51 protein-coding genes (2 of these 51 running past the window's edge) are annotated in these 57,671 nt (G+C 43.7%); 19 read left to right on the top strand and 32 right to left on the bottom strand.

All coding sequences use genetic code 11. From position 1 onward, the window contains the following. Positions 1 to 170, top strand: the end of a protein-coding gene (locus tag P0M28_RS12710; protein ID WP_302210284.1) for a ThuA domain-containing protein. It extends 760 nt beyond the left edge of the window; the window shows 170 of its 930 coding nt (coding positions 761-930); its start codon lies beyond the left edge, outside the window; it ends in the stop codon at positions 168 to 170. A 94-nt stretch (positions 171 to 264) separates the two neighbouring features. Here the strand turns inward: P0M28_RS12710 and P0M28_RS12715 are convergent, their stop codons facing one another. The 5 genes from P0M28_RS12715 to P0M28_RS12735 all read right to left on the bottom strand — a co-directional run bounded on the left by P0M28_RS12715 (position 265) and on the right by P0M28_RS12735 (position 7,356). Next, a complete protein-coding gene (locus P0M28_RS12715; RefSeq protein WP_302210285.1) occupies positions 265 to 1,473 on the bottom strand; it encodes a peroxiredoxin family protein in 1,209 nt (402 codons plus the stop codon). 62 nt (positions 1,474 to 1,535) lie between these two features. Further along, the gene (locus P0M28_RS12720; RefSeq protein WP_302210286.1) at positions 1,536 to 6,122 is read right to left on the bottom strand and encodes a carboxypeptidase-like regulatory domain-containing protein; all 4,587 of its coding nucleotides are present in this window, start codon (positions 6,120 to 6,122) and stop codon (positions 1,536 to 1,538) included. After that, positions 6,119 to 6,520: a BlaI/MecI/CopY family transcriptional regulator gene (locus P0M28_RS12725; protein ID WP_302210287.1), complete on the bottom strand. Its 402-nt coding sequence runs from the start codon at positions 6,518 to 6,520 to the stop codon at positions 6,119 to 6,121. The genes P0M28_RS12720 and P0M28_RS12725 overlap by 4 nt, the downstream gene beginning before the upstream one ends. 142 nt (positions 6,521 to 6,662) lie before the next feature. Next, positions 6,663 to 7,046: an HNH endonuclease gene (locus tag P0M28_RS12730; RefSeq protein WP_302210288.1), complete on the bottom strand. Its 384-nt coding sequence runs from the start codon at positions 7,044 to 7,046 to the stop codon at positions 6,663 to 6,665. Between the two features lie 13 nt (positions 7,047 to 7,059). After that, positions 7,060 to 7,356 (bottom strand): hypothetical protein, encoded by a 297-nt coding sequence (locus P0M28_RS12735; protein WP_302210289.1) that lies wholly within the window; start codon positions 7,354 to 7,356, stop codon positions 7,060 to 7,062. 319 nt (positions 7,357 to 7,675) lie between these two features. Here P0M28_RS12735 and P0M28_RS12740 point away from each other — a divergent pair, with 319 nt between their 5' ends. Further along, a complete protein-coding gene (locus P0M28_RS12740) occupies positions 7,676 to 8,629 on the top strand; it encodes an aldo/keto reductase (RefSeq protein WP_302210290.1) in 954 nt (317 codons plus the stop codon). 116 nt (positions 8,630 to 8,745) lie between these two features. On the opposite strand, the gene P0M28_RS12745 is transcribed toward P0M28_RS12740, so the two are convergent. After that, entirely contained in the window at positions 8,746 to 9,159 is a 414-nt protein-coding gene (locus P0M28_RS12745; protein ID WP_302210291.1) for a hypothetical protein, read from the bottom strand. Beyond that, positions 9,159 to 11,774: a DUF5686 and carboxypeptidase regulatory-like domain-containing protein gene (locus P0M28_RS12750; protein WP_302210292.1), complete on the bottom strand. Its 2,616-nt coding sequence runs from the start codon at positions 11,772 to 11,774 to the stop codon at positions 9,159 to 9,161. The genes P0M28_RS12745 and P0M28_RS12750 overlap by 1 nt, the downstream gene beginning before the upstream one ends. 223 nt (positions 11,775 to 11,997) lie before the next feature. Here P0M28_RS12750 and P0M28_RS12755 point away from each other — a divergent pair, with 223 nt between their 5' ends. Continuing rightward, positions 11,998 to 13,242 carry a 3-deoxy-D-manno-octulosonic acid transferase gene (locus P0M28_RS12755; protein WP_302210293.1) on the top strand — a complete coding sequence of 415 codons (1,245 nt, stop codon included), beginning with the start codon at positions 11,998 to 12,000 and terminating at the stop codon, positions 13,240 to 13,242. Between the two features lie 11 nt (positions 13,243 to 13,253). Further along, a complete protein-coding gene (gene rsgA / locus P0M28_RS12760) occupies positions 13,254 to 14,162 on the top strand; it encodes a ribosome small subunit-dependent GTPase A (protein WP_302210294.1) in 909 nt (302 codons plus the stop codon). On the opposite strand, the gene P0M28_RS12765 is transcribed toward rsgA, so the two are convergent. Next, positions 14,163 to 14,699, bottom strand: coding sequence for a DUF421 domain-containing protein (locus P0M28_RS12765; protein ID WP_302210295.1), 537 nt, complete (start codon positions 14,697 to 14,699; stop codon positions 14,163 to 14,165). It lies immediately after the preceding gene. Between the two features lie 181 nt (positions 14,700 to 14,880). On the opposite strand from P0M28_RS12765, the gene P0M28_RS12770 reads away from it, so the two are divergent. Further along, positions 14,881 to 15,564: a DUF2306 domain-containing protein gene (locus P0M28_RS12770; RefSeq protein ID WP_302210296.1), complete on the top strand. Its 684-nt coding sequence runs from the start codon at positions 14,881 to 14,883 to the stop codon at positions 15,562 to 15,564. Here the strand turns inward: P0M28_RS12770 and P0M28_RS12775 are convergent. Both P0M28_RS12775 and P0M28_RS12780 read right to left on the bottom strand, forming a co-directional pair. After that, complete coding sequence (locus P0M28_RS12775) at positions 15,553 to 17,154, bottom strand: AAA family ATPase (protein ID WP_302210297.1); 1,602 nt, start codon at positions 17,152 to 17,154, stop codon at positions 15,553 to 15,555. The genes P0M28_RS12770 and P0M28_RS12775 overlap by 12 nt on opposite strands. A gap of 95 nt (positions 17,155 to 17,249) precedes the next feature. Beyond that, positions 17,250 to 17,534: a DUF6958 family protein gene (locus P0M28_RS12780; protein ID WP_302210298.1), complete on the bottom strand. Its 285-nt coding sequence runs from the start codon at positions 17,532 to 17,534 to the stop codon at positions 17,250 to 17,252. A 203-nt stretch (positions 17,535 to 17,737) separates the two neighbouring features. Here P0M28_RS12780 and P0M28_RS12785 point away from each other — a divergent pair, with 203 nt between their 5' ends. Further along, on the top strand, positions 17,738 to 18,907 hold the full coding sequence (locus tag P0M28_RS12785; protein WP_302210299.1) for a Gfo/Idh/MocA family protein: 1,170 nt from the start codon (positions 17,738 to 17,740) through the stop codon (positions 18,905 to 18,907). A gap of 56 nt (positions 18,908 to 18,963) precedes the next feature. Continuing rightward, on the top strand, positions 18,964 to 19,827 hold the full coding sequence (locus P0M28_RS12790) for a ThuA domain-containing protein (protein WP_302210300.1): 864 nt from the start codon (positions 18,964 to 18,966) through the stop codon (positions 19,825 to 19,827). A gap of 155 nt (positions 19,828 to 19,982) precedes the next feature. On the opposite strand, the gene P0M28_RS12795 is transcribed toward P0M28_RS12790, so the two are convergent. The 7 genes from P0M28_RS12795 to P0M28_RS12825 form a co-directional block, all read right to left on the bottom strand. Beyond that, the gene (locus tag P0M28_RS12795; RefSeq protein ID WP_302210301.1) at positions 19,983 to 22,136 is read right to left on the bottom strand and encodes an ATP-binding protein; all 2,154 of its coding nucleotides are present in this window, start codon (positions 22,134 to 22,136) and stop codon (positions 19,983 to 19,985) included. A gap of 145 nt (positions 22,137 to 22,281) precedes the next feature. Next, positions 22,282 to 24,423, bottom strand: a complete 2,142-nt coding sequence (locus tag P0M28_RS12800; RefSeq protein WP_302210302.1) for an ATP-binding protein — start codon at positions 24,421 to 24,423, stop codon at positions 22,282 to 22,284. A gap of 143 nt (positions 24,424 to 24,566) precedes the next feature. Further along, positions 24,567 to 24,935, bottom strand: coding sequence for a hypothetical protein (locus P0M28_RS12805; RefSeq protein WP_302210303.1), 369 nt, complete (start codon positions 24,933 to 24,935; stop codon positions 24,567 to 24,569). 25 nt (positions 24,936 to 24,960) lie between these two features. After that, on the bottom strand, positions 24,961 to 25,545 hold the full coding sequence (locus tag P0M28_RS12810; protein WP_302210304.1) for an RNA polymerase sigma factor: 585 nt from the start codon (positions 25,543 to 25,545) through the stop codon (positions 24,961 to 24,963). Between the two features lie 147 nt (positions 25,546 to 25,692). After that, entirely contained in the window at positions 25,693 to 27,900 is a 2,208-nt protein-coding gene (locus P0M28_RS12815) for a M3 family metallopeptidase (RefSeq protein ID WP_302210305.1), read from the bottom strand. A gap of 699 nt (positions 27,901 to 28,599) precedes the next feature. Further along, the gene (locus P0M28_RS12820) at positions 28,600 to 31,005 is read right to left on the bottom strand and encodes a 3-hydroxyacyl-CoA dehydrogenase/enoyl-CoA hydratase family protein (protein ID WP_302210306.1); all 2,406 of its coding nucleotides are present in this window, start codon (positions 31,003 to 31,005) and stop codon (positions 28,600 to 28,602) included. Beyond that, entirely contained in the window at positions 31,002 to 31,457 is a 456-nt protein-coding gene (locus tag P0M28_RS12825) for a MarR family winged helix-turn-helix transcriptional regulator (RefSeq protein ID WP_302210307.1), read from the bottom strand. The genes P0M28_RS12820 and P0M28_RS12825 overlap by 4 nt, the downstream gene beginning before the upstream one ends. 103 nt (positions 31,458 to 31,560) lie before the next feature. On the opposite strand from P0M28_RS12825, the gene P0M28_RS12830 reads away from it, so the two are divergent. From P0M28_RS12830 to P0M28_RS12840, 3 genes are all read left to right on the top strand, one after another. Beyond that, entirely contained in the window at positions 31,561 to 32,202 is a 642-nt protein-coding gene (locus P0M28_RS12830) for an O-methyltransferase (protein ID WP_302210308.1), read from the top strand. A gap of 3 nt (positions 32,203 to 32,205) precedes the next feature. Next, positions 32,206 to 34,095, top strand: coding sequence for a LysM peptidoglycan-binding domain-containing protein (locus tag P0M28_RS12835; RefSeq protein ID WP_302210309.1), 1,890 nt, complete (start codon positions 32,206 to 32,208; stop codon positions 34,093 to 34,095). A gap of 153 nt (positions 34,096 to 34,248) precedes the next feature. Next, positions 34,249 to 34,641, top strand: a complete 393-nt coding sequence (locus P0M28_RS12840; protein ID WP_302210310.1) for a response regulator — start codon at positions 34,249 to 34,251, stop codon at positions 34,639 to 34,641. A 5-nt stretch (positions 34,642 to 34,646) separates the two neighbouring features. Here P0M28_RS12840 and P0M28_RS12845 read toward each other — a convergent pair whose 3' ends face one another. After that, positions 34,647 to 36,380, bottom strand: coding sequence for a DNA polymerase III subunit gamma/tau (locus P0M28_RS12845; protein ID WP_302210311.1), 1,734 nt, complete (start codon positions 36,378 to 36,380; stop codon positions 34,647 to 34,649). Positions 36,381 to 36,645: 265 nt separating this feature from the next. Here P0M28_RS12845 and P0M28_RS12850 point away from each other — a divergent pair, with 265 nt between their 5' ends. Then, entirely contained in the window at positions 36,646 to 37,860 is a 1,215-nt protein-coding gene (locus tag P0M28_RS12850; RefSeq protein WP_302210312.1) for an NAD(P)-dependent oxidoreductase, read from the top strand. Positions 37,861 to 37,964: 104 nt separating this feature from the next. On the opposite strand, the gene P0M28_RS12855 is transcribed toward P0M28_RS12850, so the two are convergent. Together P0M28_RS12855 and rho are read right to left on the bottom strand one after the other, a co-directional pair. Then, positions 37,965 to 38,231: a hypothetical protein gene (locus P0M28_RS12855; protein ID WP_302210313.1), complete on the bottom strand. Its 267-nt coding sequence runs from the start codon at positions 38,229 to 38,231 to the stop codon at positions 37,965 to 37,967. A 73-nt stretch (positions 38,232 to 38,304) separates the two neighbouring features. Continuing rightward, positions 38,305 to 40,125, bottom strand: a complete 1,821-nt coding sequence (rho, locus tag P0M28_RS12860) for a transcription termination factor Rho (RefSeq protein ID WP_302210314.1) — start codon at positions 40,123 to 40,125, stop codon at positions 38,305 to 38,307. A gap of 289 nt (positions 40,126 to 40,414) precedes the next feature. On the opposite strand from rho, the gene serS reads away from it, so the two are divergent. Together serS and P0M28_RS12870 are read left to right on the top strand one after the other, a co-directional pair. After that, complete coding sequence (gene serS, locus P0M28_RS12865; protein WP_302210315.1) at positions 40,415 to 41,689, top strand: serine--tRNA ligase; 1,275 nt, start codon at positions 40,415 to 40,417, stop codon at positions 41,687 to 41,689. A gap of 27 nt (positions 41,690 to 41,716) precedes the next feature. Then, the gene (locus P0M28_RS12870; protein WP_302210316.1) at positions 41,717 to 42,769 is read left to right on the top strand and encodes an endonuclease/exonuclease/phosphatase family protein; all 1,053 of its coding nucleotides are present in this window, start codon (positions 41,717 to 41,719) and stop codon (positions 42,767 to 42,769) included. Here the strand turns inward: P0M28_RS12870 and P0M28_RS12875 are convergent. Genes P0M28_RS12875 through P0M28_RS12900 form a run of 6 tightly spaced genes read right to left on the bottom strand, consistent with a single transcriptional unit; the run spans position 42,759 to position 47,710 of the window. Further along, the gene (locus tag P0M28_RS12875) at positions 42,759 to 43,121 is read right to left on the bottom strand and encodes a hypothetical protein (protein WP_302210317.1); all 363 of its coding nucleotides are present in this window, start codon (positions 43,119 to 43,121) and stop codon (positions 42,759 to 42,761) included. The genes P0M28_RS12870 and P0M28_RS12875 overlap by 11 nt on opposite strands. A gap of 51 nt (positions 43,122 to 43,172) precedes the next feature. Then, entirely contained in the window at positions 43,173 to 44,621 is a 1,449-nt protein-coding gene (locus P0M28_RS12880; protein WP_302210318.1) for a glycosyltransferase family 2 protein, read from the bottom strand. A 30-nt stretch (positions 44,622 to 44,651) separates the two neighbouring features. Then, entirely contained in the window at positions 44,652 to 45,695 is a 1,044-nt protein-coding gene (locus tag P0M28_RS12885) for a HEAT repeat domain-containing protein (RefSeq protein ID WP_302210319.1), read from the bottom strand. A 2-nt stretch (positions 45,696 to 45,697) separates the two neighbouring features. Next, complete coding sequence (locus P0M28_RS12890; RefSeq protein WP_302210320.1) at positions 45,698 to 46,918, bottom strand: YaiO family outer membrane beta-barrel protein; 1,221 nt, start codon at positions 46,916 to 46,918, stop codon at positions 45,698 to 45,700. After that, on the bottom strand, positions 46,915 to 47,292 hold the full coding sequence (locus P0M28_RS12895) for a response regulator transcription factor (RefSeq protein WP_302210321.1): 378 nt from the start codon (positions 47,290 to 47,292) through the stop codon (positions 46,915 to 46,917). The genes P0M28_RS12890 and P0M28_RS12895 overlap by 4 nt, the downstream gene beginning before the upstream one ends. Positions 47,293 to 47,302: 10 nt before the next feature. Beyond that, positions 47,303 to 47,710, bottom strand: coding sequence for a hypothetical protein (locus P0M28_RS12900; RefSeq protein ID WP_302210322.1), 408 nt, complete (start codon positions 47,708 to 47,710; stop codon positions 47,303 to 47,305). Between the two features lie 189 nt (positions 47,711 to 47,899). Here P0M28_RS12900 and P0M28_RS12905 point away from each other — a divergent pair, with 189 nt between their 5' ends. Then, the gene (locus P0M28_RS12905; RefSeq protein WP_302210323.1) at positions 47,900 to 48,178 is read left to right on the top strand and encodes a hypothetical protein; all 279 of its coding nucleotides are present in this window, start codon (positions 47,900 to 47,902) and stop codon (positions 48,176 to 48,178) included. Here P0M28_RS12905 and P0M28_RS12910 read toward each other — a convergent pair. From P0M28_RS12910 to P0M28_RS12925, 4 genes are read right to left on the bottom strand one after another with little or no spacing between them, the layout of a single operon-like run. Beyond that, entirely contained in the window at positions 48,175 to 48,666 is a 492-nt protein-coding gene (locus P0M28_RS12910) for a dihydrofolate reductase (RefSeq protein ID WP_302210324.1), read from the bottom strand. The genes P0M28_RS12905 and P0M28_RS12910 overlap by 4 nt on opposite strands. Then, a complete protein-coding gene (gene fmt / locus P0M28_RS12915; protein ID WP_496060944.1) occupies positions 48,663 to 49,631 on the bottom strand; it encodes a methionyl-tRNA formyltransferase in 969 nt (322 codons plus the stop codon). The genes P0M28_RS12910 and fmt overlap by 4 nt, the downstream gene beginning before the upstream one ends. A gap of 1 nt (position 49,632) precedes the next feature. Then, positions 49,633 to 50,238 (bottom strand): HAD hydrolase-like protein, encoded by a 606-nt coding sequence (locus P0M28_RS12920; protein WP_302210326.1) that lies wholly within the window; start codon positions 50,236 to 50,238, stop codon positions 49,633 to 49,635. 18 nt (positions 50,239 to 50,256) lie between these two features. Then, the gene (locus tag P0M28_RS12925) at positions 50,257 to 51,516 is read right to left on the bottom strand and encodes an exo-beta-N-acetylmuramidase NamZ family protein (protein WP_302210327.1); all 1,260 of its coding nucleotides are present in this window, start codon (positions 51,514 to 51,516) and stop codon (positions 50,257 to 50,259) included. Between the two features lie 102 nt (positions 51,517 to 51,618). Between P0M28_RS12925 and P0M28_RS12930 the strand changes: the two genes are divergently transcribed. Further along, positions 51,619 to 52,854, top strand: a complete 1,236-nt coding sequence (locus P0M28_RS12930; protein WP_302210328.1) for an ABC transporter permease — start codon at positions 51,619 to 51,621, stop codon at positions 52,852 to 52,854. Here P0M28_RS12930 and P0M28_RS12935 read toward each other — a convergent pair. Further along, on the bottom strand, positions 52,838 to 53,593 hold the full coding sequence (locus tag P0M28_RS12935; protein ID WP_302210329.1) for a polyprenol monophosphomannose synthase: 756 nt from the start codon (positions 53,591 to 53,593) through the stop codon (positions 52,838 to 52,840). The genes P0M28_RS12930 and P0M28_RS12935 overlap by 17 nt on opposite strands. A gap of 114 nt (positions 53,594 to 53,707) precedes the next feature. On the opposite strand from P0M28_RS12935, the gene P0M28_RS12940 reads away from it, so the two are divergent. After that, positions 53,708 to 54,259 carry a D-glycero-alpha-D-manno-heptose-1,7-bisphosphate 7-phosphatase gene (locus tag P0M28_RS12940; RefSeq protein WP_302210330.1) on the top strand — a complete coding sequence of 184 codons (552 nt, stop codon included), beginning with the start codon at positions 53,708 to 53,710 and terminating at the stop codon, positions 54,257 to 54,259. Between the two features lie 119 nt (positions 54,260 to 54,378). On the opposite strand, the gene P0M28_RS12945 is transcribed toward P0M28_RS12940, so the two are convergent. Next, positions 54,379 to 54,897, bottom strand: a complete 519-nt coding sequence (locus tag P0M28_RS12945; protein WP_302210331.1) for a hypothetical protein — start codon at positions 54,895 to 54,897, stop codon at positions 54,379 to 54,381. Between the two features lie 102 nt (positions 54,898 to 54,999). On the opposite strand from P0M28_RS12945, the gene cysQ reads away from it, so the two are divergent. The 3 genes in view from cysQ to gmd are tightly spaced (at most 48 nt apart) and all read left to right on the top strand, a layout consistent with a single transcriptional unit that may run on beyond the window. Continuing rightward, positions 55,000 to 55,794 carry a 3'(2'),5'-bisphosphate nucleotidase CysQ gene (cysQ, locus tag P0M28_RS12950; protein WP_302210332.1) on the top strand — a complete coding sequence of 265 codons (795 nt, stop codon included), beginning with the start codon at positions 55,000 to 55,002 and terminating at the stop codon, positions 55,792 to 55,794. A 48-nt stretch (positions 55,795 to 55,842) separates the two neighbouring features. Continuing rightward, the gene (locus P0M28_RS12955) at positions 55,843 to 56,934 is read left to right on the top strand and encodes a mannose-1-phosphate guanylyltransferase (protein ID WP_367281910.1); all 1,092 of its coding nucleotides are present in this window, start codon (positions 55,843 to 55,845) and stop codon (positions 56,932 to 56,934) included. A 4-nt stretch (positions 56,935 to 56,938) separates the two neighbouring features. Continuing rightward, positions 56,939 to 57,671, top strand: partial view of a GDP-mannose 4,6-dehydratase gene (gene gmd / locus P0M28_RS12960; RefSeq protein WP_302210333.1) — the 5' portion only. Its footprint extends 380 nt past the window's final position; 733 of the gene's 1,113 nt are visible here — the first part of the coding sequence; the start codon lies at positions 56,939 to 56,941; its stop codon lies beyond the right edge, outside the window.

Below are 57,671 nucleotides of genomic sequence, written 5' to 3' on the forward strand. Positions count from 1 at the left end.
TCGGTAGTAAAGTATTTACTACTACCCTAGGTCACCCGCAGGACTTTGACCGAGAACCGTTTCAGCGTTTAGTTATTAATGCCGTTCATTGGGCGCTAGATATGCCTATTCCCGAAGAGTGGGCCGGCCCCATGGAAATGAACGTGGCCTATCATGGGATAGAGAATTAATGTAAAAATAACATTTAGTTCTTAAGAAGGTATCATCTGTAATAGTCCGCTTCAAACGAGCAAGTGCTGCATAGAAGCCGTATTCCGGAGGTGCCTAAATTAGTTTATTGATGGCTTCGGTTATCGCTTCGTCGGTAGAATCACCGCTGTATCCTCCAAATACCTCTTGGATAATACGGTTTTGGTCTAAAATAAAGAATATGGGCGTAGCTTGAATATTATAGTTACTATTGACTTCTTTCTCGGACATTAAGAGTTTGTAGTCCAACCCCGTTCGTTTTCGGTAAGAAGATAAGACGTTCGTATTGCTGGTGTAACTTTCTACAGCTACCAAATCAAAGTCTTCCTCACTGTATTCTGAGGCTAGTTTATTTAGAAAGGAAATAGATGCACGACAGGGGCCACAGTTCACACTGGTAAATTGAACGAGTACAACTTTACTTTTTAACTCATTCAAGCTTATTTTTTCTTTATGCTCATCGGTCAGTAACCAATCAGGAGCCTTTTTACCCAATAGCTCGTGGGGACTGGCTACTTTTCTTTTTTTTCCGTATTGCCTGATTTCGTAACCTCCTGGAAAGTATGATGCGGCTACAATATCCTCCAACTCAACGCTATTAAAGCGAGAGTTAAACACGCTATTTACTGAAATATTATGATCCATTTCTCGCCGATACTTATAAGGTAAATTGGTAGACTTGTTAATCCATAGTTCATACCGGGATGTTGGATCTGTATAACCGTAGGGAGGTTCTGGCATATGGTATGCCTGTCCAAAAAACTCTACCTTCTGCTCTTCGTATATCGTTAATTTTACGTAGATGGAGTCTTTTAAATCGTCGAGATCGAGGGTAATACTATCTTTGGTATTTAAGATATACTCAATTATGTCTTGGGTGTAGTTATAAAATGGAACACTAACTGGTCGGAAAGGCAGTTTTCTTACATTGAAGCTGTCGATCATTATTCCCTGCTTGTCTTCGTAAACGGAAGCACGCATTTTGCCATCGTAGGCAAATCTTAATTGGGTGGTGTCGGCCGAGTCTAGCGTTACCCATTTAACCCCCAAAGTAGTATCCGCCGGATTGTCGTAAGTTTTGAAGTAGCTATAGTGAACAAAGGAGGGTACGGTGTCTCCGGGAGACCAAGCTTCACCTCGGGAGTAAAAAGTAGCTGATTTTATCTCGTCAAGATTTAAAAGAACTTCTTTCAAGTACTGATTAGGGTTGCTTGATTCAGGATTAGAACAAGAAGCTAAGAACAAGATACAGCTCAGTGAAAAGGTAAGAGGTCGGCAGTTCATAGCTCTATTTTTCTGTTTGTATTCACTCATTAAATTCAGTAAGCCTTTAGGTTATTGCAATTTCACTTCAGAATAATCCGTCGCGTAATTGAGAAGTTGTCAACGCTAATTTGTAGCAGATACGCATTAGCTGGAAAGCGGGCGGTAGGAATAGTTACTTCTTTACGTCCAGCATCAGGATAATGATACTCTACTGAATGTAGCACATTGCCATCTTGATCTCGTAGTTCAAATTCTACTGAACCCGCTTCTTCTAGCATAATTTTTACATTGATCTCGTCATCTGCTGGATTGGGCGAAACAATAAGTTGTTTGTTGAAGGTAGGAGCCTTATCGGGTATTTCCTCCTTTCTTAGGTGTAGCGTCCAGGCCATAGGAATTGACTGGATTAAGCGGCGATCTGGCAGCACAATCGAATTATAACCCGGATAGGAATACTCGACCGTTGCTACATCTTCGGGTAAAGTTACCTTATACTCGCCTCGCTCATTGGTACGGGTTAGCAAAACTTTTTTTCCGTGGCGTAGTCCGCTGATTTTAGCCCCAGCTAGTGGTTCTCCACTTCCTGTAGCAACTAGTTTACCCCGAACAGTGCGGCCTACTAAGTGCTGCTCAAAGTCATCAGTAACTATTCTAACTAGCTTAGTGTAACCCTGCTCACGATACTCTGGCGGAATACTCATCCAGCGGTCATATCCTGTAAAGGTTTGAGTAGATGTTATGTCTAAGTTTAAAGCCTCGACATCATCAAAGGAGTGAATGTCGCTGCGAATATTACCGTCAACAATAAATAACTCCTTCTCCAGATTAGTTTTTTCAAGCAAGTAGGGAGTATCCTTTTGATGATTTTCCGGCTTTATGAACCCAATATTTCCAATCTTACTATCTTTAATTTCCGCCTCAATCCTCCCCTTAGGATAGTCAGAATGAGTAAACCCAAGGAAGATTTTTTGGGTAGTCGCGGGTAACTGAATCTGATAATATCCTTCTTCGTCTGTTTCGGCAGTAGAACTATTATCTGCTTTTACCTTTACTCCAGCGATGCCTTTCTTAGTCTCAACTTCTACAATTCTCCCTTCTATAGTTTTGAAAGCGGTTGGATTCTTGGTAGTGATTAAAACGGCTCCGCCAACGGCCTCTTCACCGTAGCGTTTTTGAGCTTCAAGACTTTTTATTGTTTTAATAGATTTAATGTCTTTAGGAGATAAGTTACTAGGGAAATCTTCTTCAGGATAGATTATCCCATCAATAACGAGTATTGGTGGTTGCTCAGTCGGATCAAGTAGATGAAAGTTAGAAAGGTCAACAGAGTCGGTTTCCTCAGCACCCTCCTCTAACATAAATGCATCTTTAGTAGTCACATAAACCACCTGATCTTTCCCTTCTATCGGCAATCCCTTAAACTGATCGACCCGATTGTCTTTCACCTTTACCGTTTCTACCGAAAGTACTTGGGTTTGGTCAAATTTCAGCATTTCCTGAATACTTTTCACTTCACCATCTACTACGTACAGCGACTTAGGCATAATCTGCGGAAAGTCGCGCTGAAGTTTGAGCATCCGATTAGATGTTCCCGGTTTCATAGTTATCTGAATGGGTTCGGTTGAGTTAACTACCAGTTCTTGAGCCGCAAAACCAATCTTTTCAAACAGCAAAGTAGCCGATTTAATATCTGGTATATAGGCTTCAAACTGGCCTTGCTCGTCGGTTACAACCGTTTTACTAGAGGTAGCAACCTGTACTCCGGCTAGTGGTTTACCCGTCGCTTCTTCTACCACCTGTCCTTTCAAAGGACGAAGATTAGAAGCTCTTTTGGTGGTAATCAAAATCACTCCGTTTCTTCCTCGGTTTCCGTAAAGTGCGGTTGCAGTTCGATCTTTTAACACGTCAATAGTAAGAATATCGTCAGGGTCGAGGGAAGGTAGACGATCATTGGTATCCGATTGGTCAAAAGCATCTACGTTAGATCCGAATTGAGGAATACCATCAATTACATACAAAGGTGCTTTTGAACTATCAATTTGTACTCTAGCATCCAATACTATTTTTACCGGATCATCAGAAGTACTCGAGGAAACTTTTTCTTGTGAAGCTACCGATTGCTTTGTCCCGAATAGGCTAAGATTTATGGACTTTTCTATATTGGCGTTTACTTCAATTTCTTGAGTATCATAATCAGAATGGGCAAACTCAAAAACCGTGTTTGTAGTATGAATCGGAAGATGAATCTTGTAGTAACCTTTAGCATCAGTCACCGCGGTAGGACCGTCTGAAGCTCTTATAGTTGCGCCTTCAATGCCTTGATTAGCATAAGCATCCATCACTCGCCCTCGAATAACCCTGGTTAGCGTATCTATCTGCCCATCTTGCTGTAATGAATTAATTGCTTTCTCCAATGTATTAATTTCTTGTTGTATGGCTTTCCTATCTTTCTCCAAGGTAGTTTCATCCATTCGCTGCTTGAGGCGTTTCTGAATTTCCTGATACCTTCGGATACGGCGTTGGGGATTCTGAGCAATCAGATGGAAAAACTCCCGCCCATTGATTTCTAGCTCACTAGTAGTTTCATCAGGCCAGTGAACAATTAGCGTTCCTTCGGCAGAAGCGGGCACTCGAAATTTGCCAACTTCGTCGGTTATTGCTTGCTCAATACCTTTCTTTACTTCTACCCTAATTCCCGGCACGGGTTGAACTTTCCCCTCCTCCTGAGTAGTAATCTGACCGCTAACAACAAATGGCTGTTGCTTGTCAGCAGCTTTATATTCTCGGGAAAAAGCGCGTACTACGGCTGAGTAGCTTCGGTCAGCTAAATTCTGTAGTGGCGCAGGTAAGGGATCGTAGTACACCTCAAATCGGCGGACGGTATTAAGTTTAATACTGTTCGGATCATCTACCATATTTCCATCCAACAAATACAGAGTGGATTGTTGAAAGAAGGTTTTGGGGTCAGTCTTCTTCTGACTGAAATCACTGTGACCAATTAGGTAATTACCTTTAGACTCGTAAGCCAGATGGCGAGGCAGTGGCATAAGTTGTGAAGCCAAGTTTCCATAGTCAATGTAATCTGGTGGACGTAGATCACCTTCTGCATTTCTAAAACTACCCTGCTTAGAAATTAATCGGACAACTACCGAATACTCACGATTAACTAATTCTTGTAGATCTGGATGAAAGGGCGCCCGGAATACCTCCAGACTCTTCACCGAAAACCTTTTCACTGTTTTAGGGTCAACGACTACACCATCCAACAAGTAGACTACTGATGAAGAGGAGTAGTTGACAGGGCTTTCCGCTGAAGTATTACCGCCATACTGCATTGCGCTTCGTGATAGCTGATTGAGCGACTGATCGATGGTGAGTACCTGGTCATATATCTCGTCAATTCTCAGGCTAGTAGTGTCTAGAAATTTGTCAGATAAGCCATCCATTACTTCCTGAAAAGTAGAGCCGTAGTCAATAGAGTTTGTATCAGGCTGGTTTAGTGGCTGAAGAAATTCCGGACTCATATAACCGTATCCTTCCTGACTAGAATAAATCGGTTGGTGAAGCGAATCAGCTAGTTGTTCATTACTCAGCCTATCGGACTCAGGCTGATACCAGGAAAAAGCCGCTAACGACAGGCTAATTACACTAAGCAGTAACAGGAAGGGAAGAACGGATATACCGCGTTGCGCCCGTCCCGGATAAATAATCTGTTGGATACGATCCGATAAACCACGCTTACGAGCCGCGGCTACACTTGGTAGAGGAACTTGATTAGACTGAACGGCTACTTGTAGTAACGCCCGGGCGTAAGTGCGGGGCCGATGAGTAACCGATACCGTGAGGTTATCACAAGCCAGTTCCCGTTCCCGCTCCAATACCGACGAAATGTACCAGTAAGCTGGATGGTAAAACAGGATTACTTCGGCTACCGATTGTATTAGATTCCACAAATAGTCGCGTCGTTTGATGTGGGCTAGCTCATGGATAAGAATAGTCTCCAGTTGGTCAGTCGGCATCATGGCAAATAAACTGCCGGGAATCAGAATAATCGGTTTGAGATACCCCAGCGTAAGCGGAGTACTGCTTCTATCAGTACTGGCAAACACTATCGTTTGGCTGATACCTAGTTGTTCAGCCAGCTTTTTAGCTCGTTGCTGCCAGTCAGCCGGAATAGGTTGCGTGCGATACCGCAATCGCTGACTTTGTACCAATCCGTTAGCCAAACGCAGAGCGAAAATGAAGCTACCAATTACCCAAAGCCAGGCTAGCCAGGGAACAAGTTGGGTAAGCCGGGTCAGTCTAGCTTCCCAATTACTGTCGTTGCTGCTTTCAATTATTGTGGTTGGCTCAGGTACGGGTTCAGTAAATTCGTCCGTATCCACTGCGGTTACTTCGGTAGGAACATCAGCCGAAAGTTCAGTAATGGCAGGAGATGTGAGAGTGGCCCATTGCTGGTAGAACGTACCTCCAAAAGCCGCTAAAAAAAGTAGCAGGGTAGCAAAGGCGACCGCAAAGCGGGTATTGGATGACTTAGACTTACTGAGGCGCAGAAACAAGGCGAGCAAAAATAGAAGCAAAAACCCTTGCCATAGCGAATGCAAAATAGTGATTCCTAACACTTCGGCAGCCGTTGAGAATAGGAGATATTCGGTGAAAAAACTCATGACGGGGGATTGTTATCGAGACCATCTAAAAAATTTCTTATTTCTTCAATTTCTTCGGCTGAGATTTCAGAACGACCAATGGCTCGCATCACCATAGAACTGGCCGAACCACGAAAAACCCGCTGAATAAATTGGTCGAGCAACTGTCCGTTCACCTGCTTTTCAGTAACGGCTGATGAGTAAAGGTGGGATTTGCCTTTGGCTCCTTCGGTGGTGCGGGTTACTAATCCTTTATCGTGCATAATTTGCATCAGCTTAAGCGTAGTGGTATACCCGGTGGGCTTTTTCTGATTCAGAACTTCGTTTACACTCTTGACTGTAGCAGGTTCCCGCTCCCACAGCACCTGCAAAATGGCCAGTTCGTTTTCCGATGGTTTAGAAAATTTTAGCTTATTCATATTATTACGAATTGTTTCGTAATACAAGTAAAGCGAAAAAAAATCAGTATGTCAATATAATTACGAAATAATTCGTAATACAACTTTCTCTATTAATCCCAGTTTTTTTGAGAGTTATCTAGAAGGTAAAGAAGTATGCGATTCAGTATGAGCCGGATTGTAATAATCTCTTTCGCTCACTCACTCTTTCGTTCTGATTAATATTAAAAATACTAATGGTCACCCGCCCTTCCGGGGTCAGTGGTTGAATGAACCCCTTTTCAATTATGAAGTGATCGCTCCATTTATGGACTCGAGGATTAAAGAATTGGGTTAGTTCACCAGTTATCGGGTCAAACGATCCTACATTAGAGCCTTTGTATCGGTTACAGCGCATACATGAGAGAGCTAGATTGTTCTCTTCAGTTTTGCCACCATGCTGAGTGGGTATAATATGATCTACTTCGTTCTTGTGCAAAGCTACCGATTGAGGCAATAAGCAGTATTCGCAACGATGCTTAGCTCGCTTCGTCACTTTCTTACGCATGTCATCCGATACATCAGATGGTATCTCTCTTCTTAGGTAACTGCGCTGTAACCTCAGCTTTTAGCATAACCAAAACATGCTCAATCTTTTCTAATTCGTCTAGTTCAAGCTGCTCACCTTCGCTTAGTATTCCAGAATAGTGCAATGCTAAAAGCTCCTGTAGCCTCGCTTGAGACCGTTCGGATGCATGATAAGCTAGTACTTCTTGCGGAGTAGGGTTGGACGATAAAAATGTTAAAATTTCACTGGCAGTTTGCGTAGCGGGCGTTTTAAAACTATCAGACTTAGTTCCAGTACTGTAGGTAACCAAGCGCGAATAGGGCGTAATCGCTCAGCCATTGCTTCCGAAACCTCCATTACTACTTCAGCCATATTTTTAGAAATCAATACTAATATCTTAACTAAGATACGTCCTTTATCATTGCTTAGCAACTAACATAATCTTACAAAAGACTGGTTTCTTCAGTAAGAATGTCTAAGACTGTCAAACATTCTAGCATTGGATCGGTCATTAACCAAAGAGGTATTATAGTGCTAATGTGCTTTAGTCACTTCTACACAAAATAATTCTGCGAAAACCCCAAGCACTTTAACAACTAAGTACTCAAACACAATAACACCAGTCAACTATGAAACAACTAACATTTAGCAACGGAGATACAATGGCTGCCATCGGACTAGGAACTTGGAAATCTGATCCGGGTGATGTACACGATGCGGTGATTGAGGCCATAAAAGCGGGCTACCGTCATATTGATTGTGCGGCCATCTACGGTAACGAAGCCGAAATTGGGGAAGCCTTCAGTAAAGTATTTTCAGACGGAATTGTGAAGCGGGAAGAACTCTGGGTGACTTCTAAACTTTGGAACAGTGCCCATATGCCCGAAGATGTGCAACCTGCTCTTAAAAAGACATTAACTGATCTACAGCTAGCGTATTTGGATTTGTACCTGATGCACTGGCCCGTGGTGCTGAAACCCGGTACAGTTTACCCTCAATCGGGAGAAGATTTTCTGAGCTTAGAAGAAGCTCCGATCATTGACACTTGGCGAGCAATGGAGGCCTTGAAAGATCAAGGACTAACCCGGCACATCGGCGTTTCCAACTTCAGTGTGAAGAAGCTGAAAGATCTAAAAGAGCGGGCAAATCATCAGCCGGAAATGAACCAGGTAGAAATGCACCCGCTACTGCAACAGCCTGATTTGGTAAGTTACTGCCAAAGTGAAAATATTCATATCACGGCCTACTCACCACTCGGTTCTAACGACCGACCCGAGCGGCTAAAGAAGGAGGATGATGTAAATCTGCTGGAAGAATCTACCATCAATCAAATTGCGGAGAAGCACGGTTGCACTTCCGCGCAGGTACTGCTTAGCTGGGGAGTAGAGCGCGGTACAGCGGTGATTCCCAAATCGGTAAATCCGAAGCGGATTAAACAAAACTTGGAGTCGGCGGAAGTTTCGCTCAGCGAAGAGGATATGCAGCAACTGGCTAAGCTAGACAAACACCGTCGCTACATTGATGGAGCTCTCTGGGTACACGAAAGTAATTCCTACACGATGGAGAATTTGTGGGATGAATGAAATAGTGTTATAGTGCGAAGTGTTAGGGTGCTGCCTAATAGAGGGTATTCCGATAAACTTCTAAGGTTCGTGACATCACGAACCTCGGAGTAAATAATTATCAGAATAAGGTTTAATTACTGCCGAAGAAGCTTCTCTATAGCCACTTTCTTATCCATTCTTTCAAAAGAAAAGGTGGCAGACACTTCTTCGGCGAGTTCCAGCAAAGTGATGGCCTGAGTTAGATAGGTTGCAGCTTCTGGCTGATTAGCCGATAGTTTGTGTTCGCCTACTGCCTTGAGGTAGTCGGATAAGGTCTCGAAGTTGGTGGAAGTGACATTTCGCTCTAGCAGATAGGCTTTTAGCGAAGCTCGATCTAGCGTAAGTAAGTAGTCAACGTCAATATCTAGCTCATCTTTCAGCTGCTGATTGGCGACCTCAATACCCTGAAACACCTGCGTATTAGATTTTAGCCTGAGAACAGATTCTACGATGCGAGCCATTACTTTACCTAGTTGCTCAACATGTCTCATAATATAGTCTCGTTCCATTAATCAAACATGTTCTCTAAACTGGTAGAAATACCGATACGGACACCAAAGTCTACATAGTCAGTATCATTAAAGCTGGCGACGGCTTCTACCCGGAAAAAGCGGAAGATATTGTCTAAGCTGTAGCCTATTTCAGTATAGTGCGGAGAAGCATCCGTTTTAAGGTAATTGACGAAGATATTCTCCTTCAAGCCTAGCATCCTGACTTCAAATATCTGGGTGATCAGAAATTTACGCAGTTGGTAGTACAGATGGCTGGCAAAATAACTCTGCTCCGTACTATACAGATAATAATCCAACAAGCGATAGCTGCCCACCGGGTCAGACTCTTGCAGAAAGATGCGGTTCCCGGCAAAGTGTTGAAAATCCATGAAGAAGATCTGCTCATTATTCAAAAAGCTTCCGGCGTAGACGTTGGCAAATAACCTTCCGCGAGCACCGATGTCAAACTGATGCTTGGCTCCCACTTCTAGAAAATCATAATCTACGTCGCTAGACAGCAGTGACGCGATTCCTTTACGATACGTGAGACGAAACTGAGGTGATGAATTCTCGATCACCCGCTTTTTACCGTTGCGAATGCGGTACCTCAAAAATGGTTCGTATTCCCCCGAAAGGCTAAACATGAGTGCTTGGTGCATGGGGAAATCTATCGTAGTTTCTAGGTTAGGCGGAGCGTTGGGGGTATATTCTCGGCTGCGGTCAAATAGGGCGTAATCGGTATTATTGAAGAGTTGATAACGCTCGGCCCACTCCAGCGACGGACGTATCTCCAGTTTATCATTCGGACGGTAGCGAGCTCCTAGCTTTCCGTAGGACTTCTCGTAAATCTTCATAAAATTCTGCTTACCCAGCAATGTAAACACTGTATTCAGCAGTGGACTGATCGGTTCATTTTCGTTAAACTGGCTAACAAACCGCCCGCCCTCAGCAGTCACTCTCCACTGCTTATTGAAAGAGTAAGGGATGATACCTTTTCCAGTCAATTTCTCACGGGCAAAAGCGTAGCGAGGGAGAAATTGAGGCTGAATGGAAGTAGAATCTTTAAGCTTGATACTGAAGTTAATGGGCAAGGTAATGTTAAAACCCTCCACTGTATTGTAGTAGGGTATCGGAAAATTAAACCAGAAAGAAACCCGCTTACCCAGTGAAAAATGTTTTCCTAAGTCAAAGCCATTTCCTGATCTTGATCTGCCTTCTTTCTTTTGTCCCTCTTTTTTACGTTCCTCCTCTTCTTCCTCCCGCTCCACCACTGCTAAGCTATCCAACTTTTTATAGCTGTTACGCTCCATTTCATTCAAGGGAACCGGACGCACTTTCGCCCAGTAGGCTGAATCGGATTTGGCGGCGGTAGAATCTACGGTCATGCTCGTAATCGAAACCACATCTTCGGTTTCTGACTCTTCTTCCAGATCGTCTTCGTACTCCCGCAGCATTTTGCGGAGCTGCTTACGAGTGAGCTTTTGCTCTTGCTGAAATAGCTTTTTCGTTTTACGATCGGTAACGGTATCAGCTCGGGCGGCGAGTTTTTCCTCCTGAATAAGTGCTGCCGCCAGTTCCTCATCAATTTTTTCATCAACCACCTCTACGGCTACGTCCAGATCAGGATTAAGTGTAATATCGTAATCGCTGACAGTAGCCAAGTACTTGTACTCCAGGTCAAAGCCAAGAATCTTTCCGGTGACATCAATATTGTAGGTGACGGGTAACCACACCGCTTCTTGAATAGGCGCGTAGATTTGCTTAGCCAGAATCTTGAAGCCTTGTTTGTAGGTAAACATATTGAGGCTGTGAATACTCCACAGATCGTCTATAATGTAAATTACCCCGGTGAATACATCGTCGCCCTCGGAGCGAGGAATAATCCTGATTTTATTGACTTCGCGCCCCCGGTCGTAGAAACTGCCTTCGTAGCGAAAGCGATAGTACGCAAATGCCCGAGGCGATAGCGGGGAAACTGCTCCGGCAATCTGGGGTTCGTAGAAACTGCCGTAGATAAAACCGTTGGGACTAGTATCGTTATCTTCGCCCGAGCTACGCACTGAGATCACTCGTTCTTTTAGCGTATTGGGCTGCTCAAAGGTAATTTCACTGATCGACTCCGAGACAAACACCGTCGAGCTATCCACTCCTTCCTTTTCCAGTAGTTTTCGCAGGTAAAACGGAGTTTTCTTCACGCGTCCACCTCCTTTCACGTACACTTGGGCGGTGTAATGCTGCACCTGCATCTGATGATACTTACTTTTGGCAATCGCTTTCCGCATAATGGTGTAGGCCGGGTCTTCGGCTCCGGCTTCTACAATCACTTCTTTCAACTGAATGGTCTGGGTAGGCAGCGTGATATTGACCTCTTCAAAGCTGTTTCCAACAGTTACCGAGCGAGATTGAGCCGTGTAGCCCATATACTGAAAAACCAGATCGTACCTTCCCGATTCTAACCGGATTTCGTAGTAACCCTCTTCATTGGTGGTAGTTCCGGTCTCTAGCTGCTGGATATAGATGGTGGCGTAAGGTAAAGGGTAGCCTCGCTCATCGCGAACAGTGCCCTGCACACCCTGAGCGAAGGACGAAACGGAGGCTAAAAAAAAGAGAGAGTAGCAATAAAAGTAACGCATAAGGACAAGGTTTCTCTGTACAGGATGCAATATCGGGGCGAAGGGTTGTTTCATCAACTAATACACTTCCGAAAATGACTAAACTTAAAACGATTCGGGCGAAAAGAGAGGTAGTATTTAATTTTTTGAAAATAAAATAGGGTTGTTTTATCTTTTCTTTACTTCTTTTGGGACATATCACTAAAAGCTTTGTTAGAAGCATGTATACTTTTTTAGCTTGTTTATGTGGCTATACCAGATTGGGATTACATTATTAAAAATCGGACTATATCTATCGGCTCCCTTTTCGGAGAAAAACCGGAAGTTTTTGCGAGAGCATAAAGGTATATTTAAGCAATTAGCAACTTTTGCCAGAATACGGCAAGATGAGCCTTGCTTTTGGTTCCACTGTGCTTCGTTAGGTGAGTTTGAGCAGGGACGCCCCGTTATTGAAGCTCTAAAAGAAAAATACCCAAGCGCGTGCATTATTCTTACCTTCTTCTCTTCTTCCGGCTACGAGGTTCGGAAGGATTATGAGTTGGCTAACCTAGTTTGCTATCTACCCCTCGATGGTTTTTTCAATGCCCGCCGCTTTGTTAAACTGGTTCGCCCCACAGTGGCCATCTTTATTAAGTATGAGTTTTGGTACGGTTACCTACGGGCACTAAAACACGATGATATCCCCAGCATATCGGTTTCTACCCTACTTCGTCCTGATACTACACCCTTTCGGTGGTACGGTGGTTTTTATCGGAGGATGCTACGGCTAATTACGCACTATTTTGTGCAGGATGAACTCACAGGAAAGTTATTAGAGAGCATTGGTATCCGATCTACTACCTTAGCAGGTGACACTCGCTTTGATCGGGTAGCGGCTCTTTGTCATCAGGCTGAGACCATAGAGTTGGTAGAAGAGTTTAAAGGCAATGAAAAAGTAATGGTGGTAGGTAGTAACTGGCCACCTGATACCGAAGTGCTGTTACCGTTTATCCGGGAGTTTGAGGAGCAGATGAAATTTATCATTGCCCCGCATAATATTGGAGAAGAGCATTTGGCTTACATAGAGAAAAGCATTCCGTACAAAATTATTCGTTACTCGCAGGCCAAGGAGAATACCATATCCAATTACCGAGTGCTCCTGATTGATAATATAGGAATGCTTACCTCGCTGTACCGCTACGGCGATTTTGCTTACGTAGGTGGTGCCTTTGGAAAAAGTCTGCACAATATATTGGAGCCGGCCACCTTCGGAATGCCCCTGTTTTTTGGCAACCGCAGCTACCAGCATGTACGGGAAGCCAACGATTTGCTAAAGCTAAAGGGAGCTGTCACCGTAAACGATACCAAGGATTTGCGCTACAAATTTTTAACGGTGTGGAACGATGAAGAAAAACAGCAACAAGTAGCTGAAATCTGTCAGAACTACGTACAAACCCACACGGGTGCTACCCAAAAAGTGGTCGATTACTTAGAGCGTTATCTATCATGAAGGGACTGGTGATGAAATCGACTGGATCGTGGTACAGCGTACTAGCGGATAATGGTCAGGTGTACCCCGCCCGATTACGTGGGAAATTTAAAATAAAGGGACTGAAGGTGACTAACCCAGTGGCAGTAGGTGACCACGTAACGGTGAAAGAAGAAAATGATGAGGAAAATACGGCGGTAATCACCGAAATTTTACCTCGCGAGAATTATATCATCCGCAAATCAACCCGCAAGGCACATCACGGTCATATTCTGGCCGCCAACATTGACCAAGCCGTTCTTATTGTCACGTTGGTTTTTCCGCGTACTTCACTAGGTTTCATTGACCGTTTTCTGGTCTCGGCCGAGTCATTCCGTATTCCCGCCTTATTGGTTTTCAATAAGTCTGATGTGCTGGACGAGGATCAGCAGGAGCTGCAAGCGGCCATTATGGACTTATACGAGCGGATAGGTTATCGTAGCCTGAGTATTTCGGCCCTGAATGCGGAAGATGTAAACCAGCTTAGTGAGCATCTGGCTGGCAACGTAAGTCTATTCTCCGGCCACTCTGGCGTAGGAAAATCTACTATTCTTAACCAGATCCACCCGGATATTGAGCAGAAAACATCGGAGGTTTCTACCTTTGCGAACAAAGGCGTACATACCACCACTTACGCCGAAATGTTTCAGATCGAAGATCAAACCTTCGTCATCGATACTCCTGGTATTAAAGAATTGGGTTTGATGGACATAAACGAAGGCGAGCTACGCGATTACTTTCCCGAAATGCGAGCCTTGCTGGGCGAGTGCAAATTCTACGATTGCACCCACGTGCACGAGCCCGGTTGTGCGGTACGGCAAGCAGTAGAAGCTAATGAGATTGATGAAAGTCGTTACTACAGCTATCTCAGTATGCTGCAAGATGAAGATTCTCATCGCTAGCTACTGAAGGCGGGATACCCCTCGTACTCCCTGTAAAATATCAGGGTCAAGTTCAGTGTCTTGACTGGTATGGAGCACCGAAACATCGCCCGTAGTTTCAAAAACGACTGCCTTCACCTGAATATAGTTTAAGACATTGGCCTCCCGCAATTTCGCCCGTAAATCACTTTCGGTAAGCTGAGATTTTTTTAAATTTTCGTGAAGAATAGTAGAGCCATCCATCAGAAGAAGTGGTTGATTGTCCGCAACTTTACTGAACCAACTTAAGTTCTGCCGCAGTAACGCTATAATTAACTGGAGCAAGTACAGACTTAACAAAGCTATTCCACTCTGGACGACGCTCGGGCTTTTATTGACGATAGCCGAGGCTAGCATAGTACCGACGGCCACCGTCATGGCAAAATCGAAACTTGACATCTTGGAGAAGCTTCGGAGGCCAAAAATACGGGTGTAGAGAATGACCATTGTATAAATCAGTACAGCCGATACCAGAGTGGGAAGCAACTCATCTGCCGAAGAAAAAATCCATTCTTTCATAAGAAACACAGTTTAAAAAGTAAATAACCAAAGTCCAAAAAGGTAAAATAGGTAATTCGGTTGGGATGACCGAACGATTGAGTGGCTAATTTTAACGATTCGTCCGGCTACATTTACCATTCAGTAACTTCCATTCGCACCAAGGCAGTCTCTCGACTACTTTTATCAAAAAATACAGCGCATGGAAACTATTCGAACCATTATCTTGATCTTACACATTACCGCTGGGTTTATTGCCCTCATCGTTGGGATTATTCCCTTTGCTGCCAAAAAAGGCGGAAAGCTGCATAATGCTACCGGTAAGGTCTTTTATTACGCCATGATCTTCGTAGCACTTTCAGCCTTCGGGTTAGCTACCTACCGGTTCAACCCTTTCTTGCTAATGGTGGGATTATTGACGCTATACTCTACTCTCACTGGCTACCGGGGGCTACAGTTAAAGCGGCAACGGGCTATCCGAGGACAGCGACGCGATTGGGGTTTGTTGGCTTTAGTAGGACTAGGCTTAATTTTTACTGTTTGGCAAACCATTACTCAGTTTGGCACCGAGAATACGGGCATATTGATTCTGGTAAGTGTATTCGGAAGTCTGCTAATGGTTGATTTAATATCGGACATTCGGCTATTCAGCGGTCGGAAAACCATGACTAACAAACGATGGATTCGTTACCACATTAGCCGTATTTCAGGAGCATATATTGCCGCCTGTACCGCCTTCCTAGTGAGTAATGCTCAAACTGACCCTGCGTTTATCGCTTGGCTTTTACCTACTATCATTGGTATTCCGCTGGTTTCGGTTTTGCGCCGTCGGTACTTCGCGGGGAAGAGAAAAGTGATTAGTACTCAAGTAGAATTAGCTAAATAATTGTTTAACTCGATTTCTAAACCAATTCGTACTTACTAGCTCTTTAACACTCAAATTATGGGAAGCTATAAATTCTTTATTGAACTTAGCTTTCATATCAAAGAACCGATAATAAGTCTCGAATTCCTGGCTAGAAAAACTTTCTACAATAGTGTCAACGTTTTTATCACGAATGTCACTTTCTTTCAAAATTGCGTAAGAGTTCCTGACAGTTTTAATCTCTAATACAATCTTCAATTTCTTATCTTCTTTCTGCTTAAAGATTTCTTGCTGATAAGCTTCAGTATCGAAATCTGAAATGAGTTCATTAATATTATTTGGGTGGTAGAGATAGTTCTCAAAGCAGTAATATTCCAAGATGCGTAGATTCGGATATTTACGTTTAGCTTTCGTGATTTCTTGATCGACTAAAAAATCCCGGTCCATTAAACCCATAAATTTTTTATCTCGCTTGACCTGTATAAAGACTTGGTTTTTATCGGCAACCCCAACGAAGAGTTTATTTTCAAGGTTGAGCAAATTGTAGAACTGATCGTTCTGATTTTCACACAGGATAATATCCTTGTTGTGAAACAAATTGAAAATCGTGTCTTTTGGAACGGCTACATCAAAAATATCGAGTGAATTTTTAGACTCTGGTAGCAGCACATGCTTTTCGTCAAAATCAAAACTATCGAAATCAATAACTGCCGAGTGATCGGTTTCGCGAGCATACTCAATGAATCCAAACGAATGACTAGCAGTCCACAACTGACAATTCTTGGGAATCCAGTTTTCAGTAATTTCTTTCAGTAATGCGTACTGTAGCTTGGTGTTTAAGTGAAGGTCAAGTTCATCAATAAAGTAGATAGTATCGTTGTACGTATCGCGCCGGACGAATAGATTAAGCAGAATATTGATTACTTCCTTTTCGCCCGAACTCAGCAAATCGTAGTGAATCTCAGAAATACCCTTTTTAAAGCGAACATCAGCCACATTTCCACCTAAAGGAGGTTTTAGAGAAACCAGCTCTAACAGAGAGGCATCTAGTCCACCAAATATTCGGAATAAACTTTGATTAATCGGCTCCAGATAACGTTCCTTCAGCTTTTTGGCATCAAAATCTGAACCGGTGAATACCTCTTCTAGTATCTTCTGGGTCAGTATCTCAATATCATTCTCAAAGCGGTTATCGCGCTCGATATAGCGTAATGGGCGATCAGAATCACTCTCTAAGCTAAAGTTAGACATTCGTTTTTTCTCAAGCTTAGGAATTTGTCGAAGAGAGCTTCTACCATAAAAAGCTGTCCTAGGGATATTGCCAGGAGTACTCGGCTGACTCGGGTCAAGTTCAGGAATAATTGGCCTTATGTATAGTTCTTTACTTGTATCTTTTTGATAATATCCGCTATCGTCTCTAGTATTCGTCCAACTGTGACCATCCTTTGAAAAGTTAGAAAGAGATTCAAAAGCGTCAAACACTGAAGACTTGCCACTACCGTTGGCTCCAATCAATAAAACCAGTTTTGGTGGAGTAGCAAGCTTGGACAGATCAATGGTTAGATCAGTAAAGCGTTTGAAGTTGATAAGTTGCAAGTGGGTAATATGCATAGCTCAGTAATTCCGTAGGTAAATATACGAAATCAGATTTCGCTTTAGCGAGGTAACGAAGTGTCCGGCAGTTTTAATACAGAAAATCCTACGAATCAAGCCACCGAACTAATCCGGTAACGGGCAGGACTTAATGAGGTGTCTCGCTCAATCAAATGGTGAGCCTCTAAATCTAGCTTTACCGTTTCGGTGTACCATCCTATAGAACCATCAAACGAATCTTTCAATAACTCAGATACTTCGTTGGTTAAATCCGTGTGAGTAAGCTCTTTTCCTTGGAGGGCACCTAAAATAGCAGCTTTCACCTGTTCATGTTTACTCTTCTCAATATTGACTCCTTGCTTACCTTGGGGGTGTTGCGTTTTAATTCGGTCATTCATGGTAGTTTTTTTAGGGTACATTACATTGTCAGGATAGATAAACCTGATGGCATTTCAAAGGGCTTAGACATAAAAAATACTGTAGGCTATGATTGCTGGGCGAATTACCTAAATTAGCTGTGGTAGTTGATAAGTAGTAATTGAAAATGGATAATGGCAGTTAACCATTGAGCCATTGAACAATCGACTAGTTGAGTAAACTTATGAAAAAATCTACCTACTACCCTACCCGTCGCAAATTTGTTAAACGTATTTCCCAGGGAACCGGAGCTGGTTTATTCTTATCTGCTTCGATGAGCTTACTTGGTTCGGCCTGCTCCTCGCCTAATCAATCTTCCGAAACAACCAGTGAGGCTAGTGCTGCCCCAGCGAGGAAAGATCAATTGGGGTTGGCTTTGGTAGGTTTGGGCAGTTACAGTAACGGACAGTTAGCTCCTGCGTTGAAACAAACGGAAAAGTGTTATCTCGCCGGCATTGTCACTGGTACTCCTTCCAAAGCCCAAGAATGGAAGCAAAAGTATAATATCCCCGAGGGCAATATTTATAATTATGATAACTACGACGAACTGGTCAATAACGATGATATTGACATCATCTACGTAGTACTACCCAATTCTATGCACGCCGAGTATACCATTCGGGCGGCAAAGGCTGGTAAACATGTGATGTGCGAAAAGCCGATGGCCGTATCGGTAGATGAATGCCAACAGATGATTGATGCTTGCCACAAAAACAATGTAAAACTGGCGGTAGGCTACCGGCTACACTACGAACCCTTCAACCAGGAAATTATGCGATTGGCTGAAGAGCAGGTGTTCGGTTCACTTACAGGAATTCAGAATAATTTTGGCTTTACCATTGGCGACCCTACCCAATGGCGACTAGACTATGAACTAGCTGGCGGTGGGGCACTAATGGATGTGGGCATTTATACTATCCAAGCCGCTTGTTATACTTCAGGTGAAGAACCCATTTCGGTAGTGGCCAAAGAGTTTAAAACCGATACGGAGAAGTTTAGCGAAGTAGACGAAACCATTCACTTTACCCTAACTTTCCCCAGTGGGCTAAAAGCCGAGTGCAAAACAAGTTATAACCAGAACTACAACCTGTTGCGGGCTGAAGCCGAAAACGGTTGGTTTCAGTTGGATCCAGCTTATCACTACGGACCATTGATCGGAGAAACCAGTAAAGGAGCAATGGACTTTCCTCAGATTCGAGAGCAGGCGGTTCACATGGATCGTTTCGCTGAGTGTATTATGCAGGATGAAGCCATCAAGACTACCGGAGAAATGGGTATGCGCGATATGAAGATTATTGAAGCGATTTATCAGTCTATTGAGGAAAATGGCCGGGAAGTGGCACTAGCACTGTAACACGTAACATACTAAAAACTTTTCACAAATCCATTCAAGAAGTAAGTATAGCATTCATGAAAAGAGCATTAAAAATTGTAGGTATTTCTTTAGCAGGGCTGGTGCTCGTAGCCGTTATTGGCATGAGTCTGTTTATTTATAAAGCCCGCTACGGCTTTAATTTCTACGAAACCACTCCTCCCGAACTGCCGACTGACCTAACCGAAGATGCAATACTTATTTTTTCTAAAACGAATGGCTACCGCCACAGTGATGCTATTGAAGCGTCGCTGCCTGCTTTTAGACAAATAGTGAGGCAAAATGGTTGGTCGATATTTACAACGGATAATGGTGCGGTGTTCAACCCAGAGCAGTTAGCTAAGTTTAAGGTAGTAGTCTGGAACAACACCAGTGGTAAAGTGCTGAACGAAGAGCAGCGTCAGGCGTTTCGTGTGTATCTGGAAGATGGCGGCGGGTTTGTAGGTATTCACGCGGCGGGTGATAATTCGCACCAATGGGAGTGGTATGAACAAGAAGTAATTGGTGCCGATTTCTCTCATCATCCGCTTAACCCTCAGATGCAGCAATCTATGCTTTATTTGGAACCTGACGCGGCTAATCATGCGGTAGCGAAAGATTTACCGGGCCGTTGGGAACGAGAAGAAGAATGGTACATCTTTTCCACCAACCCTCGTGAGCGTGATGCTGACGTACTTTACACGCTAGATGAATCTCTGATCAACCCCAGCGGAAACTTCGGCTTTTTAGTAACGGATAAAGGCTGGGGCATGGGCGATGATCATCCTATTGTTTGGTACCGAACTGTAGGGAAGGGAAGAGTATTTTACTCCGCGCTAGGTCACCAAGCAGCAGCTTTTGAAGAGCCCTTTCACCTAACAATGCTAGAGAATGCCATTCGATGGACTGGCAAACTACCTTAATTACGAGGAATTGACAGGTTCGTTAGCTTATGGATTGGTGATTTGCAGAAGACATACTGCTATTAGACATTATCACGAGAAGTAGTTAGAGGAAAGGTTAAACTAATTAGCAAAATTTGCCCTGCAAAATCATTCGTAATAACCACTATTATTTTTCAAACAGTTTGGCTGGGATGTTGTTCTAGCACGTATTTAGGAAATTGCTCTGACGTAGTTAGCAAAGTAAAGAAAAAGGTAGTTCCCTGGCTTGGTTCACTTTCTACCCAGATTTTTCCCCCGTTAGCTTCCGTAAACTCTTGGCATAACACCAAACCTAAACCGGTTCCCTTCTCGTTGGCAGTACCGTACGTTGTATGATTATTCAGTTGAAAAAGCTTATCTATATCTTTAGTTTGAATACCTACCCCGGTATCACTTACGGATACTATCACTTGCCCACCTTGCTGCTGCGCTTTAGCTGTAATAGAGCCCCCTTGATCGGTAAACTTAATGGCGTTAGATATCAAATTTCTAACAACTAATCGAACCATTTCAGGGTCAGCATATACCAAAATAGAATCTTTCGTATCTTGTAATAAGGCAACGCCTTTCTTTTCAGCAGTCGTAGTTTGGCTAACTACCACTTCATTCATAATCTCAGATAAAACAACCCGCTCAGGACTTACCTTAACGCCTGACATTTGACTGCGAGTCCATTTTAGTAAATTGTCTAGCATGTTAGTAGTATTGTCTACTGTGGTAGAAAGCGTACTAAAAAGCTGTGGTATTTCTTCAGGTGCCAGCGCATCGCTATCGAGAATATTAATAATTCCTTTTAGCGAATTAAGTGGGCTTCGGAAGTCATGAGAAATAATAGAGAGTAATTTATCTTTTAACTGGTTTAAGCTAAAAAGATCTTGGTTTTGATGTTGCAATTGCTGCTGCTGTTGCTGAAGCTTATCATTCATCTGAATGAGTTGCTCATTGTTAGTAACGATCTCTTCTTGCTGCTCTTCCAGTTGCGAGGCCAACTTTTTCCGGTAGTTGTACGAGATATATACTAAAATGAGTGCTCCTAACAGTAAGACCGCTACTAAAGATGTGCCAATGGTGTAGATCATTTGCCGTTCAATCTGCCCCTTTTTCAGAGCATTGTCTTTTTCTAATACTTTAATTTTAGCATCTGCCTGGGCTTGTTCCAAATTGGCAATAATTTTACTTTTCTCAATAGAGTAGATGCTATCTTGATGAGCTACCTGTGTTGCTCTGTACTGATGTGCCTTTTCAAACTCACCTAATTCAGCGTAATAGTCAGCCAGCATCCTGCTCAAGTCACTGATTTGTAGTGAGGCTTGACTGGTTACAGCCAACTTATAGGCTTCTGTAGCGGCCTGAATTGCTGATTGGTACTCGTTACGTGCCCCCCGCACTTGAGCCAGTAACTGCCATGCAGACGTTTTAGCATTAATATTTTGTATGGATAAGGCAATCTCTAAAATATGTTTGGCGTTAATCAAAGCACTATCAAGCTGTCCTTGCTTTATCTGAACATTGGTAATTCCAATCAGAGGGATTGATGCAATGTATTCATCATCTTGTACCTTGGCCCATTCTAAAGCGCGCTGATAGTATGCCATGGCCGAGTCTGATCTGTTTAGGTTTTTATTCCATGTCATACCAATATTAGAGTATAAATGGATAATTTTAGCAGTATCTTGAATAGCTAAACATATGTCTAAGCTCCGTTCGTAATACTTAACTGCCTTGTGGTATTCTTCTCGGTAGTAATATACATTGCCAATATTGGTGATTAACTTACTTAGCCCTTTGTTAAATTGCTTTTCTTCCCAAATGGCTAAGGCTTCGTAAAAGCACTTTAGCGATTCAACATGTTGCCCCTTTAGGTAGTATGCAATACCAGTCAAGTTAAGCATATTTGCCAAATGAGAAGAGGACCTGTCATCTTCTCTAATAACATTGGTTACCTTACTAAGTACTTGAATAACACTATCGTATCTTCCCTGATTGTAATATGCAAATGCTAAATTATAGTCAACCTGCGCTAATGTATCTGGTATACCAAGTTCTTGAGCTTGCCACTTAATGCGTTGACCTACTGCCAACATTTGTTGAGGGTTTTCGCGTAAGTCTAGTAGTATATTTGTCCGTTTGGTTGCTTCGGATTGGAAGTAGAGGTTGACGATACTATCTAGATTAGTAGGCTGGGCAGTGGTTTTTGTTCCGCTAAGAACGAACACCAAACAAACCAACACAATTGAGAGGTTCTTACCCGTATCCGAAATTAGTATTTTTCTAATAAAGCGACGCAAAATAGTAATTACATAAACAACTTATTGTGCAATAAAGACAATAAATTGTAGAGAGCGAAGAATCTTTAGGGAATAAAAGCACATTGTACAAAAATAAATTTAATTGTATATTTTTATGCTTATTCCTTTTTGAGAAACATTAAATTCAGTTTGTAGTAGTTATAGGCTGTTTATCCAATGTATGATTAGGAAACTGTTTGGGGTGAGTAACTAAAGTAAAGTGGAACATGCTACCTATTCCTTGTTCACTTTCTACCCAAATTCTACCACCGTTCACTTCAACAAATTCCTGACATAGAATAAGTCCTAGCCCGGTCCCTTTCTCGTTATCGGTGCCGTATGTGGTGTGCTCCTTTAACTGAAAAAGTCGGTTTATATCTTCTGAGCTCATACCAATGCCAGTGTCAACTACCGAGACAGTTACTTCATTGTTATCTTGAAAGGCTCCTATCGTAATAGAATCATTCTTAAAAGTAAACTTGATAGCATTAGACACTAAGTTCCGTACAATAAGTCGCACCATCTCAGGGTCGGCGTAAACCGATAAATCTGAAGCAATATTGCAGTAGAGAGTTACCTCTTTCTTCTCAGCTAAAATAAGCTGTGAACTTACCACTTCCTCTACTAATGTAGACAAGGTAATATATTCGGGTTCTACTCGAATGCCGTGCATCTGGTTCCGCGTCCATTTTAAGAGGTTGTCTAACATGTTGGTTGTATTTTCCACTTTAGAGGAAAGCGACTCAAACACCTGCTCAATTTCTTCCGCCGAAAGAGCGTGGCTATTTAGCATGGCAATCACTCCTTGTAGCGAGCTTAACGGACTGCGGAAGTCATGGGAGATAATAGAAAGTAGTTTGTTTTTAAGGCTATTGAGCCGAACTAAGTCTTGATTCTGCTCTTGCAATTGTTGCTGTTGTTGGCGCAGCCTATTATTCATCTGAGTCAGTTGCTCATTGCTTCTAGCAATCTGCTCCTTCTGAGTAGATAGTTGTGTGCTAACCTTATTTCGCTGCTTATTGGTTCGGTATAAAAGTAGCAACCCACCCAATAGTAGCAAAACAGCTACCGAGGCGGTTATTGAATATACCATTTGCCGTTCAATCACCGCTTCCCGTTCCGAAATTTGCGCTTTCTTCAGCGCATTATCTTTCTCCAGCATCTTAATCCTAGTGTTATCGCGGGTGCGTTCTAGGTTAGAAATGATTTTGCTCTTCTCAATAGAGTATACGCTATCTTGATAAGTCATTTGGATAGCTTGGTAGTCGTACGCTTTCTTAAAATCTTTTAGCTCAAAATAGTAGTCAGCTAGCAACTTTCCAGATGTGTTGATCTCCATCAACGCTTGGCTAGCTACCGCTAGATTATAAGCCTGAGTAGCGGCACGAATAGCTGCTTTACGCTCTTTCCGAGCCCAGCGTACATGGGCTAATAACTGCCAGGCATGTAATTTAGCGTTGGTGTTTTGCTGGCGCTGAGCGATATCTAAAATGTACTGAGCATTAGATAAAGCTTCATCAAGTTGACCACGTTTTATTTGGACGTGCGTAATTCCGTACAAAGGAGTGGCTCTAATATGCTCATCCTGGTGTTGTTTGGCCCAATCGAGAGATTGCTGGTAATAATCCATCGCCAATTCCAGACTATCAAGGTTTTTACGCCATATCAAACCAATGTTAGAGTATAGATAAACAATATTTACGGTATCGCGATTAGCTAAACTTAGCTCAAGGCTTTTTTCGTAATAATCGATGGCTTTATAGAATTCCTTCTGATAGGCATAGACATTACCAATATTAATATAAGCTATACCTTGCCCATTTTCATTTTCTAGGCTTTCCCAAATGGACAGAGACTCATAGTAACTTTGCAGTGCTTCGGCATACTGCCCCTGAAAATCGTAGGCAACTCCGGCCAGGTTGAGCATCTTAGCTAATTGAGATGACTTATTGGCATCATTACGAGCTGCGCTAATTGCATTGTTAAGAATTTGAATAGCACTGTCGTAGTTACCGTTATTATAATGACTAAAAGCTATTTCGTAATCAATATTTGATAGAGTATCAGAAATACCCAAATCTTGCACTCGCTTTTTTACCTTCTGACCCAGAATCAGCATTTGCTTAGGGGTTTGTCGTAGCTGCCCTAGTATGTTAGCTTGTTCCGTAACATCAGCCTCGAGGTAAACACGCGCCAAACTATCAGCATTAATAGACTGAGCTGTACTTATTCCTCCACTGAAGCAAAAGAATAAGTAGCTAAGAAAAACCGGCAGGTAACCACTCATATCCGAATACAACGAACTTCTTATTTAAAAAGTATAAACTATTCGCTGATTAACTACAAAATAGTCGATTATTGCAATTAAGTTAATAAAGTATTTTGAGGAAAGTTGTTTTCGCAGATAAAAGTACGTTGTATAAAAAACAATTATACAGGTTCTTTACGGTTCTTGGGTGTAGATGCTGACGGCATCCACCCCCATTTACTGCAATGTTGCTTCATAGTAGTTTTAAACTTATCCCGCTCTTCAGGAGTCATATTATGCCATTTTTCTTCAAATCGGCGCTTCCACGTGCGTTTACGAGCCGAGTATCCGCCACTCCATCGCCCTCGCCCCAAGCTGCTAAAAAGTATCTTTGATAGCACCAGTAAACCTAGTGCCTGACCAAATGAAATAGATGGGCCATTAAATAGCGATGGTACTAGCCAGTTCCAAAGTAACATTACAACTGCACTAAGTGCCAAAATGGCTAAGGCACTCAGGACAATTATCTTCAAAATCCAGTAGCGTTTCATTTTTCTTAGTATTAGGGAGTTGGAGCTAATCGCGGAGGTCGTCGTATAAGTTTTGTAGCCGTTTTCGCAGGAATAAAACTGCGTATCGCTTCCGGGATAATAGCGTGTTGACTGGAGCTTTCGTAATAGTACTTATTTCTTTGAAGCTAAGGTCTTCAAATTCGTGCATCACAAATACTTCTCGCTGATCTTGAGGCATTTCCTCCAGTGCTTCCTCCACAGCGTGCCAGATAACAGAACGCATCAATTCACTTTCAGGATGATTACTGAGGTCAGCCAGCATATCCTCCAACCGAAGGGCGGTGTCACCTTCCTCAGAACTTACTGCTTGCTCGCTAAAACTGCGGGGCTTTTTCTTCCGATAGCGGTCGGTGATTTTGTTACGGGCTACAGTGAATAACCAGGAGGTGACCCGGTCGATAGACTTTACCGTACGGTAGGCTTCGGTAAACTGATAAAATACGTCTTGTAATATATCTTCGGCTTCTTCTCGGTCGGGTATGCGTTGCTGGATAAAGCTTAGTAAACGCGGACGCTCGCGCTGTACTGCCAGACTAATTTCATTTTCCTTACTCGATACCAACCCACCGGTTAAACTCAGTGCTTTCATGATGATTAGTAAGACGTACTAACGAGAAAAAAATTGTAAAGTTGAGAAACGGAGTCCGAAGACCGGAAGATGGAGAAAGGAAGGCGGGACACGGAAACCCATAATTTGTTCATTCTTCGTCCTCCCTTCTCCCTTTCTCTATTCTTATCAGTTGCGTCCGTCCTCCAGACTCCGGTGTCTGGTCTCCGTATTTTCGGGAAAGCCCCGGTCGCGCATGAGGGCGTCAATCTGAGCATCGCGACCCCGGAACTGTCGGTAGGCTTCAGAAGCCTCTACGGAATTTTGGGGCGCAAATAAGTATTTGACCATTTTATCCGCTAATTCCTTGTTATAAAATCCATTTGGTGCCTTATCAAAAGCTTCGGTAGCGTCAGCAGTAAGTACATCGGCCCACATGTAACCATAGTAAGCCGTTGCATAGCCTTCACCTGAGAATACGTGACTGAAATGCGGAGTACGGTGACGCATCACCAGTTCTTCTGGCATATTCATAGCAGCTAGTGTCTCTTTCTCAAACTGGTCTGCATCCAAGTTTTCTGGATCAGCCAGATGGAGTTTCATGTCCATTAGCGCAGAGGCTAGGTACTCAGTAGTGGCAAAACCCTGGTTGAAGGTGGCCGCTTTCTTAATCTTGTTGACCAGCTCTTGGGGCATTGGTTCACCTGTTTCATAATGAACTAGGTAATTTTCAATAACTGGGTCGGTAGAAAGCCAACGCTCTAGCAATTGAGATTGAAACTCAACATAATCACGAACAGCACCATTAAGCGTTGGGTAACGCACTTCTGACGAAAAGTAGTGCAGGGCATGACCAAACTCGTGAAAGAAGGTGGTAGCATCATCCCAAGAAACTAGTACTGGCTCGCCAGGAGCAGGTTTCACAAAGTTAGAATTATTGGAGCCTAACACAGTTTTTTTACCGTCGAACGTAGCATGGCGACGGTAGGTAGTCGCCCAGGCTCCCGAACGCTTCCCGGTGCGGGCAAATGGGTCGAGATACCATAGGCCGATATGCTCTCCCGAGGTTTTATCGGTCACTTCCCACACTTTCACATCTTCGTGGAATACGGGTACTTCTCCGTCGGGCACTGGAGTGAAATCGTAATTAAACAGCTCACCTGCCACAAAAAACATGGCTTCCCGAAGCTTATCTAGCTGCAAATATTCTTTTACTTTGTCCGAATCCAGATCGTACTTTTGCTGACGAACCTTCTCGGCGTAGTGGCGGTAGTCCCAGGGTTTAATGGTAATATCATCACCTTGGGCATCGGCTACAGCTTGCATATCTTCCACTTCTTCGGCCACTCGGGCAATGGCAGCGAGCCACACGGCATTCATCAATTCCATTGCGTTTTCGGGGGTTTTAGCCATCCGATCCTGTAAACGCCACTCGGCGTAGTTGTCGTAGCCTAACAAACCGACCCGCTCTTTGCGAAGCTTCAAAATTTCTTCGATGATCTTATTATTATCGTGCTCATCGCCATTATCTCCTCTTGAATAGTAAGTACGCCACACTTTCTCCCGTAAGTCCCGCTCATCTGAATAAGTTAAAAAAGGATCCATTGATGAGCGAGTATTAGTTACCGCGTACATTCCCTCTTTATCTCGATCCGCTGCGGCTTTAGCGTAGGCATTAACTAGTGGCTCCGACAAGCCGCTGAGTTGATCTTCGGAAAGATAGGTTACGTAGCCTTCCTCGTCAGCTAGCACGTTATTGGAAAATTGGGTGTAAAGCTTGGAAAGCTCTTTATTAATCTCCGCGTAGCGTTTCTTCTTCTCTTCGTCTAATTCAGCCCCGTTCATCTGGAACTGCTTGTAGATCAATTCTACTAATCGCTGCTGATCGTCTTCCAGCGGAGTGCCGCCCAGCGGAGTTTGCTGAGTTTTTTCGTATACGGCTTTGATCCGCTTAAATAGCGCTTCGTTCTGAGAGATTTTTGAGGAATATTCGGATAGCTTAGGAGCCATCTCTTGCTGCACTTCCCGAAACTCGGGTGACGAACGGTTACTACTATAAATACCGTAGTAGGTAAACACTCGCCCCAATTCTTCGCCTGCCCGCTCCATCGCAACAATAGTGTTTTCAAAAGTGGGTTCTTCGGGGTTGTTGGCGATAGCATTAATTTCTTCTAGGCTCATTGCCATGCCCTGTTCCAGAGCAGGTTTTACTGCCTCAACAGTCATTTCATCGAAGGCAGGTACCCCACCGTAGGGTCCCGTCCACTCTTGCAAAAGCACATTAGTAGTGTCAGTTAAATAATTAGAATCCAATGTTATTTTTTTAGGGTGAAAACCGGATAGAAGGATTAGCGCGCATATACTGAGCGCAAAAATGCTAGTGTTGGGTAGTGTCATAGTTTCTTCTTCAGTTAGGTACTATGGAATAACGCAAATAACCGTATAAAGTGTTTCTGAACTCGCAGCAGAAAAGTAAACAAATGTGTTTGGGGTGTTCAAATCCAGTGCTTCGGATAATCTCAGAAAATTTTCTGAATCAATTGTTCAAACCTTAGAAAAAAAGGTGATGCCAAAACAGTCTTTCCAAGCAGTTGCCGCGTTTGAGCTTCATGTCAAAGAGGCAAATGAACTATTAGCGGACGGCTAGTCTTTGACGGTACGGAAAATCTCACCGAGCGTCCGCAAGGTCATTGGCCGGCATTCCGGGATTTACAGCGAAATAAATACAGTGGGCACCCACCGCGTGGAAAGAAAGGAACGCATACTGATATTACCTTGGTACTTTCAGACAAAACTACCTGGATTTATTACGTAAGCCGGTATTACAACGGCAAAAACAACCTATTGAGTAAAGAAAGAATATTTGTTGAGTATGCTATTGGGAAAATGAAGCGATATAGAATACTAAAAAATCGTTGTCGATTGAAGTGTAGCCATCTGAAAAACAAAAATACTTGGAATAGCGGCTGCACTCTGGAACTATTAACTCAGTCTAAAGTACTGATTAGCAGAGCCGAATAAGTCTAACAATTAATTTTGAAAAAGGGTTACCTTAATTTAAGATTACCCCTTTTTTTAAGCCGAATATAGATTATGCTAATTCCGAAGCGGTTTTCCGCCTTGCAGTAGCGACTGGATTCGCTCCAGCGTTTTCTTTTCTCCGGAAAGAGACAGGAATGCTTCCCGCTCCAAATCCAATAGGTACTGTTCTGATACCATTTGCGGGTACGATAGCTCGCCACCGCACATCACGTAGGCAATTTTTTCGGCAATCTTTTGATCGTGATCCGAGATGTAACGTCCCTGGCGCATACCGTAGATTCCCGCTAGGAAGAGCGCCATACCGCCTTTGCCCTGCACTTTGATGTCTTTGCGCTGAGTGGGTTGAGTATACCCCTGTTCAGCTAGTGATAAGGCCGCTTCTTTGGCATCGGCTAGCAAACGGGTTTTGTTCAAGGTAATGCGGTCGCGCTTACGTATATAGTTGAGATCAACCGCTTCGTGAGCCGAGGTAGATACTTTGGCGGTAGCAATGTTCATAAAAGCATTTTGCAGCGCGTTTAGCTCTACATCTCCGGCTTCAATACTGTCAGACACTCGCAAGGTCATTTCTTTGGTTCCACCTCCGGCGGGGATCAGTCCCACCCCTACTTCAACCAGACCCGTGTAGGTCTCGGCAGCAGCTTGTACGTGGTCAGCGTGTAGGGTAAGCTCACAGCCTCCCCCCAGTGCCATACCGTGGGGAGCCACTACCACCGGAATAGAAGAGTAGCGAGCCCGCATTATGGTGCGTTGGAACTGACGGATCATCATATCTACCTCATCAAACTCCTGCTCAATGGCGTACATAAACAGCATCGCCAGGTTCGCTCCGGCCGAGAAGTTCTGACCTTCGTTACCGATCACTACGCCTACGTAGTCTTTTTCAGCCATATCAATAGCACGATTGATAGCTTCCACCGGGTCATTACCTAGCGTATTCATTTTGGTGTGGAACTCCACGTTCAGAATGCCGTCGCCCAAATCGAGGATAGTAGCTCCATCACTACTCCACAGCACTTTGTTTTCCCGCAGCGTATCCAGCAACACAAACTCATCGGTACCCGGAATTACTTGGTAGGATTTGCTATCGATATCGTAGTACAGGCGTTTGCCGTTTTCGGCTTTGTAGAAGCTTTCCGCACCACTTTCCAGCATGTCGTACACCCACTGGTTGGGTTTGTAGCCCGCTTCTTCCATCTTCTCCAGGGTCTTCTTCACGCCCAGCATATCCCAGGTTTCAAAGGGGCCATACTCCCAACCAAAGCCAGCACACACTGCCTGATCGATACGGTAGAGTTCATCCGCAATTTCAGGGATACGATTAGAGCAGTACTTGAAAGTATCATAGAAATGAGCACGGTAAAATTCTCCGGATTTATCCTGAGCGGTTACCAAAATTTTCAGTCGCTCTTTGAGATCATCTTTGGGCTTCGCCATTTCCAGCGAAGGAAACCTGGCTTTGGTGCGATCACCGTATTCGTAGGTTTCTAGGTTCAATTCCTGAATAACCGATTTGCCTTTCTCGTCTTTAATCTTCTTGTAGTAGCCCTGCCCGGTCTTGTCGCCCAGCCATTTGCGGTCATACAGCTCTTTCATGATTCCCGGCAACTGGAACATATCGCGGGCTTCGTCCTGCTTTAGCACTCCGAATAAGTTATTAGCTACGTTCACGGTCGTATCCAGCCCCACCACATCCATCGTACGGAAGGTGGCTGATTTGGGTCGCCCAATAAGTGGCCCGGTCAAACTATCTACTTCGCCTACGGTTAGTCCTACCTTCTCGATGGTGTGCATGGTAGACAGAATGCTGTAGACCCCGATGCGGTTGGCGATGAAAGCCGGAGTGTCCTTACAAAGCACTGTTTCTTTACCTAGGTACAGGTCACCGTAGTGCATCAGAAAATCTACAATTTCCGGATCGGTTTTTTGCGACGGGATAATTTCCAATAGGCGCAGGTAACGGGGCGGGTTGAAGAAGTGGGTTCCGCAGAAGTGCTTCTGAAAATCTTCACTACGGCCTTCCAGCATCATATTAATCGGAATACCCGAAGTATTGGAAGTAATTAGCGTTCCCGGTTTGCGATGTTGCTCTACTTTATCAAACAGTTGCTGTTTAATATCCAACCGCTCCACAACTACCTCAATCACCCAATCGTAGTCAGCAATTTTGCTTAGGTCATCGTCAAAATTGCCCAACGTCACCCGGTCGGCAAATGACTTGTGGTAGAGCGGAGCAGGTTTAGATTTTACTGCTTTTTGGAAAGATTCGGTTACGATACGATTGCGTACCTGCGGACTTTCCAGCGTCAGTCCTTTCTTTTCTTCCTTCTCAGTCAGTTCACGCGGAACAATATCTAACAGTAGTGCTTCTACGCCAATATTGGCAAAATGACAAGCAATGCGGGAGCCCATCACTCCCGAACCGAGTACGGCTACCTTGGTAATGTTGTGTTTCTTCATGGTGTGGTGGTTACAACGGGTGGATTTATTTCTTCTTCTACGATTTTGTTGATCTTATCAATGACCTCAAAAAATGTGTTGATCTTATCCTCAGGAATAATTGCCCGAACAGCGTCATTGAAGTTAAGTACGGTTTTGCGCGATATTTCTTTCTTCTCTCGCCCTAGTTCCGTCAACATAATCCGTACCGAGCGACGGTCATTCAGATCAGGCTGCTTGATAATCAGCCCTCTCTCTTCCATATTCTTGAGCATCCGGGTCAGGCTGCGCGATTCTAACCCGATTAATGGAGCAATTTTGGTAGCGGGCGTTCCTTCTTTAGAATCAATATTGAGTAATACGTAGCCGATGGATGTAGTAAAGTCGTTCTTCAGTGCTTGCTGATTGTACATGCGATAAATCGCGTGCCAAGCTGTTTTGATGTTATAATCTACCGTCAGTTCTTTCTTCATAGCAAGCAAATATACTGAATTTTAGTAGGCATGCATACTAAAATTCACAATTTGTCTAGCCTATCATTGACGATGCTAACAGATTATTGTAGACTTGTATGCTATGCAATTACTATCGGTTGCTATTGAGAACTACGTGCGGGAGCACAGCATTTCAGAAACCCTTTTGCTAAGCGAGCTACGGCGAGAAACTTACTTAAAAGTACTGATGCCCCGAATGCTCTCTGGCCCGGTGCAGGGAAGTGTACTGGCAATGTTGGTACGCATGGTTCGCCCCCAGCGCATTTTAGAGATCGGCACATTCACCGGCTACTCAGCTATCTGGATGGCATCTGCTATGCCTAGCGGTAGTAAACTGATTACCCTGGACATTAATGAGGAATTGAGCGAGATGGTGCAGAAATACATTCGGCGGGCTAAATTGCAAGATGTTATTGAAACCAAAATTGGTCATGCGCTGGAGATCATTCCTACTTTAGAGGAACCCTTTGACCTGGTTTTTATTGATGCTGATAAAATCAATTATCTAAATTACTATGAGTTGGCATTAGAGAAGCTGTCTTCCGGTGGATTTATTATTGCCGATAATGTGTTGTGGCACGGAAAAGTAGTAGATTCTGGCAAAAAGGCTGATGCTAAAACGCAGGTGCTCAAAGATTTCAATGCTTTCGTTCAACAAGATTCTCGCGTAGAAAACGTTCTCCTACCAATACGCGATGGACTGATGGTCGCTCAAAAAAAATAGGGTATGAAAAACATAAGTATGCTGGGGTGCTTAGTGCTGTGCTTGGTCTTTTCTGCCCAGGCTGAATCGCCTCGGGCTGAATCGCCAAAGGTACCGGAAATCATTCATTTTGCTGATATGCGGTTGGAACTTACCGCCGATGCCCGTAAGAAAGTGCAGACCGACGTAGATGCCCTCACCCGCTACGAAAAATACTTCAACGCCAAAGTAGATCGTATCGATGCCTATTTTCCATTGATTGAGAAGATTCTGCGTGAAGAAAACGTACCCGAAGACATTAAGTATTTAGTAGTTCAAGAAAGTGCTCTGGTGGGCGATGCAGTTTCTAGTTCTAACGCCATTGGCTACTGGCAGTTTAAAGTTGCAGCAGCGGAGGAAGTGGGCTTGACTATCAACAGTGCCGTGGACGAGCGAATGAATATCATCACAGCTACTCGGGGTGCCGCTCGCTATTTTAAAAACAATAATGCCCTGTTCGACAATTGGCTACACGCCCTCATGGCCTACTACGAAGGCCCCGGCGGAGCCTTGAAAAAAGCGGACAAACGCTTCAATGGAAGAAAAGTGATGCGACTCGATGGAAAAGCTCACTGGTACGTACTGAAATACCTTTCACATAAAATTGCTTTTGAAAGTGCCGTAGGTCAAAATCCTAGCCCTCCAATTCAGCTTTTTGTATATCAAAATGGAGGTGGAAAAACCCTGCGGGAAATTGCCCAAGAATTTCGAGTGACCGAAGATGAGCTTCAACCCTACAACACCTGGCTAAAACAAAGAAAGGTTCCTCAAGATAAAGCTTACCCAGTTATTGTTCCTGATTTTAGCGGGCGTTTGCGAGAACCTCCGCTGGCAGATAACGCGGATAATCCGCCCTCAACAAAACCTGCGCCAGAGCAGACCGCGACCGCCTCGGTACTGGCTGGCGAAAAACTCAACTCCGAAGCTTTTCCCATGATAAAGACCCGTCGACTATTTGGGAAAGAGCAATTATTGGTCAACGGAATTCCGGCGGTCATTGCCAAAGAAGGTGAAGATGTGAAGCGACTCGCACAACGCACCGGAGTACCACCGAGCAAGATTATCAAATTCAATAACTTGGGCCATCCGCAGGCAGCTATTACGGCGGGGCAGCCGTATTATTTACGACCAAAACGTAACCGCGCCCCGGCTCACTACCACGTGGCCGAAGAAGGAGAAAATTGGTGGAATGTTTCCCAGCGATTTGGCATTAAGCTCAACAAGCTACTTAGAAACAACCGCTTGCGAAAAGAAGAACCGCTTCAATCTTACCAAGTGCTTTGGCTACGCTATATTCGTCCTACTACCATTGCAGCTGAGTTTCGCCGTCCGGATGGATCAACCAGTCAACCCCTGGCGTTAGCATCGGCTGCCAAAACAACCACTAAAAGTACCGTGGCCGACCCCAGATTAGCTACCACTGAAGTAGCTGATACACCAATAAGCGTGGATTCGTCTGCACAACCATCAGATTCTGATATTGCATCTGAACGAGCTTGGCGAAACGACCCAGCGCAAAATAATACCACTAAAGATATACAAAACGAGTCAGAAAATACTATTGCGTCCCATACCGTACGTCCTAAGGAAACGTTGTACAGCATTGCCCAACAGTACGATATTTCAGTGGCGGAACTAGCCGATCACAATCAGCTATCAATCTACGACTCTATTCAAGAAGGACAAAAGCTACTTCTTCCGACCTCAAGCAGTGAACCGACCGCAGTTAAAGAGTATCACGAAGTACAGACCGGGGAAACTATGTATCAGATTGCTCAGCAGTACCGTATTTCTATTCGAGAGCTAATGGAATGGAACCAAAAGGAAAGCTTTAATCTTAAAGCAGGTGAGCAATTGCGAGTTGCTCAACCTTAGCAATAAGTAGCGCCCTGTTCACCACTTGATTGTATTTTAGAATAAAACCTTACGTGTATTTAGTATTTAGTGAATCCTGCTTTTTATTTGGTAAATATCAACTGAACTTTACATTTAGGATGATAGTGGGTAGATCACAGAATGGCTTAGTAAATGATTAACTTGGTGTTGCTTATTGATGATAACGATACTGATAATTTTATCAGCCGACGAGTTATCGAACTTACTGCATTCGCTGAGCGCGTTGTAGTGAAAAGCTCGGGACAGCAAGCATTAGACTACCTCCAGGAAAATGCTCAGTCACCTGATGAAATCCCTGATCTGATTTTTTTGGATATTAACATGCCGATTATGGATGGGTTTATGTTTCTTTATGAGTTTGAAACACTACCGTCCGAGATTCAGCAAAAGCCCAAAGTGATTATTTTGTCTAGTTCTGAAGACCGAAGGGATGTAGATAAAATTATTACTAACCAAGCAGTGATAAAATACATCACTAAGCCACTCACCCAAAGTGATTTAGAAGTAATCAGCAATGAATTGTAGTGGCTTCAATAATCGGGGTCAAGCCCCATGCGCTGGGTAAGCTCTCGCAGTAGCGGATGTTTCTCACTTAAATAGTTGAGTTTTTCCGAAGGAGTGTAAGGACGACGATCCCGCTCTTCTTTTACCACCTTGGTCTTTACGTTGATCTGAGAATTACCTAAGCGACGGCGCAAACGCTGTAATAATTCAGCCCGCACCCCATCAAACTGATCTTCTTGAATGGGACTAATAAATGTGAGCGGAATAGTCACCCCATCGCCTTCCAGATTAATAGGTTGGTTAAGTAGTACGTATTCAATCTCTTTACCTTCGGCTCGCCGTTCCTCAATAAACTCCTTCCACACTTCTTCTAGCTTAGTTAGAGAAACCGGCTGATCGGTTTTTTCTTCTAACACTGCTGTATCTACAGTATTGTCTAATTCAGCTACCTCAGCGGCTTTGGTAGCGTGACCGTTTCCGTTGGATGATGGTTGAGGCGGAGCCTGCCCTAATTTTGGAATTCGAATGGTGCTCTGTAAGCGAGGCGCTGCTCCGAGACTCATGGGCGTAGCTCCTCTTCCGCCTGATGTTGGAGGCTGATCGGAACTTTGGTCATTGGATGTGCTTACTTCTGAGGCATCAGACTGAGGTGTGGCTGCTTTTTTTTTATCACCTGCCGGGGCCGGTTTTTGTTGGGCTAACTGGACTGCTGACTCAATGTAAGCCATTTTAATAAGCGACAACTCCACGTGTAATCGCTGATTTTTGCTGTTCTTATATTGCAAATCGCACTGTCCAGCCAAGTTCATAGCCGTAAGTAAAAATGAGAGCGGAGCTTGCTCTGCCTGCTGCTGGTAGCGATTTTGCACCGTGTCTGATACTTGTAGTAGCGGTAAAGTGGCTGAGTCTTTGCAAACCAACACATTACGCAGGTGCTCATTCAAGCCTACTATGAAATTATGCCCATCAAAACCCTGACGGAGAATATCGTCCAGGATTAGCAGCACCTGAGGTAACTTCTGCTCTAGCAGTAAGTCTACTATTTGAAAATAGTAATCATAATCCAGCACATGCAGATTCTGAATAGTTTCCCGATACGTTACCCGGCGATCAGCCGAAAAGGTAACAATCAGATCAAAAATAGAAAGCGCGTCGCGCAAGGCACCATCGGCCTTTTGAGCAATCAGGTTTAAAGCTTCTTCTTCGGCCTCTATTCCTTCCCGCTCGGCAATCTTCTGCAAGTGCCGCATCATACTGTCTATCTGAATCCGGTTAAAATCGTAAATCTGGCAGCGCGACAGAATGGTAGGAATAACCTTGTGCTTCTCGGTAGTTGCTAGAATAAAAATGGCGTAAGGCGGTGGTTCCTCCAGCGTTTTCAAAAAAGCATTAAATGCCTGATTCGATAGCATGTGTACCTCATCAATAATGTACACCTTAAATTTTCCTTGCTGAGGTGGGTAGCGCACTTGGTCAATCAGGTTCCGAATGTCTTCCACTGAGTTGTTAGAAGCTGCATCCAGTTCGTAAATATTGAGGGCGTTGGTGGAAGATTCTTCGTCGAAGCCGTTGATTTTTCGAGCCACAATACGAGCACAAGTGGTTTTTCCCACTCCTCGCGGACCGCAAAACAGCAGGGCTTGCGCCAGATGATTCTGGTCAATCGCATTTTGCAGGGTAGTAGTGATATGCTCCTGTCCGACAACTTGTTCAAAACCGGTCGGGCGATATTTTCGGGCCGAAACAACGAATTTTTCCATCTACGCAATTTATAAATTCTTCAAACGGATTGAAACGAAGTGGGTACTTTAAAAAAGTGATGAAATTCCAAAAACAGAAACAAGGATCTAGCAATCAATGTGTTAAATTTATTCGGAACAAATCTATCACTGGTTCTTCTGTGGTTTGTTAGCTCGCTTATTATCTGACTAAAAACAAAAGGGCTTCCCACATCCACGAACTTTTCAGTACTTTCGTAATTGTAATCCTACTAAATCATTGCACTTTATACACTTCTTTTTTTAGATGGCTCAACCAACTATTGCATTAATCCGGGAAGATAAGGTTCCGGTAGACCATCGGGTTCCGCTAACGCCCGATCAAGCTGTACAAGTTCAAGAAAAATTTGGTACCGAAGTACTTTGCCAGAGTAGCACATTACGCTGTTTTCCTGATGAAGAATACCGCCAAACAAATATTCCAGTGGTAGACTCCGTACAATCAGCCGATATTCTGATGGGAGTGAAAGAGGTACCCATTGACCAACTGATTGCTGGAAAAAGCTATCTATTCTTCTCTCATACTATTAAAAAACAAGCCTACAATCGGGATTTACTGCGGGCTATTCTGGAGAAAAATATTCGCCTGATCGACTACGAGCGACTCACCAATCAGAAAAACCAGCGGGTAGTGGCTTTCGGCCGATTTGCCGGCATTGTGGGAGCATACAACGGTTTATACACTTTTGGAAAAAAGTTTGGTTTGTACGACATCCGGCGAGCCAAAGATTGCTTTGACCTGGCTGACTTACGGACGGAATACGCAAAGATTAAATTACCCGCTATCAAAATTGCTATTACCGGTACCGGACGAGTTGCTCAGGGAGCTACGGAAGTGCTTAATGAGGTAGGCATTCGTCAGGTAGATGCTACTGGCTATCTGAAGCAGGATTATCAGGAACCAGTATATACCCAGCTAGAAGTAACTCAGTATAATCGTAAAAAAGACGGCAAACCATTTCGTAAGCAGGAGTTCTACGATTATCCTGAGCAGTTTGTGCCCGGATTTTTACCCTTCGCTCACCAAACTGATCTGTTGATTGCCGGAGCCTACTGGGACTCCAACTCACCCGTGCTATTTTATCGGGATGAAATGCTGAAAGAGGACTTTAAGATCAAAGTGATTGCCGACATTACCTGCGATATTGAAGGTTCTATCCCTTCCACCAAACAACCTTCTACCATTGATAATCCAATCTATGATTATGATGCTCGGAACGATCAGGTAGTTGATCCTTATCAGCCTCAGAATACCGTTTCCGTGATGGCGGTTGATAATTTACCCTCGGAATTACCCCGCGATGCCTCTCATGCTTTCGGTGAAGCATTAATAGCGCAGGTCTTACCCAATTTGCTTGGGAGTGACGAAGGTGGAATGATTGCCCGAGCTACCATTACGAAGAATGGTAAGCTAACCGAACCCTATCGCTATCTGCAAGATTTTGTAGATGGGAAGGAGTAAAAAAGCCAGCGACTAGGCTGGCTTATATACAAATGGTAATTCTATCGCGATGACTCTAATTGGTCTAACCTTTCTTTAATTTTGCTGATCTCCTCTTTAGCATTTCAAACATTAGTTAAAAATAAATTGATTGACTTTATCTCTTCTTGCTGATTTAGAAGTATTTCTTTGATACTGTTGAAAGAGCTATGTTGACTGAATACAATCTCCTTAAAATTCTTCATCACGCTAGTAAGGTTATCTATCTTTTCTGCGACAACTTCGTTGTATTTTTGTTGTTTGCTTTCATTCCGATCCATTCGCTCAATTATCTGATCTTGTCTTTTCAGACTTTCAGCTAATAGCTCTACAACTCTGTCCTCATTCTTCATATAGGTAAGTTTTTTCTCAATTAGTTATACGATAATACCACGAGAATGTTGACAGGGGTACAATCAAGAAAAGTTACCCATTCATAGAAATCAAGAACTCTTCGTTGTTCTGAGTTCCTTTCATTCGAGATAGTAAGAACTCAATGGCTTCGTTGGAAGTCATGTCAGACATAAGCTTCCGCAAAATCCAAACCCGCGATAGCTCTTCTTTATCCATCAGCAGATCTTCACGACGCGTACCCGAAGCCGGAACATCAATTGCCGGGTAGATTCGCTTATTAGAAAGCTTACGATCTAGCTGTAGCTCCATATTACCCGTTCCTTTAAACTCCTCGAAGATCACTTCGTCCATTTTAGAACCGGTTTCAATCAGTGCCGTAGCAATGATGGTAAGGGAACCGCCGTTTTCTACGTTTCGAGCCGCTCCGAAGAATCGCTTCGGTTTGTGCAGTGCGTTGGCATCTACCCCACCCGACAAAATTTTACCAGAAGATGGTACCGTAGTATTGTACGCTCGGGCGAGACGAGTAATAGAATCGAGCAAAATCACTACATCATGACCGGATTCTACCATACGCTTGGCTTTCTCTAGTACAATACTAGCCACTTTCACATGCTTTTCTGCTTGCTCATCGAAGGTTGAGGCAACTACTTCCGCTTTCACGGATCGGGCCATGTCGGTTACCTCTTCCGGGCGTTCATCAATCAGTAGAATAATGAGATATACTTCCGGATGATTTTCGGCAATGGCGTTCGCTATTTCTTTCAACAGTACCGTTTTACCTGATTTCGGCTGCGAAACAATCATACCCCGTTGCCCTTTTCCAATAGGAGCGAATAGATCCAAAATTCGGGTAGAGTAATGCCCCGATTTGGTAGATAAGTTCAGGCGCTGTTCGGGAAAAAGTGGGGTAAGGTACTCAAACGGAACCCGATCACGAATATCTTCGGTAGTTTTTCCGTTAACGGATGACACCCTCAGTAGCGCAAAGTATTTTTCGCCTTCTTTGGGCGGACGAATTTGCCCGTGTACAGTGTCTCCGGTTTTCAGCCCAAATAATTTAATCTGGGAAGGTGACACATAAATATCGTCGGGGCTGGCCAAATAGTGATAATCCGATGAACGCAGAAAGCCGTAGCCATCTTGCATAATCTCCAGCACCCCTTCGTTCTCAATAGCCCCGTCAAATTCTTTGATCGGCACCATCTGGTTTTGCTTTTTGTCGTCGTTTCGCTTTTTATCGCGGTTACCATCCCGCTGATCGCGGGAATTTCTTGAGTCGCGGTTATCACGACCTTTTCGCGAGTCGCCGTTAGATCGATCGTTATTATCATTTGAACGATCCTGCTTGTTTCGCTCGTCTTTTACTTTGTTTTCGGGAGGGTCTTTAGTTTCTCCTACTTCCTCCATTTCAATATCAAAAGATTCTAGCAGGTCGTTCGTGCTACTGGGCGCATCCGTGCTACCACTACCACTATCTTCGGTTTCGGTTACGTTTACCCGCTTACGCTTACGCTGAAACGCTTCACTTTCTTTCGGCGGTTTTTGCTGATTGCTACTATCCTCTTTAGGCTCTTTTTCGGTGTTTTGGTCTGATTCAGCCGTTGCACTCTTTGCTTTTTTAGGGCGCCGCCGTTTGGGTTTACTCTCTGGTTTGGGTGAAGCAGCACTCTCAGTATCAGCGTCTTTGCTGGGAGAAGTAGCATCTGACTCTTCATTTGCCCTTTCCTTTTTTTGCGGAAGCTGGTCTTCTGGCAGAATAGCCTGCTGGTCCAGAATTTTGTAGATAAGATCTTTTTTGTTGAGTTTCTTGTAATTGGACAATCCCATCTGCTCGGCTATTTCCCGCAACTCGGAGAGCAAGCGAACCTGTAATTCATCAATGTTGTACATAAATTGGAATGCGTAATACTAAAAATTTGGAAATTCAGCAGTGAAGCCGAAGGATAAGGACATTAAATAAATGGATATTATAGGATAATGCAGCGCACTGAATTTGGAGTGGAATGCAAAGACGCTTTGCTTCTCCTGGTTTGCTAGTGCAAGTATAGACCATCGGTTGCTATTTGTCAAGCAATTATCCGTGAATTTTATCCATACCTTCCGACTTAATTCACCTCCGCCCTTTTCTTTTCTAAAGCATTTTTTCGTACTTCGTTTCTTTCTAAAATTTTGAAAGAACATGTTAGCTATCGCAACCATTGCCAATAACGAAGCAGCTACCGTACAAGGTCTGATAAAACGGGGCCTAGCCAATGCTCAACACTTAGTTGATCAGGTAGTAAAACTAAACCAATCGCGAAAAGAAACCCAAGCCAAGCTAGACGAAACGCTGGCAGCATCTAACAATCTGTCGCGACAGATCGGCCAGCTTATGAAAGAAGAAAAGCGCGAGGAAGCTGAAGCTGTAAAGTTAAAAACCGCTGAGCTAAAGAATAGTTCCAAAACGCTGACTGAAACCCTACGCAGATACGAGGAGCAACTGCAGCAAGCACTCTACAATATTCCTAACCTTCCTCACGAGAGTGTGCCGGAAGGAATGCGGGCCGAAGATAACGAAGTGGTGCTGGAAAGTGGCGAACTTCCAACCCTACCAGAGGGGGCACTACCGCACTGGGAGCTCATTGAGAAGTACAATATCATTGATTTTGCCTTAGGCAATAAAATTTCTGGGGCGGGTTTTCCGGTTTATAAGGGAAAAGGAGCCCAACTGCAACGGGCATTGGTTAATTTCTTTTTGGATAAGGCGCGAGAAGCAGGTTATTTAGAAGTGCAACCTCCACTACTAATTAACGAAGATTCCGGCTACGGAACCGGACAGTTACCCGACAAGGAGGGACAAATGTACGAGGTGGTAGATCAAAAGCTATTCCTGATTCCTACATCGGAAGTGCCTATCACGAATATGTACCGGGACATAATTTTACGAGAAGCAGATTTGCCGATGAAAAATACCGGATATACTCCTTGTTTTCGGCGCGAGGCTGGCTCGTGGGGAGCACACGTTCGGGGGCTGAACCGTCTTCATCAGTTTGATAAAGTAGAGATTGTGCAAGTTAGTCATCCCGCACAATCGTATCAAGCCTTAGAAGAAATGTTACTACACGCTCGTCAGTTACTGGATCAATTAGAACTTCCTTACCGGGTGCTAAAACTTTGTGCGGGCGATATGGGCTTCACCGCCGCGCTCACTTATGATTTGGAAGTCTATTCGGCTGCTCAGCAAAAATGGCTCGAAGTAAGTTCGGTAAGTAATTTAGAGACGTACCAAGCCAACCGTCTCAAACTTCGTTATAAAGATGAAAACAATAAAACCCAGATGCTGCATACCCTCAACGGGAGTGCACTAGCACTTCCCCGGATTGTAGCGGCTATTTTAGAAAACAATCAATCTGCTGACGGGGTTAAAGTGCCAGAGGTGCTTGTCCCCTACACCGGATTTGATACTATTAGCTAACAACCAAAACCAAATTACCGTTTTGCCATGAAGATTGTCCTATACGTAATAGGTAGTTTATTCGTGGTAGCTACGTTATTACCTCTCATAAAGCACGACCATTGGGCAGTAAGAGGGTTTGATTTTCCGCACGTTCAGATTACCATTGTGAATCTCCTGCTATTTCTGAGTCTGGTTATTTTTTTTCCGGTGCAGGGTTGGTTTAACATTTTGTTTATTCTCACGCAAATTGGGTGTCTGATATACCAGGCGTTTATTATCTACCCGTATACTCCGGCAGCCGGATCGCAGGTGAAGCAAACCCAACAGCACATCGGTGACAATGCTATTGGCTTGATGGTGACCAATGTTTTAATGTATAATCGGAATATTGAAGAGTGTTTGGAGCGAATCAGGTCGGTTGACCCCGATGTGCTACTAATGGTTGAAACTGACGAATGGTGGAAAACGAAAATGGCACCCATCCGGCAAAAATATAATCACTATTTGGAGTATCCGTTGGAAAACACCTACGGCATGTTGCTGTACGCTAAATTCAAGTTAGAAGATTTCGATATTAGATTCTTAGTTAAACCCGATATCCCATCATTCCACGGCAAAGTAATTCTACCTTCAGGCCAGCCGATAAACCTCCATTGCTTACACCCTGAACCCCCCAGCCCCACCGAAAGCGAAACTTCTACTGAGCGCGATGCTGAGTTACTTATTTTAGGTAGAAATATTATCAAGGCCGACGAGCCTACGCTGGTGGCCGGAGATTTGAACGATGTAGCTTGGTCGTACTCTACCCGTTTGTTTATTAGAATCAGCGGGTTGCTCGACCCGAGAATGGGGCGAGGCTTTTATAGCACCTTTCACGCAAAGTACCCGCTTATGCGGTGGCCACTAGATCATGTTTTTATTTCTAACCATTTCAAGTTGGTAGAGCTAAAACGGCTACCTTCCTACGGGTCTGATCATTTACCTATTTACATTAGGGTAAACTATGAGGCCACCGCTCAATACGAGCAAGAGAAGTCTAAGACCGATCAGCTAGGTCGGGAATTGGCGAAAGAGAAGATCGAGAAAATCAGGAGCTGATAATTTCTTGGAGTTGCGTGAGCGTATTGTGGCAAATATTAGTAACTTTTTCAGTGCAACTATTCAACGATACCTCCTTAGCTGTTTCTTTTTTTAGTATATCGCGCGCCTCAGCAAAAGCATCAGAAAGTGCCTGAAGGGACAATACGTGGCAGGTTGTTTTGTGCTTATGATGAAGCTCTGCAATACCTGTTAAGTTTCTTTGCTCAGCCAAACGGGCAAAATCATGGGGAATATCCCGCATATAATCGGAATAGATAACTACCAGTTGTTTCTTAAAATCCCGATCATTTTCAGCAACCTTGGATAGCTGATGGTCTACCGTATTACGATACAGTGAATGTTCTGACATAGCGACATAAAGTAAAGCGACATAGAATAAAGATATTGATAGATAAAACTATCAGGCCACCTTTTTTGGTAACTTCTCTTGTTGCTTAGTAAACCCTCGGCGCTGCATGTCACCCCAACTTTTCTTTCCAACTAAAAGATCTAGATTTCCCTTTAATGAATTAACCAAAATAATAGGGTGATAAAATATAGGTTCCAGCAGAGCAGTCAGAATAAGCTTGGCCATATCTGACGTATGTTGGTACTTATGATAAGAGTATTCTTCGGCTACTAATGCAATTAAGGACAACAGTACTGAGAAGAAATATATTATAATTAAAAAGAATAAAAAATTAGTCCAATCTAGCTGACCTACTATTGCTAACGTTAGAAAGTAAGCCAAGCCAATACTCTCAACAAATGGAGCTAAAAACTCAAAGCACAACCAATAAGGGTAGCTCAACCAGCCCATCAGTTTATATTTAGGATTAAGTAGTAGCCCTCGGTGTTTGATTAAGGTTTCGGCAGTGCCCCGTGCCCAGCGGTTACGTTGCCGACTAAGTTGGGCTATATTTCCCGGGGCCTCAGTCCAGCACAGTGGGTCGGGTATATAGATTACTTTGTAAGGTAGGTTGTTTTCATGCATGTATCGGCGCATTCGTATCGTTAGCTCCATATCTTCGCCTACCGTATTGGTGTAGTACCCCCCGGCTTTTACCACAATTTCTCGATCAAACAGACCAAAAGCTCCCGAAATGATTAATAGACCATTCAACCGACTCCACCCCAAGCGGCTGAGAAGAAATACCCGAATATATTCCAACGCTTGAAACCGAGCCAACCAACCTTTGGGCAATTGTATTTTAACCAAACTTCCGTCTTCAATTGTGCAAGAATTGGCAATACGGATCATACTACCCGTGGCAATCACTCGCTTAGAGTCCTGCAAAAAGGGCTTTACCATTTTGAGTAGAGCATTCGGGGCAATAATAGAGTCAGCATCCATAGTGGCTACCAGTTTACCCTCGGCATGGTTCAATCCGGCATTTAATGCATCAGCCTTGCCACCATTCGTCTTATCAATTACCGTGAGCCGGCCAAAAACTTTTTGGCGCGACTTGTACAAGCAACGTACCTTCTTGGTAGATAACTCATAATTACTTTCCAGGTGGGTTGGCACTAGTTGAAAGTACTCTATCATTTTACGCAACGACTCATCGGTGCTACCGTCATTTACTACAATTACTTCGTAGTTATTGTACTGTAGGGATAAGAGCGAACGTACGCTATCGATAATGGTTTGCCCTTCATTGTACATTGGCACCACTAACGAAATTTTCGGAATAAGAGGAGAAGACAGTAGGGCTTGTGGATCATCCAGGCGACTGCCTTTAAGGTATTTTCTGATTTCCGTTAAACCAACAATAGAAAGGAAAATAGAGAAGCCGGCCAGGATTAGCCCGTAGATCAAGATCAGGTTCTCAGCAATGTACGTAATACTATCGATAGCAATTTCTTTCATAACAATCTGCTTGTGATGTTGGAGCGATAATTACAATGATTCTGCGTTAGATTGAAGCTGGGCTACTGCCTTAGAAGTAGCTCTTCTTACCCAGTAATTAGGGTGCTGGTGAAGATGACTCAAACTAGTAGCCTGTTGCTGATTTCCCAACTGGCTTATCACTTGCAGGCTAGCCAACTGAACGTCGGTATCTTCGTGCTGAGCCAAATTCATAAGCGTAGGTATAGCTTCCGAAAGCTGGAGCTGCCCTACTGTCTTGATGGCTTCGGCAGTAATCAATGGAGAGGAACTACCAAGTTGATGCAGCACGGCTTTACCTGCCGAATGCTGTTGAAACTCCGCAATCATACGGAGGGCAAATAGCACAATGCTTTCATTTTCAGAAGTAAGCCACCGGCTAAAGTTAGGAAGTTGGTGCCTTTCAATACTGCGTAAGTAATGATGTAAGCGGATTTGTAGCCATTCACTTAATGGGGTATTTAGGCTACTCAAGAATGCCAAATTAGGGGATGAGTCTAGCTTAGCCAGTGCTAAAATAACCTCTTGAGCCATGTGTGACGTATCGGCTGGATTTAGAGATTCTATCTCTTTTTTCACCTCCGGACGATCTACCTGTAGCGCACTAATTTCGTGTAAGCCTTGGGCTCGCACGCTAAATTTCCGTTCTCGCAGTTTTTTTAATGAGTACTCTGGTAGCTCCAAAGCATGAGCCAAGCGGAGAAGCTGGTTTTGAGCTGAACCACTGAGACTCTTCTTAAGGTTAAGAATAATATCGGTCAGGATTTGCTGATCAATGTATTTATTTTGTTTTTGTTCTCGCTGGAATAGTTGTAAGGCTACTTCTAAAAAATTAGTTGAAGCATTTTCTGCTTGCGCTTCGACTAGAGCATCGTACAGCAAATACTGATAGCGGAACTGTAGATCGCTTCTTTTCTTTTCTTTAGCTACCGAAATAGTGCGACGGACATACAGGATTATCACTAGGATGAGGCAAACAGATACAAGAAAAGCAGCGATGCCCAGCAGCAATCCATGAGCGGATAGTAATGTTTCTAGTTGAATGGCGACTATCATAATTAAAATCTTTTCTCTAACCCAAACTCAAGTCCCCAACGGTTTACCTGACGAAGCTCAACATACTCTTCCCACTGATACTCAGCCATTAAACGTACCAGTAGCGTGCGTTGCCAAAAAGCATGTTTATAATCAATGCCCAACCTTTGCGTATTCACCCGTAGTATTTCGGGTAAGCTCACTACTTGTATCGGAGCATTGCCGTAGTTGGCATACAAGCTAAAGTACTGATCGCTATGCCGAATGTATCTCCGGTAAGTGAAAGCTCCGGCGGCGTTGCTAGCCTCTTGTATGTTCGTTAGAAAACCCCGAGCAGAAATCCAGTGAGAACCGGCGTAATGACCTAGTTGAGCAGTGTAAATACGTACAGTAGCCGGTTCAAAATATAACATTCGCATTCCACCCGATATTTCGGTACTCGCACCAACTCCTTGAAAAATTTCACCTCCCCAGCGCAAATTGGGAAATACCGTTCGATCCGATATTCCGAAATTGAGGTAGGCGTAAGTACGAGAAGCAATTTTAGGGTAAAAGTCTAACTCCGCTTGCTGACCAATTTGATCAAACATACGAGCGCGACTCACCCGCGCGATGACTGGCCCGAGTTTAGTGCGGCGTTCATATTCTAAGCTGCCAATATGCCAAGGGGTAAAAATCTCATCAAAGTTCGCGTAGTAGTAGCTAGCCCGAATCGCATTTTTAGCATTTTGAGGACGAAGTTCATGCAGCAAACTGTCGGCTTGTGGCGAAGGGAGCATGTCTTCCAGCAGTATTATCCCTTCTTCGGTTCGTCCTAGTTGAGCCAGTGTCTGTGCTTTGAGTAATGTGAGTACTGTATCGCCAGGATAACTGCTTAATCCTTGGTTAAATATAGTAAGGGCATCGGCCCAAGCAGCATCCCACATTTCTACTCGTCCGGCTCCACGATAAACTTCTACCGTAGGGTACTGCTTCAAAATTACTTGATAAGCAGCGCGCGCCTGTTCAAATTCCCGTTCCCAACTATAGATTGAGCATAGCAGAAGGTGAGCATCGTACCGCTCAGGGTGGTTGGCCAGCAACACCCGTAGATTGGCTACTGCTGAATCATATTGCTGAGCATAGGCTTGAGACCGGGCAGTAGTGTACAAACTATCAGCATTCATTGATTGACTGAAGAGCTGCCCCGAGGTAACTAGCGTAATTAAAGAAATTAGGGTGATATGTATATTAACGTTTTTCATAAAACTACGGGTATTATCTGCTTTACCTGATCGACCAAGCCTTGCAAATTGAAGGGCTTAGCCAAATAGTAGTTGGCTCCGAGATCATAAGCTTCCGCTTCAGCTTGGGGGGTATCCATAGCTGACAAGGCGATGATGAACGGATCGTAATCCAGTTCCAACCTCACGTAACTAATCACTTCCAATCCAGAGGCAAAAGGCATAAGAATATCGGTAATAATCACGGAAGGCTTTTCTTCCTGAATTACTCGCTTGGCTCGTTTGCCATCGTAAGCATGAAATATTTGGGAGAACCCTTCGCCTTTCAGCTTGAAAGCAATCATATTTAGTAGAGCTTCATCATCTTCAGCGATTAGTATTTTAGCAGTATCCATGAGCGGGTAATTATGGTCGAAATGATACTTGAAATGAATAAACCTGTTGGTTGACGATTAGTGAGACAAAATACAGCGACGGTTCATTGTTGGAGGGAAGCACCGGAATCTCGTAGAACCCTGCTTCCATATTGGCGTGATGGGTAGCATTAACTACTTTTCCCTGAACATCTGTCACTTGCATCACTACCTGATTATTGGGTTTACTAAAATGAACTAGCAAATCAGCTCCTTTACGAACAAGTGCCGTATTAATTTTTCGGGTTGATTGAGTGATTTTATAAGAGGTATGGGAATAGTCAGCAAACGAAGCATCAGATGACGACGATTTCGCAGTATTTTTTACCCCCGACTTTATAAGTAAGGCTAGCGCCGGCGGAGAATTAGCTAATAATGCTTCTGCATTAGCGCATCCCATAACGACAGCAAAGTAAGTTATTAGCAATATTTTATATGCTTTTAGCATAGTACAAAATAAAATAAGTTATGTATCATATAAAAATAATATAATCAAGTTGTGTGCTAATGTAATAAATCGCTGGAGAAGTAAGATTATGAGGGGGAGAAGTGAGTAGATTTGTACCAGTGAGGGAATTAATTCCTATTTTTGGAATTAAATCAGGTAGTAGCTATGCGAATCATCGGAGAAATTCCCCATACTCAGTGTAAAATCACCATCTTTCACTGGAACGGCAAATACTTAATCAAACTAGAACGAGGCTGGATTGAACAGACCTATAAAGTGCCCGAATTGGAGATTAGCGGACAGGAAGATATTCAGAAAATAGTGCAGAGCAATTTTCTCACTAAGGCCTTAGAGCAATTTGAAGCGATGGAGGCCAACTTGTTTGAGGCAATAGAAAACCTGGACAGCAGTCCACTTTAGTACCGCTCAAGTACCACAAATGAATAAGGGTAGGGATTCTTTTCGTCGGCTTCGTGGTCTTCCCGTTTTACTTCCTGCCAAATACTGGAATCAATTTCTGGGAAGAAGGTATCGCCTTCAAATTCACCGTGAATTTCGGTAAGGTAGATACGATCGGCTACGTCTAAGGCGAGTTTATAAATTTGGGCACCACCAAGTATAAACATCTCTCGCTGACCATTTTGCTCACCTATAGCTAGGGCTTCATCTAAACTATGAGTTACCAGGCAATTCTCCCGATAAAAATCATCTTGCCGGGTGATAATAATGTTGAGTCTACCGGGTAGTGGTTTATCTACTGACTGATAGGTCTTTCGCCCCATTGTTACAAAGTGGCCGCTGGTGGTTTCTTTGAAGTATTTTAAATCGGCGGGCATATGCCACACCAAGTCATTGTCTTTACCGATCACATGATTATCAGATCGGGCTACCATTATCGATTTAATCATAACGCTGTTCCTCGTAAAAATTCGTCAATCATCATTCGTCTTTTTCCTTCTAGTTGAAGCTCCTCTATCGCCAACCAGCCATCCTGTGCCCGCATGTGCAAGTACGATTTATTATCTGTAGCAAAATCGCCGGGAGCTTGGTCAGTTTCTGCTAAATCGGTATGATTTAGCAGGAATACCTTACAGTTCTTTTTCTCTCCACCGGCCAAGGTGAGTTCCGTCCAGGCTGCCGGATAAGGAGAAAGCCCTCGCACAAAGTTACGAATCTGTTCGGCAGATTGATTCCAATCAATTTTGCAGGTTTCCCGATGAATCTTGGGAGCAGGTTTTAGGTCTGAAATATCTTCTTGTGGAGTAAGGGCATAATTATTTTGGCTAATCGCCTTTACTGTTCTCAATACCAGCTTGGCACCTTTTTTCATCAAACGTTCATACAGCGTCCCAGCCGTATCGTCGGCGTAAATTGGCTCTTTGTCTTGGAAGAGAATATTACCCGTATCAATCTCATGACGGATCATAAAGGTGGTTACGCCTGTTTCGGTTTCACCATTGATAATTGCCCAATTAATTGGGGCCGCTCCCCGATACTGCGGCAAATACGATGCATGGAGATTGAAAGTGCCTTGAGTTGGCATATTCCAAACAACCTCAGGCAGCATTCGGAAAGCAACTACTACCTGTAGATCAGCTTCGTAGCTTTTTAATTCTTCTAAAAAATCAGGGTTTTTCAAGTTCGTAGGTTGCAGCACCGGAATATCTTGCGTAAGGGCATACTGCTTAACGGGGGAATAAGCAATTTTCCTCCCTCGCCCCTTCGGTTTATCGGGTGCCGTAATTACTGCTACCACTTCAATCGGATCGCCGAGCGTCGGATCGCCGAACGACTGATTTTCCACTAAAATTTGCAGCGATGAAACCGCAAACTCCGGTGTGCCCATAAAAATAATTCGAGTTTGGTGCATAATATTACAAAACTAGCTCCTCAAATGAAGATATACTTTCACAGTCGTACAGGCTTTCGCTATTTCCCACCCGATCAATCAGTATAGACCTCAATCCCAAAGACTGTCCATACTTTATTTCCTCTTCAAGATTATCTCCAATCACGACCAAATTGTTTTCTGCATCTTCCGTTTGGTTTTTTAGCTGCTGCATAACAACCAGCTTCCCATCTGGAACATTATCCAACGGGTCGTTGATGCAGATTTCAGCAAAATCATCTTTGATGCCTAAACTATTAATCTTAAGATTTTGGAAAGCAGTAATTCCACTGGTTAAAAGAACTCTACGAACCTTCATTCTTTGGACAAAGGTATAGTCTTCAAATGGCAAAACATCAAGCTTTACATCTAATTTGGTACGTTCTAATTCCAAGCGAAGTACCGACTTGTCAAGACTGTATTTGTCAATGAAATTATTTGTAGAAAGAAAAAAAAAGTCTTTCTGAGCTTCTTGCTGACTGATAGGCGAAATTTGCTGAGCAAATACGCTAAAGAGGTGTCCTATATCCTGAAAACGGATGGTACGGGGATCAAATATAGTATGATCTAGATCAATGATTAATGTTTTCATAAGTGCTCAGTCAACGCTTTACTCAAAGTCCTCGTACAGCAAATACTTTTTCCGCATTTCTTTGTACTCCGAAAGCTCAGGTTCCCAGCTTTGCTCAATTTCTTTTAGGCTTTTGCCTGCTTCTATTTGCTTTTGTAGGGTTTTGTTTCCGGCGAGTAATGCAAAGGCATCGGAGCGATCAATGAATTCTTCGTTGGACATGCCGTGGGCTTGGGCTTGCTGATAATAATCCATTAGAAACTTTAGGGTAAAGTCTTCTAAGAGAGGAATTTCTCGCAGATCAACCCCGTAACAAAGTTCACCCCGATGTTTGGTGTCAAAAGCGACTCCGGGAATATCCTGGGGAGTAAATTGAATAGAATCAAACGAAGGATATTCGGTTAGAATGCTCTGCTGGATAGCTCGATTGGGGTTTCCGAGCACCTGAAAAGGAAACTCAGTGCCCCGTCCCAAACTGAAACTTGTAGCTTCAAACAAGCAAAGTGATGGATAAAGATTGATCGCTTGATCGTTAGGTAAATTAGGCGAGGGGCGCACAGGCAGTGCATAACGATCGGCGTGAGTATAATTTTTTACCGGAATAACTTCTACATCGCACTGCAAGCTATCGGTAAGCCAGCCTTCGCCGTTAATCATTTTCGCTAGCTCTCCTACCGTGAGGCCATGAACAATAGGAATAGGGTGCATTCCTAAAAAAGACTTCTGTTCGGGTTCACGAACCGGCCCCCCAATGTAAAAGCCATTGGGATTGGGGCGATCCAAAATCACCATACGTTTATCTTCTTCGGCACAGGTTTCCATTACGTAGTGCATGGTGCTGATGTAGGTGTAGAACCGCGCGCCCACGTCTTGAATATCAAAAATCACGACATCAATATTTTGCAACTGTGCCGCTGTGGGCTTGCGGTTTTTTCCGTAGAGCGATACAATCGGCAATCCGGTTCGCACATCAGTCGCATCCTGTACTTCCTCTCCATTGGCGGCTTCTCCCCGGAAACCGTGTTCAGGAGCAAAAATCTGGGTGATATTTACATCCAGCGAAAGTAAGGAATCCACCAAGTGTGTAGTATCGATTAGCGAAGTGTGATTGACCACCATCCCTACCCGATTATCTTTCAAAAGAGGTACATACGTCTTAGTTTGATAAGCGGCGGGTAAAATAGGAAGTTCAACTTCAGCACTTGGGGTACTGGCATTGGCGACACCACTTTCAGATGGCTGGCATCCGGTTAAGAGCCCCAGAATCACAGCGATATATGTAAGGTAAAATAAATTCATCAGTCATTAATCATCTATCGTTATTCATCAATCAAAACTTCGTGTATTTTTGCATCAGAAAAAACAACATTCTACTAAATTGTAAAGTAACGTACTTTTTCCTTGAATCTTCCCTATTTCATTGCCAAACGCATTAGTAAGACTGAGAATCGCTCATTTTCGGCTACAATCAACCAGATTGCAGTAGCGAGTATCGCACTTGGTCTGGCTCTGATGATTATTTCGTTCCTGATCTTAAGTGGCTTTCGGAAAGAGGTTAAGGATAAAATATACACGTTCAGCGGGCATATTCAGGTAACAAAGTATACACTGAACAATGCTATGCAAGAAGAACCGGTGTCGCTCAACAATCCGCTTTACCGGAACCCGGAACAATACGATTACATCGATCATGTGCAGGTATTCAGTCATAAGGCGGGCATTTTAAAATCAGATACCGAGTGGTACGGAGTTTTTATGAAGGGGGTTAGCCCTAACTTCGATAGTGTTCGCTTCAAGCGCAATTTAGAGAAGGGTGAGTTTATCCAATTTAATCAGGATTCTACCGCTACGACTGGTTACTCTACCGATGTGCTGATCAGCCGGAAGATTGCTAATATTTTGGAAGTAGATACGGGTGATGCGGTTCGGATGTATTTTGTTGATCCGCCTACTCCTCGCCAGCGTAAGCTTACCGTGAAAGGTATTTACTACACTGGGCTGGAAGAATTTGACGACCAGGTGATTATCGGCGACATTGGTTTAATTCAGCGTCTGAATAATTGGTCGGATACGCTGGTGGGTGGGTTTGAAGTTTATCTAACCGATACCGACGATTTGGCCGAAGCCGAAACCATGCTACAAAATGAGCTAGACTACAGTCTCTACGTAGAAAAAATCAGCGATAAGTACGTGCAAATGTTCGAGTGGCTGGAGCTGATTAACAATAATGTGATAATTTTTCTAGTGCTAATTCTCTTTGTGGCCTGCTTCAATATTGTCAGTATTCTGTTGATCTTAATTATGGAACGTACCCAGATGATTGGGTTACTCAAGGCTATTGGAGCCAAGAATCGACAGATTCGTCGGATATTTACCTACAACGGAATGCGGTTAATTATGCGGGGTATGGTATTGGGTAACGTTATTGGAATTGGTTTTGGAGTTTTGCAGTATTACTTCAAAATTGTACCGCTCGATCCGGAAAACTACTACATGGAGTTTGTGCCAATTCAGTGGGATTTCACCGCCATTCTGTTCGTAAATGCCCTTACGTTTGGTACTATCGGGTTGGTTCTCAGCATTCCGACCGCAATAATTTTGCGAATCCAACCCATTCGGGCTATTCGCTTTGACTAGCCAATGCAGGAAGGTGATACTTTCGAAAAAGACTACGAACCTTCATATGGATTACCCCGCCGAAAGCTTCCCAGAAAATTTTTGACGACATTTTAGATTCCCCTCGGGTGCGATCGGTGAAGATAATCGGTACTTCTTTAATTTTGAAGCCGTACATCCAGGCATTGAATTTCATAGAAATTTGAAAGGCGTAACCTACAAACCGAAGCTGGTTCAGGCGAATGGCTTCCAGTACGCTTCTATGGTAGCATTTGAACCCAGCCGTAGCATCATTAATTGGCATTCCGGTAATAAACTTTACGTATTGGCTGGCAAAATACGATACCAATACTCGGCGAATGGGCCAGTTAACTACATTTACGCCAGTTACGTAGCGCGAGCCTACGGCCAAATCGTACCCATCGTCGGCACAGGCTCGGTAAAGCCGCACCAAGTCAGCCGGATCATGCGAGAAATCTGCATCCATTTCAAAAATGTACTCGTAGCCCTGCTCCAGAGCGAACTGAAACCCGCGAATGTAGGCCGTTCCCAATCCCAGTTTTCCCTCTCGTTCAATCAGGTGAATCCGGCCGTCGTGGCCCGGTTGCATATCCCGCACCAAGTCGGCGGTGCCATCGGGCGATCCATCATCTACTACCAGCACATCAAAGTTTACGGCTAACGATAAAATGCTGCTGAGTAACAGTTGGATATTCTCTTTCTCGTTGTACGTAGGAACAATAACTAGATTTTCACGCAAGACTTTAGAGGGCTTGTTAACAAAAGATTGCGAAATTAGCAGCTTATTGGTACAATTAAAACAATATTTGCGGAGTAATCTTGTACTAAGCTGGAGTTTTTAACAAAAAATAACGTGGCTACGACTCAAAAGTCAATTTGTGTTTTTTTAGATCGAGATGGAGTTATTAATCGTGATCGGGTGAATTACGCTTACGAACTGGAGAATTTTAAAATCTTACCAGGCGTTCCGGTAGCTTTACGGATGTTGCGGGACGCAGGATTTCATCGGATCGTAATCACCAATCAGTCGGGTATTGCGAAGGGAGTTTATACCCGCCAGCATATGCAAGCTTGCCACGATTTTATGCAGATGACGACTGGGCACTTAGTTGAAAAAATTTACTATGCACCCCATCACCCCAGTGTCACCGAATCGCTCACTCGGAAGCCTGACAGTTTAATGTTGGAAAAGGCCATTGCCCGCTTCAATGCTGACATTGGTCAATCGTGGATGATTGGCGATGCCGAACGCGACCTGATTCCGGCTAACAAGCTGGGATTGCAAACTATTCGAGTCGTAAGGGAGTCCGAAGACCGGAAATCGGAGGCTAAAAATGAAATAGAGACGGTTGGTCAGTATGTTGTTGCTGATTTAGTGGGGGCGGTGAAAATTATTGTCGGATAGCAGAATCGAGGTGCTTAGTGTTAAGATGTTATAGTTTTCTTATATAGAAAAACTCAAGTTGCATCAAAAGTCTTTAACAACTAAGCACTCTAACACTTCGCACAGTAACACTAGAATGGCTACCGCAATATTTCAATAAGATGCTTCACGCCTTCTTCGCTTACTTTGTACTGCCCTTGGCGCATTTTAAATACCTTTTTATAGTCTTGATTCAGCTTATTAAAGTGAGCGGTGTTAGTGAGATCGATACCGTGGTCGCGAAGCAGCTTATTCACTTCCCGAGTGGTGAACGTGTTTTCATTGTTTTGTGACTGGATAAAGTAGCTGGCGAGCAGCACAATATCGGTTTTATTAATACTTTTGGGGGCTTTATGATAGAACTCACCAAACGAAGAGGGAACTTCCAGTCCGTCGGGATTGGTTTTGACCGTTGGAGCAGCGATAGGCTGTTCGAAAATAGATATTTGCTGACCCTTGGTTGGAGTATCTTTTTCCGTTGGCTCATTAGCCGAAGCCTTCAAAATATCGGTAAATGCTTTAATAGTATCCGAATAAGTATCTACGTATTGCTGAGATCCTTCCACCTCAAATTCACAATTATTCCAGGCAATACGAATACGAACGCGATTATCTTCCATTCAATCAAGCATTTATCCATGTAACGAAGGTTGCCAATATACGCTTTTTTATTGCATCAAATCAATTAGTTTTACACCTCCAAACAAACCAAACTACACAACATGGACGTATCCGTTCGGATTGCCCCTTTACTAAACATTGCGATTACTGCCGGACAGAAAATTCTGGAAATCTACCATGATAGCGATTTCTCGCAGGTAGTCAATTTTAAAGATGATGATTCCCCCCTCACCTTAGCCGATAGTGCCTCTCACGAAATTATTGTTGCGGGGCTCAAGGAACATTTTTCTAACATTCCAATCATCTCCGAAGAGGGGAAAGACATTGCTTACGAGGAGCGCAAAGATTGGAATCCTTTTTGGCTGGTTGATCCACTAGACGGCACCAAAGAATTTATTAAGCGTAACGGGCAGTTCACCGTTAACATCGCCCTAATTCATAATCACCGTCCGGTGGTAGGTGTTATTTACACCCCGGTTACCGAAGAACTGTATTATGCCTCCCAGGAAGGCTACGCCTCTGATGTTAATGCAGGAACGTTCAAGCGAGAGTCGTCGGCCGAGCCTTATCCGCTAAGCGTAAGGCATCAGGCTGAAAACCGAGTAGCCGTCCGTAGCAGCAGTCATGCTTCCGAAGAGGAAGAAGCCGTATTGAATGAATACGGCGTAACCGAAAGCATGGCTCGGGGCAGTTCACTCAAGTTTTGTATGGTAGCCGAAGGAAAAGCGGACATCTACTATCGCCACGGCCCGACGATGGAGTGGGACACCGCCGCCGGGCAAGCCATAGTAGAAGGTGCTGGAGGAAAAGTTCTGCAAGGTACCGGTCCGGAGTTGTTCACGTATAATAAGGAATCGTTAAGAAATGGCAGTTTCCTTGTACTTCCGAAGAGTTGACTTTTAATTTAGGGCAATACCCATTACTTTTGCAATAAATTTAACTTTTTGAAGAAAAAATTTCAAATGAATAACAACTTTGCGCTAGTCATGGCAGGTGGAGTTGGCACCCGTTTGTGGCCCGTCAGTCGCCAGCAGTTTCCCAAGCAGTTTCACGATGTAATTGGGATTGGCGAATCACTACTACAATCTACGTTTCGCCGCCTTCAGAAAATTTGCCCGACCGAAAATATTTATATCATTTCTAATCAGGACTACTACGGGCTAATCAAGGAGCAGTTATCAGAAATAACTGATGACCAGATTCTACTGGAACCTGATTTGCGGAATACTGCACCCTGTGTTGCTTACGCCTTTCATAAAATTGCTCAGAAAAACCCGGATGCTAACCTGATTGTCTCTCCCGCCGATCACCTGATTGTGAAGGAAAATGAATTTGTTCGGTTGGCTACCCAAGCCCTAGACATTGCTAGCAAAAACGATTACCTAATCACTTTCGGCATTCAACCTACCCGACCGGATACTGGGTACGGTTACATTGAGTACGAAAAGGCAAAGACAGATGGAGTACACAAAGTAGCCGCTTTCAAGGAGAAACCCGACCGGGCTACGGCTGAGGAATTCTTGGAACAAGGGAATTTTGTGTGGAACTCTGGTATTTTTGTCTGGAGTCGGGCGGCTATCCAAAAGAGCTATGAGCAAAACTTGCCTGATGTAAATGCTCTCTTCACAGCCGGTCAGGATGCTTACTATACGGATCAAGAAACTGATTTTATCAAATCCGCCTACAACACTTGTATCAACATTTCCATTGACTACGGCATTTTAGAAAAAGCCGATAATGTCTACGTAATGCCCGCCGACATTGGCTGGACTGATTTAGGAACCTGGAAGTCTATTGATGGTGAGCAGAAAAAAGATGAACAAGGTAACAGTACCTTAGGTGAGGTAATGACCTACGGCACTAGCAACTCCTTCATCAAGGTTCCAAAAGATAAAATTGGAGTGGTACAAGGCTTAGAAAATTATATAGTAATTATGACCGATGATGCCCTGATGATTTGCAGCAAAGATGAAGAGCAAATGGTCAAGAAATTTTTAAATGATATTAAAGAAAAAGGTTTAACCGCATACGTATAGCATTATGAAAAAGGCACTTATCACGGGCGTAACTGGACAGGACGGCGCCTATCTTACTGAATTTCTGTTAGAAAAAGGTTACGAAGTACACGGCATCAAGCGTCGTACTTCATTATTCAATACCGACCGGATTGATCACTTATACCAAGATCCCCACGAAAAGGATCTTCGTCTGAAGCTCCACTACGGGGATTTGACGGACTCTACCAATATCATTCGAATTGTGCAAGAGGTGCAGCCTGATGAGATTTATAATTTGGGAGCGATGTCGCACGTAAAGGTGAGCTTCGATACACCGGAATATACGGCTAACGTAGATGGTCTGGGAACGCTACGTATTTTAGAAGCGGTGCGTATTTTAGGGCTAGAGAAGAAAACGAAGATTTACCAAGCATCTACTTCCGAACTGTACGGATTAGTGCAGGAGGTTCCTCAAAGTGAAAAGACCCCGTTTTATCCGCGCTCACCTTACGCCGTAGCTAAAATGTACGGCTACTGGATTACCGTAAACTACCGCGAAGCCTACGATATGTACGCGGTCAACGGAATACTCTTCAACCACGAGTCGCCACTTCGGGGTGAGACATTCGTAACCCGTAAGATTACCCGGGCGGCAGCTCGAATTGCCCTCGGTTTACAAGATTGCTGCTACCTGGGGAACATGGATGCTAAACGCGACTGGGGTCACGCCAAAGACTACGTACAAGCAATGTGGCTCATTCTTCAGCAGGAAGTAG

It is taken from the genome of Tunicatimonas pelagia (genome assembly GCF_030506325.1).
GTDB classification, from domain to species: Bacteria; Bacteroidota; Bacteroidia; order Cytophagales; family Cyclobacteriaceae; genus Tunicatimonas; species Tunicatimonas pelagia.

What these genes read in the sequence shown, in the direction of transcription:
- P0M28_RS12715 (WP_302210285.1), bottom strand. Translation starts at nt 1,473, where the DNA reads ATGAACTGCCGACCTCTTACCTTTTCACTGAGCTGTATCTTGTTCTTA.
- P0M28_RS12720 (WP_302210286.1), bottom strand. Translation starts at nt 6,122, where the DNA reads ATGAGTTTTTTCACCGAATATCTCCTATTCTCAACGGCTGCCGAAGTG.
- P0M28_RS12725 (WP_302210287.1), bottom strand. Translation starts at nt 6,520, where the DNA reads ATGAATAAGCTAAAATTTTCTAAACCATCGGAAAACGAACTGGCCATT.
- P0M28_RS12730 (WP_302210288.1), bottom strand. Translation starts at nt 7,046, where the DNA reads ATGCGTAAGAAAGTGACGAAGCGAGCTAAGCATCGTTGCGAATACTGC.
- P0M28_RS12740 (WP_302210290.1), top strand. Translation starts at nt 7,676, where the DNA reads ATGAAACAACTAACATTTAGCAACGGAGATACAATGGCTGCCATCGGA.
- P0M28_RS12745 (WP_302210291.1), bottom strand. Translation starts at nt 9,159, where the DNA reads ATGGAACGAGACTATATTATGAGACATGTTGAGCAACTAGGTAAAGTA.
- P0M28_RS12750 (WP_302210292.1), bottom strand. Translation starts at nt 11,774, where the DNA reads ATGCGTTACTTTTATTGCTACTCTCTCTTTTTTTTAGCCTCCGTTTCG.
- P0M28_RS12755 (WP_302210293.1), top strand. Translation starts at nt 11,998, where the DNA reads ATGTGGCTATACCAGATTGGGATTACATTATTAAAAATCGGACTATAT.
- rsgA (WP_302210294.1), top strand. Translation starts at nt 13,254, where the DNA reads ATGAAATCGACTGGATCGTGGTACAGCGTACTAGCGGATAATGGTCAG.
- P0M28_RS12765 (WP_302210295.1), bottom strand. Translation starts at nt 14,699, where the DNA reads ATGAAAGAATGGATTTTTTCTTCGGCAGATGAGTTGCTTCCCACTCTG.
- P0M28_RS12770 (WP_302210296.1), top strand. Translation starts at nt 14,881, where the DNA reads ATGGAAACTATTCGAACCATTATCTTGATCTTACACATTACCGCTGGG.
- P0M28_RS12775 (WP_302210297.1), bottom strand. Translation starts at nt 17,154, where the DNA reads ATGCATATTACCCACTTGCAACTTATCAACTTCAAACGCTTTACTGAT.
- P0M28_RS12780 (WP_302210298.1), bottom strand. Translation starts at nt 17,534, where the DNA reads ATGAATGACCGAATTAAAACGCAACACCCCCAAGGTAAGCAAGGAGTC.
- P0M28_RS12785 (WP_302210299.1), top strand. Translation starts at nt 17,738, where the DNA reads ATGAAAAAATCTACCTACTACCCTACCCGTCGCAAATTTGTTAAACGT.
- P0M28_RS12790 (WP_302210300.1), top strand. Translation starts at nt 18,964, where the DNA reads ATGAAAAGAGCATTAAAAATTGTAGGTATTTCTTTAGCAGGGCTGGTG.
- P0M28_RS12800 (WP_302210302.1), bottom strand. Translation starts at nt 24,423, where the DNA reads ATGAGTGGTTACCTGCCGGTTTTTCTTAGCTACTTATTCTTTTGCTTC.
- P0M28_RS12805 (WP_302210303.1), bottom strand. Translation starts at nt 24,935, where the DNA reads ATGAAACGCTACTGGATTTTGAAGATAATTGTCCTGAGTGCCTTAGCC.
- P0M28_RS12810 (WP_302210304.1), bottom strand. Translation starts at nt 25,545, where the DNA reads ATGAAAGCACTGAGTTTAACCGGTGGGTTGGTATCGAGTAAGGAAAAT.
- P0M28_RS12815 (WP_302210305.1), bottom strand. Translation starts at nt 27,900, where the DNA reads ATGACACTACCCAACACTAGCATTTTTGCGCTCAGTATATGCGCGCTA.
- P0M28_RS12820 (WP_302210306.1), bottom strand. Translation starts at nt 31,005, where the DNA reads ATGAAGAAACACAACATTACCAAGGTAGCCGTACTCGGTTCGGGAGTG.
- P0M28_RS12825 (WP_302210307.1), bottom strand. Translation starts at nt 31,457, where the DNA reads ATGAAGAAAGAACTGACGGTAGATTATAACATCAAAACAGCTTGGCAC.
- P0M28_RS12830 (WP_302210308.1), top strand. Translation starts at nt 31,561, where the DNA reads ATGCAATTACTATCGGTTGCTATTGAGAACTACGTGCGGGAGCACAGC.
- P0M28_RS12835 (WP_302210309.1), top strand. Translation starts at nt 32,206, where the DNA reads ATGAAAAACATAAGTATGCTGGGGTGCTTAGTGCTGTGCTTGGTCTTT.
- P0M28_RS12840 (WP_302210310.1), top strand. Translation starts at nt 34,249, where the DNA reads ATGATTAACTTGGTGTTGCTTATTGATGATAACGATACTGATAATTTT.
- P0M28_RS12845 (WP_302210311.1), bottom strand. Translation starts at nt 36,380, where the DNA reads ATGGAAAAATTCGTTGTTTCGGCCCGAAAATATCGCCCGACCGGTTTT.
- P0M28_RS12850 (WP_302210312.1), top strand. Translation starts at nt 36,646, where the DNA reads ATGGCTCAACCAACTATTGCATTAATCCGGGAAGATAAGGTTCCGGTA.
- P0M28_RS12855 (WP_302210313.1), bottom strand. Translation starts at nt 38,231, where the DNA reads ATGAAGAATGAGGACAGAGTTGTAGAGCTATTAGCTGAAAGTCTGAAA.
- rho (WP_302210314.1), bottom strand. Translation starts at nt 40,125, where the DNA reads ATGTACAACATTGATGAATTACAGGTTCGCTTGCTCTCCGAGTTGCGG.
- serS (WP_302210315.1), top strand. Translation starts at nt 40,415, where the DNA reads ATGTTAGCTATCGCAACCATTGCCAATAACGAAGCAGCTACCGTACAA.
- P0M28_RS12870 (WP_302210316.1), top strand. Translation starts at nt 41,717, where the DNA reads ATGAAGATTGTCCTATACGTAATAGGTAGTTTATTCGTGGTAGCTACG.
- P0M28_RS12875 (WP_302210317.1), bottom strand. Translation starts at nt 43,121, where the DNA reads ATGTCAGAACATTCACTGTATCGTAATACGGTAGACCATCAGCTATCC.
- P0M28_RS12880 (WP_302210318.1), bottom strand. Translation starts at nt 44,621, where the DNA reads ATGAAAGAAATTGCTATCGATAGTATTACGTACATTGCTGAGAACCTG.
- P0M28_RS12885 (WP_302210319.1), bottom strand. Translation starts at nt 45,695, where the DNA reads ATGATAGTCGCCATTCAACTAGAAACATTACTATCCGCTCATGGATTG.
- P0M28_RS12890 (WP_302210320.1), bottom strand. Translation starts at nt 46,918, where the DNA reads ATGAAAAACGTTAATATACATATCACCCTAATTTCTTTAATTACGCTA.
- P0M28_RS12895 (WP_302210321.1), bottom strand. Translation starts at nt 47,292, where the DNA reads ATGGATACTGCTAAAATACTAATCGCTGAAGATGATGAAGCTCTACTA.
- P0M28_RS12900 (WP_302210322.1), bottom strand. Translation starts at nt 47,710, where the DNA reads ATGGGATGCGCTAATGCAGAAGCATTATTAGCTAATTCTCCGCCGGCG.
- P0M28_RS12910 (WP_302210324.1), bottom strand. Translation starts at nt 48,666, where the DNA reads ATGATTAAATCGATAATGGTAGCCCGATCTGATAATCATGTGATCGGT.
- P0M28_RS12920 (WP_302210326.1), bottom strand. Translation starts at nt 50,238, where the DNA reads ATGAAAACATTAATCATTGATCTAGATCATACTATATTTGATCCCCGT.
- P0M28_RS12925 (WP_302210327.1), bottom strand. Translation starts at nt 51,516, where the DNA reads ATGAATTTATTTTACCTTACATATATCGCTGTGATTCTGGGGCTCTTA.
- P0M28_RS12945 (WP_302210331.1), bottom strand. Translation starts at nt 54,897, where the DNA reads ATGGAAGATAATCGCGTTCGTATTCGTATTGCCTGGAATAATTGTGAA.
- cysQ (WP_302210332.1), top strand. Translation starts at nt 55,000, where the DNA reads ATGGACGTATCCGTTCGGATTGCCCCTTTACTAAACATTGCGATTACT.